Genomic DNA, 56361 nt, shown 5'->3' with positions numbered 1-56361 from the left:
TCAGAGACGCTGGCGGCGCCGTGCAGGGGGCGGTGGCAATGGCGCGCGATGTGACCGAAAGGGTCGAACGCGAGCGCGCGGCCAAGGCTGCGTCGCCGCCGCCAACTTCGTGATCCGGAATTGGGCTAGGAAGCGTGCAGGGCGCCCTGCACGAGCGTCAGCTTGCTCGTCACTGGGGGCAGTGACACACTCGATCAAAACAACGATCGGGAGCGAACATGGCCGCTGCAGCAGACTCCGCGCAGGAAGCCCGGTGGCAACGCTGGCGCGCCATCGCCGATCTCTACCACGCCTATTTCACCGGCCTCATCCTCACCGTGGTGACGCGACGCGGCACGGCGGATGCTGCCGAATTCGTCTTCCGCGTGTTTCGCCGCCAGCAGCAGGAGCGTTTCCTTCCCGGGCTCGACAAGCTCGGGCTGCGTCATTTGCCGCCGGCGGTGGCGGCTGCGCAATATCACTATCTCTCCAACTGGATCGGCGGCGTGCATGTCGAATACATGTATGAGAGCGATGCTAAGGCCTGGATCCGCTATCCGCCGCCACGCTGGATCTGGAAGGGCCCCGCGATCTGCGGCATTCCCGGCGAGGTGTCGCGCGCGATGCTGCGCGGCTGGCACGCCAACAACGGCGCGGCGCTCGGTGATCTCAGGCTCGGCTTCGTCTGCACCAAGCAGAGCGTCGACGGCCAGGACGGGCTCGAAGGTTACTACTACGAATATGATCATCCGCTCGAGGTCGACCAGCGCCTGGTATTCGCGCGCCATCTCGAAGCACCGCTGTTCGATGCGGACAGCGCGCCGGGACTGCCGGTCGCGAGCTGGCCAAAGCCGCGGCTGGAAAAGGCCTATCGCAACTACGCGATGGAATATGTCCGCACGGCCGCGCCTGTGATGGTGCAGTTGTTCGGTCCCGAGGATGCCGGATATCTCCTGCATCTGACGGGCAAACTGATCGGCATGCAGAGTTTTGACGAGGTCGCGGCGGCGCTGGGGAAGAGCCGCGGCGGCGCGAAGGAGTTTGCATCCTTCCTGAACGCCCTGCTCGCGGCACAGGACGATGCGGCCGATCTTGCGGAGTCCGAAGGCGGCTTCGAGATCGGTCAGCAAAGCTGGAAGCTGATGGATGATGTCGCCGATTATCATCCGGCTATCGCGAAGGTGCTGCAAGGCCTGTTCGAGGGGCTTGCGGCCGGCTGCGGGCGTCATATCGGCGTCAGGCTGCAAGCGGGTGCAGGCGGCAAGCCGCCGCTGCTCTGGAGCATCGGTTAGCGAAGCACCTTCCATGCGCCGAAATGCGCTCCCGCAGGGCACGCTTGCGCCTGACGCAGGTGGAATCGGTCATCGCCGTGCTAACACTGGCCATTCATCAGGTTCGTTCATGGGTTGAATCGGTCAATTGACGGTGAACGTGATCATACTCACAGACGCTGCGATCCAATCGTCGTAGCACCTTCTTAAAGAGTCATTTGGAGAGGAAATGTCCGACGTCGGCGTCGCCGAGATTCCGGTCGATGAGGAGGAGCGTCCCAAGCCGCCGCAGTCGCGGCCGGCGCGATCTGCTGCGCCACGGAGCGCGCTGGTCGACGGGCCGATCCTACGCACGCTGCTCGGGCTTGCCTGGCCGAACGTGATCGGGCTCTCCGCCGGCACCTGCGTGGTGATCGCGGAGACCTCCTATATCGGCCGTCTGGGCGTCGAATCCCTCGCCGCGATGGCGCTGGTGTTTCCCTGCGTGATCCTGATGATGACGATGTCCGGCGGCGCCATGGGCGGTGCCGTGGCTTCCGCGATTGCGCGTGCGCTGGGGGCTGGCGACCGCGAGCGCGCCGGCACGCTTGCCGCGCACGCGCTCCTGATCGGCATTGCCTTCGGCCTCGTCTTCATGCTGGGCATGCTGATCTTCGGGCCGCGTCTGCTCGAGCTGCTCGGCGGCCGCGGCAATGTGCTGGCGCAGGCGGTCGCCTACACGCAGGTGTTCTTCGGCGGCGCGGTGCTGCCCTGGCTGCTCAATACTTTGGCTGGCGTGCTGCGCGGCACCGGCAACATGAAGCTGCCCTCGCTGTTGATGCTCAATTCGGCGGTGTGCCAGATCATCCTCGGCGGCACGCTGGGCCTCGGGCTCGGCCCCGTCCCGCAATTCGGCATGCGCGGCGTCGCCGCCGGCGCGCTGATCGCCTACACGATCAACATCGGCGTGATGGGCTGGTATTTGTTTTCCGGCCGCGCGCGCGTCGTGCCCAAGCTGGCCGGCCTGAAGATCCAGTGGGCGATGTTCTTCGACATCCTGAAAGTGGGCGCCATCGCCTGCTTCTCGCCGCTGCAATCGGTGCTGACGATCTCGATCTTCACCCATATGCTGGCCAAGTTCGGCACCGCGATCCTCGCCGGCTACGGCGTCGGCGCGCGGCTCGAGTTTCTGCTGATCTCGATCGCGTTCTCGTTCGGCATCGCCTCGGTGCCGATGGTCGGCATGGCGATCGGCGCCGGCAAGATCGCACGCGCACGCCGCATTGCCTGGACGGCCGGCGTGGCAGCATTCTTCGCGGTGGGCACGCCCGCGAGCCTGATTGCGATCTTCCCCGATCTCTGGGTCAATATCTTCACCGACAGCGCGATCGTGCGCGCGACGAGTCATCAATATCTCTCCACCGTCGCGCCGTTCTACGCCTTCATGGGCCTCGCCACGGCAATGTATTTTTCATCTCAGGGCGCGGCCAAGGTGCTGGGCCCGGTGCTGGCGCAGACCGCGCGGCTCCTGTTCATCGCGGTCTGCGGCTGGTGGCTGTCGACGCATGAAGCGACCGCGCAGAGCTTCTTCTGGCTCGCTGCGAGCTCGATGGTCGTGCTTGGAACGCTGTCCTGTTCCAGCGTCGTGCTGACGCGCTGGGGACCGCGCGAGACGAAGCCCGCGATCAGGCCGGTTCTTTCGGCCGCGGCGGACTAGGGCGCTTGCCGCATTTTGTTTCCAAATGTTTCTATCTATCGCCAAGCAATATCGAGTAACTGGAGCTGCTCTCTGCCGAAGGCTCCGCGCAAGCTCTTGAGGACAACGTCGCCTCGAGTCCAGCAAAAGCACGGAAAGCCACCATGACCTCGATTTCGGCGCTCTCCTCCCGCCACCACCACACATCGCCGTTGCAGCGACTACAAGACGAGCTGCAAGCTGAAGTGAGTTCGGGCGCGATCAATTCGTCCGATCAGTCGGCGCTGTCGTCCGCCCTCAGCGACGTTGATTCCGCCTTGCAATCGAGCAGCGCGAGCGATCAATCAAGCGGTAGCAGACCATCGACCGACGCTTTCAAGTCAAAGATCGATGATCTTATCCAGCAGGAAGTGCCGGCCGGCAAGCTGACCGACCAGCAGGGCACCGAGCTGCAAGGTATCTTCAAAGCCGCGTTCTCCCATGGGCCGGGTGGAGCAGGTGGACCACCGCCACCCGACGGGCCTCCTCCCGCCAACGGCCCGGATAGTTCGTCGAGCGGCAATTCCGTGGTGGACCTGCTTCAACAATTTCTTCAGTCGCTGACAAGCTCGCTCACGGATTCGAGCTCTTCCAGCACGACGGGAGCAAGCGACACGGCGAATGCAAGCGGATCTTCTTCGGCCAACGGCACGAACAGCTCGTCAAGCGGCAATTCGGCGACGGATCTGCTTCAACAATTTCTTCAGTCGTTGAAAAGCTCGCTCGCGGATTCGACCTACAGCGCGACGCGATCAGGCGACCCGACGAACGCAAACGACCCGTCGCTTTCCGGCGTCCTCATCAACGACCGGATCTGACATCGGCGAGGCATCATCCGACCGGCTCGGTGCAATCATCCTTCGGGTCCCCGAAGGGTGGTTGTCCTGTTGCTACGGTTGCCACGCCGACGCGATCTAGTGATGCCTGTGGCGGCGATGGCCGCTACCGCCGACATTCGCAAGCCGCATCAGTTGCGGGATCATTGCCATCATGTCGCCGCCGCCTGCGCCGCCGAGCATGCCCATGATGTCGCCGCCGCCCATGCCCATGCCGCCCATCGGCGCGTAGCCGCCATAACCGCCGCCGAGACTGCCGCTGGCAAGACCGCCGCCGCCGCCCATCATGCCGCCGAAACCGCCGCCGTTCTCCATCATGCGGCTCATCATCGGGCCCATGGTCTGCATCAGCATGGCGAAGCGGCGCTTGCCCATCTTCGCCTTCATCATCTCCAGCATCGGCGCCATCTGGGTCATCATGTCCTGACCGCCGGCGCCTCCGCCGCCACCGAGACCTGCGAACTGCGCGCGGGCCGGCGTGCTCGTGATGGAAAACAGCAGCAGCAGCACGGCGGCTGCCTGGCGGATCACCTTGTCAGCACCTCTCATTGCTCGCTCCCTTGGCTGGCTCCCTGCATGCGCGGCGCCGCGGGAGGCGGAGCCAAACGGACGCATGGGGCCATGATTAGAGCCGGCGCGGGGAGGGCTCTGTGAAAATCGTCACAGAGGAACCGCTAACCTGGGAACGCCCTGTGCATGGCATGCACCGCTTCCCTGGTCTGCCCCTGCACGTAAGGTGCGAGCTCGTTCGGCAGCATGTCGATGGTCCAGACCAGCCGGCACTTCGCCTCGCCGTCGGCGATCACCTGAACCGAGGCGCTGTAATGCTTCAGCCGCTCGTTGTTGATCGCATAGACCAGCCGCTGCCGCGCGTCGTCGGCGTCGACCAGCACCTCGCGCGCGACCGAGCCGTTGGAGAAGGTGACGATGCGCGCATCGCCGTCGAGCTGGCACGCCGTGACGAAGCCCGGCACGAGACGCTCGTGCAGGGCACCGAAATCGCGAACCGCGTCCCACACTTTGTGTGCGGGAGCGTTGAGAGGAACGTCGTTGTGGATGGAGGCCATGGATGTGTCCTTTTGATTGGGAAAGACGAGCCATAAGGCCGTCATTGCGATGACGAGCCTTGGGCACGCGCATGCCGTACTCTCAGATGTCATCACCCGACTTGATCGGGCGATCCGGTATTCCAGAGACGGGCGTGATTGAATCGAGAAGCCGCGGCGTACTGGATGCCCCGGTCAAGCCGGGGCATGACAGAGTGTGTGTGGTGCTGTGGTCACCACCTCACGTACACACCGCTTCCACATTGTTGCCGTCGGGGTCGATCAAAAACGCCGCGTAGTAGGTCGGGCTGTAGTCCTTGCGCGGACCCGCGCCACCATTGTCGCGTCCGCCGGACTTCAGGCCTTCGCTGTGGAATTTCTTCACGGCGTCGTGGTCCTTGGCGCGGAATGCGATGTGGGCGCCGTCGGCCTTGCGGCCCTTGTTCAGATGCAGCCAGAGCGCCGGCTCGCCCTTCGGCCCGAAGCCGGCATAGCCGTCGCCGCTCGAGCAGAGCACGTAGCCGAGGGGACTGAGCACCGCGGTATAGAATTGCGTGCTGGCGTCGAGGTCGGCAACGCGCAATCCGATGTGGTCGTACATGATGGTCTCCATTGCAAAAGCGCGCCTCGTCATGGCGCGACATGGAGACGAACCTAGTCAGTTGAGGGCAAGCTGCTCTTGGAAAATCTTGCGCATCCCCCGGGAGGCCTGGCGAAACTTCGTCGGAGAGACGCCGGCGGCGCGATGGAAGGTGCGGACGAAGTTGGAGAGATCGCCGAAGCCGACGTCATAGGCGATGTCGGTGACCGCGATGTCATGATCTGTCAGCAGGCGAGCGGCGTGCCGCAGCCGCGAGCGCACGAGATATTGATGCGGGGTGACGCCGAGCACGTTTGAGAACAGCCGCAGGAAGTGGAACGGGCTGAGACCAGCCTGCCGCGCTGCGTCGTCGAGGTCGATGTCCTCTCCTGAATTCTCGTCGATCCACAGCGCGCTCTCCACGGCGCGGCGGCGGTCGCGTGCCGTCGGCGCGACCTGTTTGCGCGCCTTGCCCGAGACCACCTCGACGAAGCGGCCCGCAAGGATCTGGCCGATCTCGTCGATGCCTAAGTCGCTGTTGCCATCTGCTGCCGTCTGGGCCAGCTCGCCCAGTACCATCAGCTCGGGGAGCGGCGGCGTGGCGCCGACCTGCCAGACTTCGCGTCGTCCGCCGAGCGCTTCGACGAGGTCTTCGCCAATGAAGAACGACAGGCATTCGTCGCCGCTGACATGCTCATGCGTGCAGGTGTATTCCTCGCCGGGATGGCCGACCAGCACGGAGCCCGCCACCAGCTCGAAGAAGCCGGCCCGGCAATGGCAGCCAAAGCTGCCTTCGCGGACATAGGCGAGCGAATGGCCGGTGCGGTATTCGGCAAACGGCTTGTCGTCCGGTCCCGCATCGCAGCGAAACCGCGACACCGTCATCGAAGGCGTCGTCTTCAGCGTGGTCGCTTCCATCCACCCTATCTAGGCATGATCCGGAAAAGTGTGTAGCGGTTTTCCGATAAGATCATGCCCAAAAATAAAACCAAAAGCGCGATCACAATCGCGCTTTTAGCTGGCGCGCGGTGGGGCAACGGGCAGCAGCACCTCGAACAGCGTCTTGCTGGCGACCGGGTGGGCGCCCTCGAGCGAGAGCAGGCGGCGTTTCGAGATCACCCCGCCATAAGGCGAGATCCGGTCGGCATAGTTCCCGACCTCCAGCACGCGATGGCAGGGCACGATGATTATGAAGGGATTTTTGCCGATCGCCTGTGCCACCGAATGTGAAGCGCCAGAGGCGCCCAGAGCCTTGGCGATCTCGCCATAGGTGCGGGTCTCCCCGCGCGGGATGGCCCGGGCGAAGTCATAGACGCGCCGGTTGAAGGGCGGCACGCCGCTCATGTCGAGGCTGATGTCGGGGAGATCGGCGGCGTCGCCATGCAGGAATGCGGTGATCGCCTCGATCGCAAGCTCGGTGTTGCCGTCCGGCCGCTGCTCGCGTGCCTCGGGATGGGCCCGAAAAATCCGGCGGCGGGTGTCGAGCTCCCGCGCCTCCGGCAATTGCACGGCCACGATCCCGGCGCTGCTCCACACGATGCCGCAGCGGCCGATCGCCGTATCGAATATCAGGTAAGACCGCCCCACCATGCACGCCCCACTCATGCACGTCCTTAGCCCGGACAAAGATCATAACACCGCCACAATCCGGCGCACTTGGATTCTTGCCAGGACGTTAAGAAGCGTGAGGGCAAAGGCGCCAAAGCGCTTGGCGCGAGACGCCGTCTCGGCTAATCAAGGGGGTGCGGACCACGCATCAAGCGGGCGTAGTTCAATGGTAGAACGGCAGCTTCCCAAGCTGCATACGAGGGTTCGATTCCCTTCGCCCGCTCCAAGCGCTCGCTCTTCCAGCCAACGCTCGTATCTGCCGACGCGCGAGCGTCCGCTGCCGCTAGCTCGGCAAGCTCCGCAAGAAATCGATCATTGCCGCATTCACCTCGTTCGGCCGTTCCTGCTGGGTCCAGTGACCACAGCCAGGGAGCATCTGGATGTCACGGAGCAGCGGCACCGATTGTTTCATGTTGGCGAGGTGCTCGGCCGCACCGGGGAATGCGATGACCATGTCGTGGTCGCCGGCGATGAAGAGCGTTGGCACGGTGACCTTCAGGCCCTCGAAGGCGGCCATCAGCTCCCAGTTGCGATCGACGTTGCGATAATAGTTGAGGGGACCGCGAAATCCGCTGCGAGCGAACTCGGCGGCATAGAAGTCGAGATCGCTCGCGCTGAGCCATGACGGCAGCGGCACCGGCACCTTCGGCAGCATGCCGCCGGTCCGCGACACCATGCCGACGCCGACGTTCCTGCCACTGCTTGCGGCTCTCGCGCGGATCGCGGCGGCGCCTTCGCCCGATCCGCCATAGAGCATCGCACCGAGTGTCGCGCGCGGATCCCTTTCGAACTCCGCCTCTGCCACGCCCGGCTCCTGGAAATACAGTTGATAGAACTGCGCCTCCGCCGTCTGCGGCATCAGGCTCGTTGGGGGCGCCGGGCTCCGCGGGCGGAACGGCACGCTGAGGATGGCGGCCGCACGAAAACGATCCGGCCGCAGGCGCGCGGTGTGCCAGGCAATCGTTGCGCCCCAGTCGTGTCCGACGATCACGGCGGTGGGTGCTTCAAGAGCGTCGAGCAGTCCGACCAGATCGCCGACCATATGGAAGATCGTGTATTGGTCGATCGCTTCGGGGCGGTCGCTCTTGCCATAGCCACGCATGTCAGGCGCAACGGCGTGGAAGCCGGCCGCGGCCAGCGCGGCAAGCTGATGGCGCCAGGAGTACCAGCTCTCGGGAAAGCCGTGGCAGAGCAGGACGAGCGGCCCTTCACCCTGCTCGGCGACGTTGAGGCTGATGCCATTGGTCCGGATCATCCGCTGCGTTGGCTGGCTCATGTGACTGCCTCCCACGGGTGCTCGGTCGATCGCAGCATCCTAACCGGGTGTGCGAGGCGCGCAAAGATTCTAATATATTAGCCTCTCGATCCCGGCGTTCGCCGCGCGCCGCGCTAAGCTCGTTCTTGCTTTGGCGGATGCGGTCCGGCAGCCGGCCGATATTCGGATGAGGGGCCATGGACCAGCAAAAGCTCGACCGCGCGATCGGTCGCCGATTGAAGACATTGAGGATGCATGCCGGCATGACCCTGAACGAACTCGCCGCGCGCTCGGGCGTCAGCCGCGCGATGATTGGGCGCGTCGAGCGCGCGCAGAGCAGCGCCACGGCTTCGCTGCTCGGAAAGCTCTGAGCGGCGCTCGAGGTCTCGCTGAGCGACGTGGTCGCGCTTGCTGAGAAGCCGCCGGAACGGCTGGTGCGGCTTGCCGACCAGCCGCAATGGCGCGATCCCGAGAGCGGCTATCGCCGCCGTCACGCCTCGCCGACGGATGCGGCTAGCGGCATCGAGATCATCGTCGTCGACCTGCCGGCCGGTGCGCGCGTGCCCTACAGCCCCTGGGGCCGCACCGCCTTCACCCAGCAGCTCCTGATGCTGGAGGGCGCGATCTCCGTGTATATCGACGCCAAGACGCTGCGCCTGCGCGAAGGCGATTGTCTCGACTTCGACGTCATGCGCGCGGTGACCTTCGAGAACGAAAGCCGGCAGGATGCGCGCTACGTCATCGTCATCCGGCGCGGAACAACTCAAGGGAAAGCCTGATGCCGCTGATCGTGCGCGATGCCACGCTGGAAGACGCCGCCGAAATTTTGGCGATCTACAATTTCGCCGCGCTGAACACCACGGCAGTATGGACCGACGTCCCGTCGGACCTGGAGGCGCGGCGCGACTGGATCCGCGCCCGCGGCGAGGCGGGCTATCCCGTGCTGGTCGCAATGCGCGGATCGGATGTGGTGGGCTTTGCCTCCTTCGGCGACTTCCGCCCGTGGCCCGGCTATCGCCACACCGTGGAGAATTCGGTGTATGTCGACGAGCGCCATCACCGCTGCGGCATCGGTCGCAGCCTAATGGCCGCGCTGATCGAGCGCGCCACCGCCATGCGCAAGCACACGATGATCGCAGGGATCGAGGCCGCCAATGCGGGTTCGATCGCGCTGCATGCCTCGCTCGGCTTTAGCGAAGTGGCGCGCATGCCGGAGGTCGGCTGCAAGTTCGGCCGCTGGCTCGATCTCGTCTTCATGCAGAAGCGGCTCGCCACTGACATCGCGCCGTGAGATGAGGAGCGACATGCATATCCGTACCGGCGATACCTATGATCCGCGCGTCATCGCGCTGCTCGATTATCACCGGACAAGCGCGGCGGCGCAGACGGCGCCCGGCAGTGCGCATGCACTCGATCTCAGCGGCCTTCGCGCAGCCGATGTCGCGTTCTGGACCGGCTGGGATGACGAGACGCTGGTCGCCACCGGCGCGCTGAAGACGCTCGCGGCCGATCATGGCGAGGTGAAGTCGATGCACACGCTTCAGACCGCGCGCCGGCGCGGCTTTGGCGCGCTCATGCTCAGCCATATCATCGGCGAGGCGCGCGGGCGCGGCATGGCGCGGCTGAGCCTCGAAACCGGATCGTGGGATTATTTCAGGCCCGCGCACGCGCTCTACCGGGCGCACGGCTTCGTCGATTGCGGTCCGTTCGAGGGCTATGTCGAGGATCGCAACAGCCTGTTCCTGACGCTCAACCTGACCGGACGCTGAGCCGCGGCGGTGGCGGCCGTCCTTCCGCCCGTCCCTCAAAATGAGTTGCGTACCTCAGAAAACCTCTGCTAGCCTTCAGCCCATGAAGCAGGACGCGCCCGCCGCGCTGACATTGAGGGACATCGCAAGCCAGGCTGGCGTCAGCCTCGCCACGGTCGATCGCGTTCTGCACAACCGGCCCGGCGTGCGGCCGGACACGGTCCGGCGCGTCAAGGAGGCGATCGAACGCAATTCCTTTCAGCCGCATGTTGCCGCCGCCGAGCTCGCCCGCGGCCGCGCCCGACGCTTTGCCTTCGTGATGCCGTCGGGACCGAACCTCTTCATGCAGCAGATCCAGTCCTATCTCGGCGAGATGACGGCCTGGCTCTCGGCCCGCCGCCTCGCGGTCGAGATGATCGCGACCGACGTGTTCGACGCTTCCGTACTCGCATCTTCGCTCGAGGCTCTCGTCGGCACCTATGACGGCATCGCCGTGGTGGCGCTCGATCATCCCGGCGTGCGGGCGGCGATCAACGATCTCGTCGAGGGCGGGGCCAAGGTGGTGACGCTGGTCTCCGACGTGCCGTCGTCGCGGCGCCACCATTATGTCGGCATCGACAACATCGCTGCGGGGCGCACCGCGGGCGCGCTGGTCGGCCGGCTCGTGGGTCCAAGGTCAGATTTAAGCTCCGGCAAGGTCGCGATCGTCGCTGGCTCGCAGGGCCTGCGCGACCACGCCGAGCGCATCTTCGGCTTCAACCAGGTGATGGCCTCGGAGTTCGTCGAGCTGAGCGTGCTGCCGGTGCTGGAGGGGCGCGACGAGGACGAGCGTTCCTGGCAGCTATTGGCGCGGCTGCTCGCCAAACACCCTGATATCGTCGGCCTCTACAATGTCGGCGCGGGCACGCAGGGCGTTGCGAGGGCGCTGATGGAGTCCGGCCGCGACAAGCAGATCGTGTTCGTCGGACACGACGTCACGGTCCTGACGCGCAAGCTGCTGCTGCAGGGCGTGATGGATGCCGCGATTTCGCAGAACCCCGGGCACGAGGCGCGCGCCGCCGTGCGCGTGTTGCTGGCGCTGGCGCGGGGCGAGCCGATCTTGAGCGAACAGGAGAAGATCCGCATCGACATCGTGATGCGGGACAATCTGCCTTAGCCGGCAGAACGGATGCGTGAGGACGGCCCGTGCGGGACAGGCGACAGAGATCGCCAGCAGGGCCGGAAAGGGAGGACGAAACGTGTTTCTCGGACTGGACATCGGCACGTCCGGTGTGAAGGCGGTGCTCGTAAGCGAAGCCGGTGCGATTGTCGCGACCGCCGCGCGCGAGCTTGCGCTGTCGCATCCCGCGCCGCTGTGGTCCGAGCAGGATCCGGACGCCTGGGTCGATGCCGCGGTCGGCGCGGTCGACGATCTCGCCGCCAGCAACCGCAGCGAGGTCGCGCTCACTCGCGGCATCGGGCTGTCCGGCCAGATGCACGGCGCGACGCTGCTTGGCGATGACGGCCGTCCGCTGCGCCCTGCCATTCTCTGGAACGACGGCCGCTCGCATGCCGAATGTGCCAAGCTGGAGCGGCGCTGTCCGTCGCTGCATGCGATTGCGGGCAATCTGGCGATGCCCGGTTTCACTGCGCCAAAGCTGTTGTGGGTCGCGGGGCACGAGCCCGAGATCTTCAGGCGCGTCGCAAAAGTGCTGTTGCCGAAGGCCTATGTCCGCTACCGCCTCACCGGCGAGATGGTCGAGGACATGTCGGATGCCGCCGGCACGCTGTGGCTCGACGTCGGCCAGCGCCGCTGGTCGCCGCTGCTGCTGCACGCCACGGGCCTCGATCTGCATCACATGCCGCGGCTCGTCGAGGGCAGCGAGGTCAGTGCAGTGCTGGCTCCAGAATACGCGCAGCGATGGGGCATGGCGAAGAATGTGGTGGTTGCCGGTGGCGCCGGTGACAACGCGGCGAGCGCGATCGGGCTCGGCGCGATCGCGCCCGGCGATGCCTTCCTGTCGCTCGGCACCTCCGGCGTCATCTTCCGTGTCACCGACCGGTTTGCGCCGGCGCCCGCTTCCGCCGTGCACGCCTTCTGCCACGCACTGCCCGGCCTGTGGCATCAGATGGGCGTGATGCTCTCGGCGGCGGCTTCCCTCGCCTGGCTTTCCGACGTGATGGCAACGCCTGCTGCCGCGCTGCTTGCGCCGCTCGGCGAGAGCGTCGATGCGCCGAGCCCGATCAAGTTCCTGCCCTACCTCGATGGCGAGCGCACGCCGCACAATGATGCTGCAGCGAGCGGCGCCTTCGTGGGCCTGCGCGGCGCAAACGGACGCGACCAGATCGTGCAGGCCGTGCTCGAAGGCGTCGCCTTCGCCGCGCGCGACAATCTCGCCGCGCTCGGCAGCGCCAGCTCGGCGATTTCGGAGGTCGATCTCGTCGGCGGCGGATCGCGCTCGGCCTTGTGGGCGCAGATCTGCGCCGACGTGCTCGGCATTCCCGTCCACCGCGTCGAGGAAGGCGAGGTCGGAGCTGCGCTGGGCGCCGCGCGGCTCGGACGCCTGGCCGCCACCGGCGAGGAGCCCGCGCAAGTCTGCACGCGGCCGCGGCGCCTCGCGAGTTTCGCGCCGCGCGCGTCCACTGCTGCCGCCTATGACGACGCCTATCATCAGTGGCGAAAACTGTATCCCGCGCTGAAGGAGTTCTCGCTGTGAACGCATCCCCAAATTTCTTTGGTGCGACCGCGCCGGTCGCCTATGGCGGTACGAACGCCAAGGGCCCGCTCGCGTTCCGCTGGTACGACAAGGACCGCATCGTCCACGGCCGCAGGCTGGAGGATCATTTGCGCTTTGCCGTCTGCTACTGGCATTCGTTCTGCTGGCCGGGCGGTGATCCCTTCGGCGGCGAGACGTTCCTGCGGCCATGGCATCACGGCAGCGATGCCATGGCGATGGCGCGCGCCAAGGCCGATGTCGCCTTCGAGCTGTTCCGCCTGCTAGATGTGCCGTTCTTCACCTTCCATGACGTCGACGCGGCGCCGGAAGGAGCCTCGCTCGCCGAATCCGTCGCCAACCTCAACGCGATCGCCGATCTGTTCGAACAGAAGATGGCCTCCGCCAAGGTGCGCCTGCTCTGGGGCACCGCCAATCTGTTCACGCACCGCCGCTACATGGCGGGCGCCGCGACCAATCCGGATCCCGACGTCTTTACCTATGCCGCCGGACAGGTGCGCGCCGCGCTCGAGGTCACGCACCGGCTCGGCGGCCAGAACTATGTGCTGTGGGGCGGGCGCGAGGGTTACGAGACGCTGCTCAACACCGACATCGGCCGCGAGCTCGACCAGCTCGGCCGCTTCGTCTCGCTGGTCGTCGAGCACAAGCACAAGATCGGTTTCGAGGGCCCGATCCTGATCGAGCCCAAGCCGAAGGAGCCGACCAAGCATCAATACGACTTCGACGTTGCCACCTGCTACAGCTTCCTCCAGCGCTATGACCTCCTCGAGGACGTCAAGCTCAACATCGAGCAGAACCACGCCATCCTCGCCGGGCACTCGTTCCAGCACGAGGTTGCGCTTGCCGAGGCGCTCGGCGTGTTCGGCTCGCTCGACATCAACCGCGGCGATGATCTGCTCGGCTGGGACACCGACCAGTTCGCGATGAACGTGTGCGAGCTGGTGCTGGTGTTCCACGAGATGCTGAACCGCGGCGGCTTTACCACGGGCGGTCTCAATTTCGATGCCAAGATCAGGCGACAATCGATCGACCCCGACGATCTGATCCACGCCCATGTCGGCTCGATGGATGCCTGCGCGCGGGCCTTCCTCGCGGCGGCCGACATGCTCGATGCCGGCGCGCTCACGGCGCCGCTCGCCGAGCGCTATAACGGATGGGCTGGAGCTGAGGGCCGCGCCATCCTTGCCGGCCAGCGCTCGCTCGCCGATCTCGCCGATCGCGCGCTCGCCCCCGGCTTCGATCCGCAGCCGCGGTCGGGCCGGCAGGAATACCTTGAATCCCTGGTCAACCGGTACGTCTGAGCGAGGCCGCTGATGACAAACGTTGAAGCAACACGGCAGCCGGTCCTCGAACTGACCGGGATCGGCAAGGAGTTCGGCGCCATCCGCGCGCTGCACGACGTCGACATGCAGGTCTATCCGGGCGAGGTGGTCGGCTTGATGGGCGACAACGGCGCCGGCAAGTCGACGCTGGTGAAAATTATCGCCGGCAATTTCCGTCCCAGCCACGGCGAGATCCGCTTCGACGGCAATGCCGTGCATTTCTACCGGCCGATCGACGCCCGCGCCGTCGGCATCGAGGTGGTCTACCAGGACCTCGCGCTCGCCGACAATCTGTCGGCGGCGGCGAACGTCTTTCTCGGCCGCGAGCTCAAGCGCAAATTCGGTCCCATCTCGCTGCTCGACCACAAGGCGATGGCGGCGCGCGCGCTGGACTTGTTCGGCGAGTTGCGCTCGGAGACGCGGCCGCATGATCTCGTCAAGCAGATGTCGGGCGGCCAGCGCCAGGCGGTCGCGATCGCGCGGACGCGGCTGTCGAACGCCAAGCTCGTGATGATGGACGAGCCAACCGCCGCGATCTCGGTGCGCCAGGTCGAGCAGGTGCTGAGCCTGATCCACCGCCTGAAGGAGCAGGGCGTCGCCGTGATGCTGATCTCGCACCGCATGCCCGACGTGTTCGCGGTCTGCGACCGCGTCGTGGTGATGCGCCGTGGCGAGAAGCGCGCCGACAAGGCGATCCACGATACCAGCCCCGAGGAAGTCACCGCCCTCATCACCGGCGCGAAGGAGGCGGCGTAATGGCGATCCAGATCGAATCCCCTATCACCTTCACCAATGTCGGCAAGGCAAGATGGTGGCAGCGCGGTCTTCTTGCGACGCAGACCGGCTACGTCCTGCTCGCGCTCCTGGTGCTGCTCGCCATCATGCATTTCGCCAGCCCCTATTTCTTCACCGAAGGCAACATGCAGAACGTGGCGAAGAACTTTTCCTTCATCGCCATCGCAACCCTCGGAATCACCTTCGTCATCATCACCGGCGGCATCGATCTTTCCGTCGGTTCGATGATGTGCTTCTCCGCCATGATCACATCCATGGTCATGGTCGAGCTGTCGGCACCGGGATCGCTGTTCGTCCATTTGGCGGCTGACGGCAAGACCGTCGTCGCCAACGTGCCTGGATTGATTCTCGTGATCTCGGTGGTGGCGGGGCTGGCGGCCGCACTCGTCGTCGGGCTCATCAACGGCTTCTGCATCGCGACGCTGGGGCTGTCGCCATTCGTCACGACACTCGGCATGCTCTCGATCGTGCGTGGGCTCGCTTATGTCGTCTCCAACGGCCGCGGCAGCTTTCCGGGTGGCCCCGACGCCGACTATTTCTACGCGCTCACCTCGGGCGACCTGTTCGGCGTGCCCGCGCCGTTCATTTACCTCGTGATCCTCGCCCTCGTCATGGCGGTGGTGCTGCACCACACCACCTTCGGTCGTCACGTCTTCGCGCTCGGCGGTAACGAGAAGGCAGCCGAATTGACCGGCATCTCGGTCGTACGCGTGAAGATCGAGGTCTACGTGATCTGCGCGCTCGCCGCGGGGCTTCAGGGCATCATCATCTCCGGCTGGCTGGGATCGGCGCCGGCGAACATGGCGACGTCCTACGAGCTCAACGTGATCGCGGCCGCCGTCATCGGCGGTGCCAATCTTGCCGGCGGCATCGGCGGTCCGTTAGGAGCCATCGTCGGCTGCGTGCTGCTCGAGGTGATCCGCAACGGCCTCGTGCTTGCGCAAGTCAACTCCTACTGGCAGCAAACGCTGGTCGGCGTGATCATCATCCTGGCCGTGCTGGTGGACCGCATCCGCTCGCGCATGGCCTGACAAGAGTTACTCCGGGAGGGCAACGAATGCATCGTCTATCCGCCTTCCGGAGCCATGGTTTTCAAGAGGATAGGCATAATGTGGAGGGAACGTAATGAGGAAGATCCTGCTTGCCGGCATGGCCATTGCGATGATGGCGACCCCGGCGTTCGCCCAGACCTACAAGTTCGCGGTCGTACCCAAGGCGATGAACAATCCGTTCTTCGACGTGGCACGCGACGGCTGCATGAAGCGCGCGAAGGAGCTCGGCAACGTCGAGTGCATCTACAAGGGGCCGATCGAGCACGAGCCGGCGACGCAGGCGCAGATCATCCAGGACTTCATCACCCAGAAGGTGGATGGCCTGGCGATCTCGGTTGCCGACGTCGCGGCGATGACCAAGTCGATCGAGGCGGCGACCGCAGCCGGCATTCCCGTCATCACGTTTGACGCGGATGCGCCGGGCTCCAAGCGCATCGCCTATATCGGCACCAACAACAAGGACTTCGGCCTCGCGCTCGGCAAGCAATTGCTCCAGCTCCGGCCCGAGGGTGGCAAATATGCCATGGTCTCCGGCGGTCCGGGCGCGAAGAACCTCGCCGAGCGCGTCGATGGCGTCCGCGAGGCGCTCAAGGGCTCGAAATGGGTGGAGGTCGCGGGCTCGCCGACCTTCTGCAACGACGATTCCACGCTCGCGGTTCAGCAGATGGCGGACCTGCGCACCGCGACGCCGGACCTCGCCGCGATCGTGCCGGTCGGCGGCTGGCCGATGTTCGCGCCGGAAGGCTTCAAGGCTTTCGTCAACAAGAACAAGAAGGACATCGATTCCGGCAAGCTGACGCTCGTCGTCGCCGACACGCTCAAGATGCAGCTTGAGCTCCTGCGTGACGGCTATTCCAACGCGCTCACCGGCCAGCGCCCGTTCGAGATGGGCGTGAAGTCGATGGACGCCCTGCTCGCGATCAAGAAGGGCGAGAAGGTGCCGGAGATCATCTACACCGGCCTCGACCTCGTGACGAAGGACAACGTCGCGCAACTCTTGAAGTAGGAACGTCTGTCAGCCCCGACGTTCCTGCGCTTCCTCTCCCGCCTGCAGACCCGCAGGCGGGAGAGGCTAGGATTTTGCCAGGTGGAGGGTGAAATATGGTGATTGACGGGCATCAACATTTCTGGGACCCAGCGCGCGCCGACTATCCCTGGATGGTGGCGGCCGAACTCGCCCCGATCCGCCGCGCCTTTGGCCCCGCCGATCTGGCGCCGCTCCTGAAGCAGAACAGCATCGATGCGAGCATTTTGGTGCAGTGCCGGTCCTCGGTCGCGGAGACCGAGGAATTTCTGCGCATTGCTGCGGCGACGCCCTTCGTCGCCGGCGTTGTCGGCTGGGCCGATCTCACGGATGGCGCGCTCGATGAGACGCTCGACCGGCTGCGGGCCTCGCCGGAAGGCAAGAAGCTTGTCGGCATCCGCCACCAGGTCCATGACGAAGCCGATCCCGACTGGCTGTTGCGCGAGGACGTGCAGCGTGGCCTGATGGCGGTGTTCGCGCACGATCTCACCTACGATTTCCTGGTCCGCACCCGCGAACTTCCCGCTGCTATCGCCACCGCGCAGGCCTTTCCGCAAGCGCGTTTCGTGCTCGATCACGCCGCCAAGCCGCCGATCGCGGAAGGTTTCAGTCGCGACTGGGCCGACCGCATCGCCGCGCTCGCAGCCTGCGGCAATGTCTGGTGTAAGATCTCCGGCCTAGCGACGGAGGCCCGCTGGAACGACTGGGACGCGGAGCGCCTATTGCCCTACGTCGAGCACGTCGCCAAATGCTTCGGCGAGGATCGCCTGATCTTCGGCTCCGACTGGCCCGTGTGCCTGCTTGCAGGAAGCTACGGTGAGATCAAGGGCGCGCTCGATGAATGCCTGACGAAGCTGGGCCCACAGGTACGCAAGAAAGCATTCGGAGCGAATGCTCAGCGGGCGTATCGATTGCGCTGATGTTGCCGCGAGCACTTCCTTCCTTCTCCCCCTTGTGGGAGAAGGTGGCATAGGCGGCCTACGGCCGCCGTTCTTAAGAACGCCGATGCTTCGCATCGGCTATGGCGCCGGATGAGGGGTTGTTTCCGCAATTTCAAAAGCAAGAGGGCCGTATGCGGAGAGAGACCCCTCACCCGTCTCGCCGCTGCGCGGCGAGCCACCCTCTCCCACAAAGGGAGAGGGAAAGAGAGCGTGTTCGCTCTCTCACGTGCCGGCAGGCACCTGATCCAAGAATCCCGTGATGCTCTTGATGCGGCCGTCTTTCAGTACGGCGAAATCGGTGCCTTTGATCGGGCTGTCGACGCCGTCGGGGCCGAGGCCCCAGGAAAAGCGCAGGTGCTCGCCATAGCCGTTTGGCTCGCCGATCAGCTTGAACCTGAACTCCGGAAAGCGCTGCTGCACGCCGGCGATCAGCGCATCGACGCCGTCATGGCCGTCACCGCGCATCAAGGGATCGATATAGCTCGCATCCGCCGTCCAGTTCTCGCTGAGCAGTTCGCGCCGTTTGCCCGGCGTGCGCTCGTTCCAGAGATCGATATAGCGGCGGGCGAGGGTGATGTGGTCGGTCATGGTGGCCTCCTTCGAAAAACGCCGGATGGTTCGGCTGTCCCTGACTATCGAAGGTTTGCGCGCGCCAATCGATTACCTCGGAGGTCATGCGCATGATCCGGAAAGGTGTGAAGCGGTTTTCCGACAAGATCATGCGCCAACAAAGAACTGAAGCGCGATGATATTCATCGCGCTTCAGGCGCGCGCAATTTTGTCCGGGCGACGCTTACTTCGCCGCGGTCACCATGATCTCGACGGTGTATTGCGGGGCGGCGAGCTTGGCTTCCACGGTGGCACGCGCCGGCGTGTTGCCGGGCGACACCCAGGCGTCCCACACGGCGTTCATTTCCTGAAAGGTCTTCATGTCGGTGATGTAGATCGTCGCCGACAGCAGTTTCGATTTGTCGGTGCCTGCCTTGGCAAGATGGCTGTCGATGGTCGCCAGAATGTCCTGGGTCTGCTTCGTCACGCTTTCACCGGCGGCCTTGCTGGCGACGACACCAGCGAGATAGACGGTGTTGCCGTGCACGACGACCTGGCTCATGCGCGGGCCGGATTCAAGACGTTGAATGCTCATGGGGATCTCCTGTTGGAATGGCGGCCCTGTCTAGCGCAGCGCCTTGTGCTCTGCCACCCCGGTGACGCATGCGTCGCCGGTGACGCATGCGTCGCGGCCGATGCATGCGCGGCCTAAAGCGCGATGAGATTGAAATCAATCGTCACCGCGCTTTAGGTTCTTGATCGTGCATGATCTTTTTCGGAAAACCGCTTCGCACTTTGCGCTAACGCGGCCCTTCGGGTCCGGATCATGCGCTAAGGAAAGCGGCTGAAGAACGCCCAGATCGTATCGGCGCCGTCGATGTCGCCGTTCTGCGGGCCGAGCAGGCCGTTCGCGAGCTTTGGGAAATTCGCGTCGGGGAAATGCCCGGGCATGCGATGACCGCCGCCATTGACGCGATAGAGCACGACGTCGCGCCCTTTCGGGCAGCGAGAGCCAATCTGCGTCACGGTGGACTCGTCGTGAGGATTCCTGTCGGGCAGATCGGTTGCCGTGGCATCATCAGCTTCGCAGCCATCGACACTGCGCCAGAATGCCAGCGTCTTCGTGGTCGACCAGAAACCGTTGGCCGCGAAATAGCTCGTGCCGCGGCCGCCGCCATAGGGGATCAGCGGATCGACGGTGCCGTTCATGATCAGCATCGGCAGCGGACGCGATGGATGGCAGGCGGCGGCCGATTCGTCGGTGAGGTTCATGATCACGCTCGCGGCGGCCGCGAACAGATCGGCGCGGTTGCAGGCCAGCGTCATGGTCATCGCGCCGCCATTGGAGATGCCGGTGACATAGACGCGGCGCGCGTCTGCCGTGCCGTCCTTCACGAGCTTGTCGACCAGGGCCACGATGAAAGCGATGTCGTCGGTGCCCTCGGGCGGTCCGCGGCCGGCGTGTCGTGCGTCGGGTCGCGCATCAGCCCAGGCGTTGCTCAGTCCATCAGGGAAAACCACGGCAAAGGAGTCGCGCCTGGCAATCAGCGGCCAGGATGTCCGCGTCACCATGTCGGCGCCGCGCTGCGTCTTGCCGTGCAGCACGATGACGAGCGGCGCCGGCTTGGTCGGCGCCCGCATCATGATGAACGTGCGGGTCACGCCATTGACGTGGATCGTGTCGGCCTCGGCATGTACGGCGAACAGCAGCATTGCAGCCACAACTCCAATGCCCCACCGCCACAGCACGATGTCACCCCACAGCCTTCGCCGCTGCGCGCCCGGCGTTGCGGCCCGAGAACAGGCAGCCGCCGAGGAACGTGCCTTCCAGCGAGCGGTAGCCGTGCACGCCGCCGCCGCCGAAGCCGGCGGCCTCGCCCACGGCGTAAAGGCCGGGAATGACCTGGCCCTCTTGTCCGAACACGCGCGAGTCCAGATCGGTCTCGAAGCCGCCGAGCGTCTTGCGCGTCAGGATGTTGAGCTTGACCGCGATCAGCGGCCCGTGCTCGGGATCGAGGATCCGATGGGGAGCGGCGGTGCGGATCAGCTTGTCGCCGATATAGCGGCGCGCATTGTGGATATTCATGACCTGCGCGTCCTTGACGAAGGGATTGGCGATCTCACGGTCGCGCGCCTCGATCTGCATCCTGACATGGTCGAGCCTGAGGAGATCGTTGCCGGCAAGATTGTTCATGGCAGCCACGAGCTCCTCGAGCTTGTCGCGCACAATGAAGTCGACACCATGGCTCTTGAACGCTTCGACCGGCGCCGGCGCGCCCTTGTTGGTGGCGCGGCGCAAGGTCATGCGCCAGCTTTTTCCCGTGAGATCCGGATTCTGCTCGGAGCCCGAGAGCGCAAATTCCTTCTTGATGATGCTCTGGGTCAGCACGAACCAGGAATAATCATAGCCGGTCGACATGATGTATTTGAGCTGGCCGAGCGTGTCCGAGCCTGGGAAGAGCGGCGCCGGCAGGCGCGTGCCCGTGGCATCGAACCACATCGAGGAGGGACCGGGCAGGATGCGGATGCCGTGGCGCGGCCAGATTGGTGACCAGTTCTGGATGCCCTCGACATAGTGCCACATGCGGTCGCGGTTGATCAGCCGCGCGCCGACGCCTTCCGTGATGCCGATCATGCGGCCGTCGACGTGTTCGGGCACGCCGGAGATCATGAACTTCGGCGGCTCGCCCAGCCGCTTCGGCCAGTTCTGCCGCACCAGATCGTGATTGCCGCCGATGCCGCCGGAGGCAACGATCACCGCCTGCGCCTTCAACGTGAAGTCGCCGACTACCTTGCGCGAGGAGCTCTTGCCGCGCTCGACACTGTCAGGCTCGAGGATTTTTCCGCTCACACCGTCGACCGTGCCGTTCGTGATGTTCAATGCATCGACGCGATGGCGGAACTTGAAGGTCAGCCGGCCCCTTCTGGCCGCCTCGCGTGCGCGGCGCTCGAACGGCTCGACGATGCCGGGTCCTGTGCCCCAGGTGACGTGAAAGCGTGGCACCGAATTGCCGTGCCCCATCGCGTCATAGCCGCCGCGCTCGGCCCAGCCGACCACCGGGAAGATGCGATGGCCCATCGCGCGGAGCCACGAGCGCTTCTCGCCGGCCGCGAACGCCACATAGGCTTCAGCCCATTTCCTTGGCCACAAATCCTCGTCGCGGTCGAAGCCCGCGGTGCCGAGCCAGTCCTGCAATGCGAGCTCGAAGGAATCCTTGATCCCGAGCCGGCGCTGTTCCGGCGAATCGACCAGGAACAATCCGCCGAACGACCAGAACGCCTGACCGCCGATCGATTGCTCGCCCTCCTGATCGACGACGATCACGCGCTTGCCGGCATCGGCAATCTCGGTTGCAGCAACCAGCCCCGACAACCCCGCGCCGATAATGATGACGTCCGCCTGCTCAACCATTGAGTTCCCCCTGTAGTCATCCGGATTGTCAGCCGCCGTCGCTGGGATCAAGAGGAGGGGCGCAAGAATCCGTTAACTTGTTCCACTTTGGGATTGGGCCGGCCAAGGGATCGGCGAAGTGCAGCGCGGGCGCAACACCGTATTTGAATTTGTTTTGAGCCAGCCCACGCGCCTAGACAAAACCACGGTTACGACGGACGCTGGCGCCGCATCATCACCTGACACACAGATTCGAATGGGACTGGGGCGGGGGACATGAAGTTTCTGACGGGGTTGCTCGCAGCGGTTCTCCTGTTCGCGGGCATGGGGGCCTCTCACGCAGTGGTTCGTATCGCGGACGACCGTGGCGGCCGCATCGGAACCTATGTCGACAGGTACCAGGACCTGCGGCAGTCCGGCGAGACCGTGATCATCGACGGGCTCTGCGCCTCTGCCTGCACCATCGTCCTCGGTGCCATCCCGCGAGACCGCATCTGCGTGACCTCGCATGCGACGCTCGGCTTCCATGCCGCCTGGGATTTCGGCTCCAATGGCCGCGCCGTCACCAATCCCGAAGCGACCCAGATGCTGTATGCGATGTACCCGTCGCACGTGAGGCGCTGGATCTCGCAGCGTGGCGGCCTCACCCCGCACATGATCTTCCTCAGGGGCAGGCAGCTCCAGGCGATGTACAAGCCCTGCTACATGGACGTGCAGGCCGCGCCCAGCCGGCCGTCGCGCCGGGCTCTTCCGCAAGCGGATGAGCTGGAGTCCGCCCGGGGCCAGCTGCTTCACTAATATCCATCAGAACGAGCTGATCCGGGGAGCTATTCTGGCCCGCCCGCGGCGCTTGCCCGGGCGTGGGCCAGCGCCTATTTGAAGGGCAGGGAACCGGCGCGCATCGCCCCGGTCATTGTCATGGCTCAACCACTGCAATCAGCACATCCGGTATCGGACAATTCGCCCACTGCCGGCAGGACGCCGTCCGTGCTGCTATTTGCGGGCGCAGGGCTTGGCGGTCTCGCCGTGCTCGCCACGCTGGCGCTGTGGTTCCACTACGGCACCCAGGTGTTTTTTGAAGTGATCAGGGCCGGCCTGTCCGCCTGCTTCTGATCCGTAAAATGGGATTCTCTCCACGATGAGCCGGACTGCCCGCCCGCTGGTGATCGCGACTGCCTTCGCCGCAAGCCTCGTCGTCGGTCTGCTTGTAATGTTCTGGGCTATGGGCGGCGTCAGCAAGGTGGCGCAGCCGGCCGCGATTGGCGGGCCGTTCACGCTCACCGACCAGAACGGCAAAACCGTCACCGACAAGAGCCTGAAGGGCAAGCCGACCCTGATCTTCTTCGGCTACACCCATTGCCCGGACGTCTGCCCGACCTCGCTGTTCGAGATCTCGGAGGTACTGCGCGCGATGGGCAAGGACGCCGACAAGGTGAACGCCTATTTCATCTCGGTCGATCCCGAGCGCGACACGCCGTCGACGATGAAGGACTATCTGTCGAGCTTCGATCCGCATCTGGAAGGCCTCAGCGGCGATCCCGCCGAGACCAGCAAGGTGCTGACGTCCTACCGCGTCTACGCCAAGAAGGTCCCGACCAAGGACGGCGACTACACCATGGACCACACCGCGCTGATCTATTTGATGGACCGCGATGGGAGGTTCGTCGCGCCGTTCAATATGAAGCGGCCCCCCGAAGAGGCCGCGGCCGAGCTGAAGCGGTATCTCTGAGGTCTCAGATGGGCTGCAATCGGCGCTCGCGTTCCCGGCGGGATGGTCTATAAGGCCCTCCGATCTCAACGAAATCCCGCTAATCTCAAGCCGATGGCCCCATCGCAACAGGCGAAATCGCTCAAAACTGTCCGCCGCCTCCTGATCGGGATGGCGGGAGCCGGCGCCTGCCTGTTGTCGACTGCGTCCGGCGCACTTGCGCAGACCCCAGCCAAGCCAGCGCCCGGTGCTCCCCAGGCTTCCCCGCAGGTCGCGCCTCAAGCGGCTCCCCAGGCCGTGCCCGGCTTCTGGGACCCGCGCCGCCGGCCCGAACGGCCGGACCTGTCGCGCCTGACGGTGATCCGTTTCCTGACCGAGACCGACTATCCGCCGTTCAACTACACCGGCGCCGACGGCAATCCGGCCGGCTTCAACGTCGATCTCGCCCGTGCGCTCTGCGAGGAGATCAAGGTCACCTGCACGGTGCAGATGCGCCGCTTCGAGACGCTGGTCGATGCGCTCTCCTCGAACCGCGGCGATGCCATCATCGCGTCCATGGCGGTGAGCCCGCAGCTCCGTGCGCGCGCCGATTTCACCGATCCCTATTATCGCGTGCCGGCGCGCTTCGCCTCGCGCAAGGACGCGGTGATGCAGGAGATCCGTCCCGAATATCTCGAGGGCAAGAAGGTCGGCGTCATCGCGGGCTCCGCCCATGAAGCGTATCTCAAGGCGATGTTCACCGATGCCGAGCTGCACGGCTATCCCAATGACGAGGCCTTGCGCACCGCGCTCCGTCGCGGCGAGGTCGACTTCATCTTCGGCGACGCCATCTCGCTGGCGTTCTGGATCAACGGCACGGATTCCGGCGATTGCTGCGCCTTCTCCGGCGGCCCCTTCGTCGAGAGCCGCTTCTTTGGAGAGGGCGTCGGCATCGCCGTGCGCAAGGGCAACGATCTGTTGCGGCAGGCGCTGAACTGGGCGCTGTTCCGCGTCTGGGAAAAAGGCCGCTACACCGATCTGTGGCTGCGGTACTTCTCGGTGAGCCCGTTTTAGGTCAGTCGCTGCCACCTCCGCCGTCATTGCGAGGAGCGCAGCGACGAAGCAATCCAGAGTATTTCCGCGGAAAGATTCTGGATTGCTTCGCTTCGCTCGCAATGACGGTGTGTGAGGTTGTATCGCTCCACAAAATTGCATTCTGCGCGGAAATCGCTATTTTCCGCGGCCCGGAGGCCCCTTGAATGTCCGTTATTGATCCTGCCGCCAGCCCGAGCGATCTTCGTGCGCTCGCCGAACAATCCAACGCCTGGCCGTTCGAGCAGGCGAAGGCGCTTGTCGCGCGGCTGAAGAAGAGCCCGAAGGACGAGGTGCTGTTCGAGACCGGCTACGGCCCGTCCGGCCTGCCGCATATCGGCACCTTCGGCGAGGTCGCGCGCACCAGCATGGTGCGTCACGCCTTCCGCGTGCTGACCGAGGACAAGATCAAGACGCGGCTGATCGCCTTCTCCGATGACATGGACGGGTTTCGGAAAGTCCCCGACAACGTGCCCAACAGGGAGATGCTGGCGACGCATCTCGGCAAGCCGCTGACGCGGGTGCCGGATCCGTTCTCCAACGACTATCCGTCGTTCGGGCACCACAACAACGCCCGCCTGCGTGCCTTCCTCGACAGCTTTGGCTTCGATTACGAGTTCGCCAGCGCAACCGACTACTACACCTCGGGCCGGTTCGACGCGACGCTGCTGAAGATGCTCGCCGCCTACGACAAAGTGATGGCGATCATCCTGCCGACGCTCGGGCCCGACCGCCGCGCGACCTATTCGCCGTTTCTGCCCATCAGCAAGACCACGGGCGTCGTCTTGCAGGTGCCGATGATCCGCCGCGACGTCGCTGCCGGCACCGTCACTTACGTCGATCCTGATACAGGCGAAGAGGTCGAGACGCCGGTCACGGGCGGCCATGTAAAGTGCCAGTGGAAGGCCGACTGGGCGATGCGCTGGGTCGCGCTCGGCGTCGACTACGAGATGGCCGGCAAGGATCTGATCGACTCGGTGAAGCTCTCGGGCGCCATTGCGAGGACGCTCGGCGGCACGCCGCCCGAAGGCTTCAATTTCGAGCTGTTCCTCGACGAGAAGGGCCAGAAGATCTCGAAGTCGAAGGGCAACGGACTGACCATCGACGAATGGCTGCGCTATGCGCCGCCGGAATCGCTGTCGCTGTTCATGTACCGCGAGCCGAAAGCCGCGAAGCGGCTCTATTTCGATGTCATCCCGCGCAACGTCGACGACTATCAGCAGTTCCTCGACGGCTTTTCGCGGCAGGATGCCAAGCAGCAGTTCGGCAATCCCGTCTGGCACATCCATAACGGCCATCCGCCGAAGGCCGACATGCCCGTCACTTTCCAGCTTCTGCTGACGCTGGTGTCGTCGTCGAACGCGGAGAACGCCGAGACGCTGTGGGGCTTCATCGGCCGCTATCGCCCCGGCGTGAGCCCGCAGACGCATCCGAAGCTGGACGCGATGGTCGGCTACGCCATCAACTACTATCGTGACTTCGTCGCGCCGACGAAGCAGTTCCGCGAGCCCACCGATAGCGAGCGCGCCGCGTTGCAGGACCTGCGCGATGCGCTCTCGCAATTGTCGCAGGACGCCTCGGCGGAGGATATCCAGAACGTGGTCTACGAGATCGGCCGCCGCGAGCCGTTCCTCGACCAGGTCAAGAAGGGCAAGGACGGCCGTCCCGGCGTGACGCTGGACTGGTTCAACATGCTCTACCAGGTCCTGCTCGGCCAGGAGAAAGGCCCGCGCTTCGGCTCCTTCGTCGCCGTCTACGGCATCCAGAACGCCGTCAACATGATCGACGGCGCGCTGGCGAGGAGTGCGTGAGGGCGTGTAGCCAGGATGGAACGCAGCGAAATCCGGGAAGCACTATCTCCCCGATGTCGTCCTTGCGAAAGCCAGGACCCATACCGCGGAATCTATCGACTGCGTCTGGTCGCAGTCTCAAACGAGTTGTCTTCGCCAAACGACCTCCTGGGGTAATGGGTCCTGGCTTTCGCCAGGACGACATCGCGCAGTTGAGGCGCCACATCGGCCCCTCACTGGCTCGCCCACACGATCCTTGCGATCCAGGCGACATCGGCAACCGCAAGCGTGCGCTCGTTCTGCGCGCCATCGAGTGACTGCAATTCCAGCGACTTCGCCGTGCGGCGCTTCAGCGCCTTCACCAGCATCTCGCCGGCCCTCGTCTTTACCACCACGCGGTCGCCTTTGCGGATCGGCGTGCCCGGCGACACCAGGATGACGTCGCCGTCGCGATAGGGCGCGAGCGCATCGCCGGAAATCTCAAGCGCAAAGCTGTGATCGTCCTCCGCCGAGGGCAGCGCGACTTCGCTCCAGCCCTTGCCGGCGGGGAGGCCCTGCTCGTCGAAATGGCCGCTTGTCGCGGCCTGCGCGAAGCCGAGCAGCGGTACCGAGCGGCCGTCGCGTACGCCATCGCCGATCAGCTGCACGAAGGTCTCGATCGACGAGCCGGCCGCCGCGAGCGCCTTGGCGATCGATTCGGTCGAGGGCCAGCGCTCCCGGCCGTCGGAGGTCACGCGCTTGGACTTGTTGAAGGTGGTGGGATCGAGCCCCGCCCGCTTGGCAAGCCCCGACGGCGACAGCCCGGCGCGCGCCGCGAGCCGATCCAGGGCTCCCCAGATCTGCTCGTGAGTCAGCATCCTCTGCGCTTTGGCCTGTCTGATCATCCTCGATCCGGCCCGCCTAGGAAAACTAGCCTCAAATGAACCGGTTTTCCGTTTTCGGTGCAAGAGGCGGCAGCCAAGTCTTGAGTTCGAAAGGTGCCGCCTTTACGGTCGCGCCCGGGTCTGGGACCCTTGGGGAGCGAAAACCCCAAGAGACTCAACGAGCAAGCGTAAGCAGGACACCGCAACAGGTGGTCAAGATCTATAAAATTTGTGCCGCTTCGGCCTGGCGGGAGGCCGAACGGCAGGGTGTGTACCGGGGCAGCGCGGATGACGCGCGCGACGGCTTCATCCATTTCTCCACCGCCGCCCAGGTTCCCGAGACCGCGCGAAAGCATTTCTTCGGGCAGCGCGCCCTGTTCCTGGTCGAGATCGACGGCGATGCGCTCGGCGACGCCCTGCGCTGGGAGCGCTCGCGCAACGACGAGCTGTTTCCGCATCTCTATGGCGAGCTCGATCTCGGTGCGGTGATCTCGATCATCAATCTCGCCATGCGCTCCGACGGCAATCACGACATTCCGGAGCTTGCACCGTGATCCGCGCGTTCGATGCTTTCTCGCTGCCGGTCTTGCGCTGGCTCGATCCGGAGGATGCGCATCGCCTGGCGATCCAGGGCCTGCGCTTCCTGCCGCCGACCAAGCCGCACGCCGATGATCCGAAACTGGCGGTGCGGGCCTTCGGCCTGAATTTTCCCAATCCGATCGGCATGGCCGCGGGCTTCGACAAGAGCGCGGAAGTGCCGGACGCACTGCTCAGGCTCGGCTTCGGCTTCGTCGAGATCGGCTCGGTGACGCCGAAACCGCAGGCCGGTAATCCGCGGCCGCGGCTGTTTCGCCTGGAGCGCGATGAAGCCGTCATCAACCGCATGGGCTTCAACAATGACGGCGCGACGATCGCGCTGCGGCGCCTTGCGGCGCGCGCTGAGAACGGCGGCATCGTCGGCGTCAATGTCGGGGCCAACAAGGATTCGCCCGATCGCGTCGCCGATTACGTCAAGCTGATCGAGACGTTTGCGCCGGTCGCGAGCTATTTCACCGTGAACGTCTCCTCGCCGAACACGCCGGGCCTGCGCAACTTGCAGGAGGGCGCGCTGCTCGACGATCTCCTTGCCCACGTGATCGACGCGCGCGAGCGCGTGCGCGAGACGGCCGGCGATACGCCGGTGCTGCTCAAGATCGCGCCGGATTTGAGCCTCGCCCAGCTCGACGACGTCGTGCAGGTCGCCCGCGCGCGGAAGGTCGACGGCATGATCGTGTCGAACACGACGATCGCGCGGCCGAGCACGCTGCGCGAGCAGATGCGCGCGAAGGAGCAGGGCGGTCTCTCCGGCCGGCCGCTGTTTCGCCTGTCGACGCGCATGGTCGCGGAGACCTATGTGCGCGTCGAGGGCGCGTTCCCGCTGATCGGCGTCGGCGGCGTGGATAGCGGCGGTGCGGCGCTGACAAAAATCCGCGCCGGCGCGAGCCTGATCCAGCTCTATTCGTCGCTTGTCTACAAGGGCCTCGGCCTTGTCGACGAGATCAAGCGCGATCTCGCCTCGACGCTGCTGCGCACCGGGCGCGACTCGCTGTCCGAGATCGTCGGCGCCGACGCCGCCACGCTCACGGCCGAGGACTGGCCGGGGATGTAGAAGGTCTCGTGCCCCGGATGCAGCGCAGCGCGCCGCTCTTCGCTGGCTTGGTGCGCTGCTGATCCGGGGCCCATAGTCGCTGGGTCCCGGCTCTGCGGAGCGGCATTATCGGACGATGCTTCGCATCGCCGGGGCATGCCGCACCGCGTCCGGGACACGATGGTCATGATTTGGCGAACGTCGCCCGAAACAGCGCCGGATAGCGCAGGCCCTGCAGCCCGCCGCGCGCGACATAGAAGCCGAGCAGCGCGGTCCACAGTCCGGCATTGCCGAACGCTTGCAGCGCCCACCACGTGCCCAGAAAAATTCCGAGCGAGGCGAGCATCAGATTGCGCATCTCGCGCGCCCAGGTCGCGCCGACATAAATGCCGTCGAAACCAAAGGCGAACACGCCGGGCAGCGGCGCCAGGATGATGAAGACGAGAAAATCGCGTGCGCTGCGGCGGACCTCCTCGCTCGCGGTCATCAGGTTGATCAGTGCCGGGCCGAACAGCGCAAAGAGCAACGCGACGACCAGCGCGAAGCCGACGCCCCAGAGCAGCACCAGCCGCGTCGAATCGGCAAAGCCGCGCGCATCGCGCGCGCCAAAAGTGCGGCCGCAGAGCTGCTGCGCGGCGTTGGCGAGGCCATCGAGGAAGAAGGCGCTGACCAGCAGGAAATTGTTCAGCACCGCATTGGCCGCGAGCGTGACATCGCCGGCCCGCGCGCCCTTGGCGGTGAAGAACAGGAACACGGTGATCAGCGCGGCGGTGCGCACCATGATGTCCGAGTTGACCGACAGCATCCGGATCAGCTTGGCGCGGTCGAACAACCGCGCGCGGGGAATGGCGAGACCACCTTTGGCGAGACGCCGCGCCACCATCGCGCTGAGCAGGAAGCCCGCGGCCTCCGCGATCACAGCGGCGATCGCCGCGCCCGCAATGCCGGTGTCGTAGACGAGCACCAGGAGCACGGTCGCCGCCACGTTGATGAGGTTGATCACGATCTGCTGGAGCAGCGCCAGATTGGCGCGGGCAAGTCCCACCAGCCAGCCGAGCACGACGTAGTTGGCGAAGGCCAGCGGCGAGGACCAGATGCGGATCGCAAAATAGGTCTTTGCCGCGCGCGTCACGCCCTCGCTGCCGCCCATCAGGCTGAACAGCACGGCGCCGAGCGGTACCTGAAGCGCGATCAGCGCGACGCCGATCAGTCCGGCCACGATGAAGCCGCGCACGAGAATTGCGCTCTTCTCCTCCGACTCGCCGGCGCCGAGCGATTGCGCAGTGAAGGCGAGCGTGCTCATGCGCAGGAAGGCGAACAGCCAGAACAGGCAGTCGAAGATCACCGACGCCATGGCGACGCCGCCGAGCAGCGCGGCGTCGTTCAGCCGCCCGATCGCGGTGGTCGAGACCACGCCGATCAGCGGCGTGGTGAGGTTCGCGACCATCGCCGGGCCTGCGATGGCGAACACCTGTCTTGTGGTGACCCTGGGATGAACCGGTGCGTGCATGTCAGAACACGAGCACCATGCCGTCCTCCGCCGCCAGATGCGGCACGTCGTCGAGACGCAACAGCACGTCGTCGCTCATATGGGTGAGGACGAGCCGCTTGGCGCCGATCTCGGGCAGATGCTGTTCCAGGGTCTTCAGGCTGAGATGGTTCTTGACCACCTTCTCGTACATGTAGGCTTCGGCGATGAAAAGGTCCGCGCCATGCGCCAGCGGAATGAGCGTCTCCGTCCATTCGGTATCAGCGCTGTAGGCGAGCACGCGGCCTTCGGCTGCGATGCGATAGCCGAGGAACGGCCCACCGGACTCGCCATGCACGACCGGATAGGGCGTCACCGTCACGCCACCGAAGCTGCGGCTCTCGCCGGGCGAGAGCGCGACGACGGAAAGCTCGAAGCGCTGCTTGGTCTTCGATGAGTGCTCGAACAGCGCCTCCATCACCTGCGCGAGCCGCATCTCGATGCCTTCCGGGCCGGCAATCACCAGCGGTCGCGTCCGCCTGGAGAACTGCGCGTCGAGCAGAAAGAACGGCAGGCCGGCAAAATGATCGCCGTGGAAATGCGTGATCAGGATCAGGTCGATTTCGTCGCGATCGATCTCGAGCCGCTTCAAGGCCGGCAGCGAGGAGGCACCGCAATCGATCAGGAAATTGACCTGCCTCCCCGTGACGTGAAAGCAGGTGTTGGCCCTGCCGCCCGAGCCGAACGCATCGCCGCAGCCGACAAAGCGCAATTGCATCGGCTGCGCACTCCTTCTCCCAATCTACCGGCCGCGCGGCGCGCCGAACAGGCGCGACAGAAACCACACTGGGATCACGATGACAGCGCCGAGCAGGAAGTAGCGCCACAGCCAGTTGACCGCGTCGAAGCCGAGGTCCCACAGCCGCTGGAACAGGAGGCGAATGCTGTGGATGATATTCCAGGGATCGAAACCGATCGCAGCGAGCACGACGCCGACCAGGATCGAGAGCAGGATCAGGCGGAATGCGACCGCCAGCGGCGAGCCACCGAGAAAGCGGTTCAGGCCATCGCTGTGGCCGGCCGGCAAATCTCTGACGTCGTTGGCCATCTCAAAAAAACTCCTCAGCGGATTCGATCCCCATTATAGGGCACGGCGAGGCAGATGGGGAACCCGCATCCGGCCGTCAATCGGCTTACGGGATTTTAATTCGGGAAGCGGAGTACGCCTTGGTTGCGGGATGATCGTGTCGCAGGCTCGGTGCAACCTCTCCCGCTTGCGGGAGAGGCGCAGGCCGCCACCGGCGGCCGTTCCTCTTAAAAGAACGCCGATGCAAAGCCTCGGCTATGGCGGAGCGCCGGGTGAGGGCTCTCGCCTCTGGGGGAATCCCAATGCGGAGACACCCTCACCCCAACCCTCTCCCGCAAGCGGGAGAGGGGGCACCGCCGTCCTGGCCGCAATCCAGCCTCATTGCGCTTTCACGCCTCAATCTCCGCCACCTCCGCCTTCAGCATCTTTTCCAGCGTCTCCAGCCGGTCCGCCTCGCGTGGCGGCTTGTCCCAGCGCAGGCGGCTGATGCGGGGAAAGCGCATGGCGACGCCGGATTTGTGCCGCGGCGAGCGCTGCAATCCTTCGAAGGCGACCTCGAGCACCAGCCCCTTGTCGGGCTCGTGCACAACATGGCGCACGGGGCCGAATTTTTCCGTGGTGTTGCGGCGGACGAAGCGGTCGATCTCGAGCAGCTCCTCGTCGGTGAAGCCGAAATAGGCCTTGCCGACCGGTACCAGCTCGTCGCCGCCTTCGCCTCCCGTCCAGACACCAAAGGTGTAGTCGGAATAATAGGACGAGCGCTTGCCATGGCCGCGCTGCGCATACATCAGCACGGCATCGATGATGTGCGGGTCGCGCTTCCATTTCCACCATTGCCCCTTCGGCCGGCCCGGCAAATAGGGTGCATCGCGCCGCTTCAGCATGACGCCTTCGACGGCCTCGGCATCCTCGCCGGCGCCGGCACTTGCGGGATCGGCGCGCGCGGCGGTGAGTGCGTCCCAGCTATCGAAGGGCACGGTCGGTGAAAGGTCGATGCGGGAATCGCCCAGCTTCTTGATGAAGGTTTCGAGATGCTGGCGCCGCTCGGCAAAGGGCAGCTCGCGCAGATCGTTCTCGTCGTCGCCGAGCAGATCATAGGCGCGCAGGTGGATCGGAAAATCCTTGATCAGCTTTGGCGAGACTACCTTGCGGTTGAGGCGCTGCTGGAGAACGTTGAAGCTCTGCACGCGGCCGTCGCGCACGACGAGCAGCTCGCCGTCGATCGCGCCGGGCAGGTGCAGCGAGGGCACGAGGTCCGGAAAGCTCCCCGTGATGTCCTCGCCGGTGCGCGAATAGAGCCGCGCCGTGATGTGGCCGCGATCGTTGCGGCCCGCCACCGCCTGCACGCGGATGCCGTCCCATTTCCACTCGGCAACGTAGTCGGCGGGATCAAGGCTTTGGAAATCTGAGTCCTCGATCGCATGCGCGAGCATGACGGGACGGAACGGCGCGGGGTCGCGGTTGACGGGCTTTTCCGCGCGGCCCTCGAGCCAGGCGAACAAGTCGAGATAGGGCGGGACGAGGCCGGGCCAGATCAGCTCGATCTCATGCGGATCCTTGTCGCCGAGTGCGGCCGCCGCGGTTTTTGCCAGGCGTGCGGAGACGCCGATGCGAAGCGCGCCAGTGACGAGTTTGAGCAGCGCCCAGCGGCCGGTCTCGTCGAGCTCGTCGAGCCAGCGCGCAAGCTGGCCCGGCAGCTCGGTCTTGCCGAGCGTGCGCAGCGTGGTGACGACGTCGGTGAGGGTTGGGGGTGGTGGGTGGTTGTGGTTGCGTGGGCGGAGATGGTGGCTGTCATCTCCCCCGGGGCACCCCCCTCCCTGTCCCTCCCCCGTAAGGGGGGAGGGAGCGGTGGAAGCTGTGCCTGCATCACGTGACGATACGTCGACAACCGTAACGGTTTCGCTCACCACTGCTTCAGACTTGTTGTTCGACGTGTCGCTCTCACGTCGCCCCGCGTCGCGCTGCACTCCCTCCCCCCTTGCGGGGGAGGGTGGGGGAGGGGGGTAGCCCAGGAAAGACTGGCCGTCGTTGACGACGCCCTTCGGCCACATCAGCGCAACTGTTTCCGAGAGATCGCCAACGTAATCATACGACAACCCGAACAACACCGGATCGGTACGCGCCGCAATCAGGTCGCGGATCAGCCCAGGCTTGGCGTGCTTGAAGCTCAGCGCGCCGGTCAGCGCCGCCAGCGCATAGCCGCGGTCGGGATCGCCGACCTCGCGAAAATAGCCGGTGATCAGCCGCAGCTTGTTGTTGCGGCCGGGCTCGTAGGCGAGACGGTCCAACAGTTGGGCGAAGCGGTTCATGCCTCGGCCTCGCTTGCGAGCTGCGTCTCGCTCTCCTCCTCGTCGCCATAGCCGACGAGATCCAGCGGCTGCGCGGCCAAGCCCTTGGTTTTGCACCAATGCACCAGCGCGTCTTCCTGGCCGTGCGTGACCCAGATTTCGCCGGCGCCGGTCGCGGCGATCGTCGCGGTGAGGCCGTCCCAATCGGCATGGTCGGAAATCACCAGCGGCAATTCCACGCCGCCCTGCCGCGCTCGCGCGCGCACCCGCATCCAGCCCGAAGCAAATGCCGTGACCGGATCGGGAAACCGCCGCGTCCAGATATCGGAGGTGGCGGAGGGCGGTGCCAGCGTAATGGTGCCGGCGAGATCGGTCTTCTTCGTGCCCTTCACCGGGCGTAGCTCGCCGAGCGCGATGCCGCGGCTCTGGTAATAGTGCGTGATCGTCTCCATCGCGCCATGCAGATAGATCGGCGTGTCGTATCCGGCCGCGCGCAGCAGTGCGATGACGCGCTGCGCCTTGCCGAGCGAATAGGCGCCGACGAGATGCGCGCGCTCCGGAAACAGCTCCACGGAGGCGAGCAGCTTCTTCACCTCGTCCGCCGCATCGCCGTGGCGAAATACCGGCAGGCCGAATGTCGCCTCGGTGATGAAGACATCGCAGGGCACGAGCTCGAACGGCGCGCAGGTCGGGTCCGGCGCGTCCTTGTAGTCGCCGGAGGCGACGATACAGGTGTCCTTACAGGTCACCGCGATCTGCGCCGAGCCCAGCACGTGGCCCGCGGGGTGAAACTTCACCTTGACGTCGCCGAGCCGGATCTCCTCGCCATAGCGGATCGCCTGCGTCGTGCCGGCAAAGTTCTCGCCATAGCGCAGGCGCATCATGTCCAGCGTCTCCTGCGTCGCCAGCACGGCGCCGTGGCCGGCACGCGCATGGTCGGAATGGCCGTGGGTGATCACGGCGCGCTCGACGGGGCGGACAGGATCGATATGGAAGCCGCCCGGCTTGCAGCACAGGCCGGCAGCAGTTGGCAACAGGATGTCTTGCGGGCGCATTTCTGTCATATAGGCTGCACGCCCGTTTCATTCGAGTCATTGGCCCGCGTCGTCTTCTGGTTCCAAAAATGCCCCTGCGTCTGTTCCTGTCCTCCGGCGATCTGATGGCCGACCGCCGTTTCGAGTTCGCGCGCGACCTGCAGCTGAAGGGCGATTTTCCGGCCGCAGCTGACCTGCTGGAGCAGGCGATCGAGCTCGCGCCGAACTTCACATCGGCCTGGTTCACGCTCGGCGAAATCCGTCAGCAGCTCGGCGAGCGCGACAAGGCGACCGCGGCGTTTCGCAAGGCGCGCGACTCTGATCCTGAGGACCAGCATGGCGCCGGCCTGCATCTGATGCGGCTCGGCGAGGCACAGATGGCGGAGATGCCGAAAGCCTATGTGCAGGCGCTGTTCGATCAATACGCGCCGCGCTTCGAGCATGCATTGATCAACGATCTCGGCTATCGCGCCCCCGCGCTGATCTTCAAGGCGGTGCTGGCCGCGCGCGTCGCCGCGAACAAGCCGGCCTACTTCAAGTGCGCGATCGATCTCGGCTGCGGCACGGGGCTCGCGGCCAGTGCCTTCGCAAAGCAGGTCGACCATTTCATCGGCATTGATCTTTCGCCCGGCATGATCAAGGAGGCGCGCGCCACCGGCCTCTATGCCGAGCTGGAAGTCGCCGACATGATCGACGGCCTGCGCAGCAAGCCGGACGCGAGCGCGAGTCTGGTCGTGGCTGCGGATGCGTTCGTGTATCTGTCCGATCTCGCGCCGGTGTTGATGGAAGCAACGCGCGTGCTCGCAGCCGGCGGTACGCTCGCCTTCACGCTCGAGACGCATGACGGCAGCGGCGTCGTCCTGGGCGAGGGGCTGCGCTATGCCCATGCGGCGGAATATGTGCAGGCTGCGATCGCGAATGCCGGCCTCAAGCTGCTGACACTGGCGCCGGCCTCGCCGCGAAACGAGAACAACGAGCCGGTGCGCGGCCTCGTCATCGTTGCCGAGAAAACTTGAGTCTAGGCGCTGGGGCTGCGGCAAATTGAGCGTCATTGCGCCGCAAAAGCGCAGCCTTGCCACTTGCGATGCGTGCCTTGATGTCCGCACAATGCGCAGCATCAGGGAGACAACGCCAATGACAAAAAATCCATCGCGGCGCGATTTCAGCGCCGGTGCATTTGCCACAATCGCAGCCTCGACCTTGCCGGCGCCCTACGTTTGGGCTGCGGAGAAGAAATATGATGCGGGCGCGAGCGACACCGAGATCAAGATCGGTCAGACCGTGCCGCATTCCGGCCCCGGCTCGCTCTATGGCGTGCTGGGTCGTGTCGGCGAAGCCTATTTCCAGATGCTGAACGAGAAGGGCGGCATCAACGGGCGCAAGGTCAAATTCCTCACCATGGACGATGCCTACAGCGCGCCGAAATGCGTCGAGGCGACGCGGCGCCTCGTCGAGCAGGAGGAGGTGCTGGCGCTCTATGGCTCGCTCGGTACCGCGCCGCAGACCGCTGTTCATAAATATCTGAATTCCAAGGGCGTGCCGCAGCTCCTGCTCAATACCGGCGCGTCCAAGTGGAACAACCCGAAGGAATTCAAATGGACGATGGCGGGCCTGCCGCTCTATCCGACCGAAGCGCGCATTCTCGCCAAGCACGTCATCAGCGTGAAGCCGAATGCCAGGATCGGCATCCTCTACCAGAACGATGATTTCGGCCGCGACTTCCTCGGGCCCTTCAAGAAGGTGCTTGCGGATGCCGGCGGCACCGCGCAGGTGATTTTGGAGCAGACCTACGACCTGACCGATCCGACCATCGATTCCCAACTCATCAATCTCTCCAAGTCGGGCGCCGACGTCTTCTACAACATCTCCACCGGCAAGGCGTCGTCGCAGTCGATCCGGAAAGCGGCCGAACTCGGCTGGAAGCCGCTGCAATTGCTCTCGGCGGGCTCGACCGGCAAATCCATCCTCGGCGCCGCCGGCTTCGAGAACGCATCCGGCATCGTCGCGATCCGCTATTCCAAGGACGCCGGCCCCGGCCCCTGGGAGAATGACAAGGACGTGATCGCGTTCGACACGTTACGCAAGAATTATCTGCCAAACGTCGATCCCGACAACACCATCGCCTATGCCGGTTACGGCCAGGCGGTGAGCATGGGCGAGATCCTGCGCCGCTGCGGCGACGAGCTCACGCGCGAAAATGTGCTGAAGCAGGCCGCGAACCTCAAGGGCTTCCATTCGCCGTTCTTCCTCGACGGCGTCGACTACAGCTACACGCCCGACGACTACACGCCGATGAAGACACTGTTCATCTCGACCTTCAACGGCAAGGACTGGCAGGTCTCCGACAAGCCCGTGACGGAGTAGCGGGCGCGCGCTGACGCCGCCTCTCCCTCTCCCCGTTCTTACGGGGAGAGGGTCGGGGTGAGGGGCTGCATCCGCATTCACGGTGATAGATGGACTCGTGGAAGCTCCCCCTCACCCGGAATTCAAGCTGTGCTTGAATTCCGGCCTCTCCCCGCGAGCGGGGCGAGGCGAAGGACCCACCCCTCGACGAACCCGTCCCCACGGCTTACCTCTATCGCCGTGCCGCCCCGTATCCTCACCGCCTCGGCCGAGCCGGCCGCACCGTTGCCCGACCGCTTCCAGACATGGTTCGCGGCCCGCGGCTGGTCGCCGCGCGCGCATCAATTGGCGCTCTTGGAAAAGGCTCGCGAGGGTCGCTCCGCGCTGCTGATCGCACCAACCGGCGCCGGCAAGACGCTGGCGGGATTTCTGCCGACGCTGGTCGAACTCTCTTCTCCCTCCCCCCTTGTGGGGGAGGGCCGGGGAGGGGGGTGGCCACGGGCAGCCCTGCCTGCCGACGACAAACACAAGATCATCTCCACCGGCCGCGCCGTTCAGCGCAGCGGCGGTTTGCACACCCTCTACATCTCCCCGCTGAAAGCGCTCGCCGTCGACATCGCGCGCAACCTTGAGCGGCCGATTGCCGAGATGGGACTGCCGATCAAGGTCGAGACCCGCACGGGTGACACGCCGGTGTCGCGGCGGCAGCGCCAGCGCCGCTATCCGCCGGACATCCTTCTCACGACGCCGGAGCAGCTCGCATTGCTGCTGTCCTCCGACGATGCGCCGTTCCTGTTCTCATCGCTCAAGCGCGTGGTGCTCGACGAGTTGCATGCGCTCGTCACCTCCAAGCGTGGCGACCTGCTGTCGCTCGGGCTTGCGCGGCTGTGGCGGCTTGCGCCGGAGATGCGCATGATCGGCCTGTCGGCGACGGTGGCCGAGCCGGACTCGCTGGCGCGATTCCTCATGCCGCAGCCGGCCGGAAAGGCTGCCTCCGCCGCTGATATCGTCATGGCCGGCGGCGCGGCCGCGCCGATCGTCGAGATGCTGGATACAAGCGAGCGCCTCCCCTGGGCCGGCCACACTGCGCGCCATGCGCTGGCCGAGGTCTACGAGCTGATCAAGGCGAACAAGACCACGCTGGTCTTCGTCAACACCCGCAGCCAGGCCGAGATGCTGTTCCAGGATCTCTGGCGCATGAACGACGACGGACTTGCGATCGCGCTGCATCACGGCTCGCTCGACGTCGCGCAGCGCCGCAAGGTCGAGGACGCGATGTCGGCGGGAAAACTGCGCGGCGTGGTCTGCACCTCGTCGCTGGATCTCGGCGTCGACTGGGGCGACGTCGATCTCGTCATCAATATCGGCGCACCAAAAGGCTGCTCGCGCCTGATGCAGCGCATCGGCCGCGCCAATCATCGCCTCGATGAGGCCTCGCGCGCGGTGCTGGTGCCGGCCAACCGGTTCGAAGTGCTGGAGTGCCGCTCCGCGATCGATGCAATCGCGGAGAATGCGCAGGATACCCCGCCCTTGCGCATCGGTGCCCTCGACGTGCTGGCGCAGCACGTGCTCGGCTGCGCCTGCGGCGAGCCGTTTCTCTCGGGCGAACTCTATGACGAGGTGCGCACGGCGGCGCCATACGCCGATCTGTCGCGGCAGGATTTCGACGACGTCGTCGATTTCGTCGCTACCGGCGGCTACGCGCTGAAAACCTATGAACGCTTCGCCCGCATCAAGCAGGACAAGCAGGGCCGCTGGCGCGTCGCCAATCCAAAGGTGCGGCAGAGCTATCGCCTCAATGTCGGCACCATCGTCGAGGAGCCGATGCTGAAAGTCCGGCTGGTGCGCTCGCGCTCCACGGGGCAAGGAAAAGCGGGAGGCTCGACCGGCGCCATTGCGCGCGGCGGCCGCGTGCTCGGCGAGATCGAGGAATATTTCATCGAGGGCCTCAGCCCCGGCGACACCTTCGTGTTCGGCGGCGAGGTGGTGCGCTATGAGGCGCTGGCCGAGGACCAGGTCTACGTCTCCCGCGCCCATGACGCCGATCCCAAGGTGCCGTCCTATATGGGCGGCAAGTTTCCGCTGTCGACTTATCTGGCCGAGCGCGTGCGCCGGCTGCTGGATGACAAGCGCGCGTGGGGTGCCCTGCCGGAGCAGGTGCGCGACTGGCTGTCATTGCAAAAGGATGTTTCGCGCGTGCCCGCGGTGCGCGAGCTCCTGGTCGAAACTTTTCCGCGCGGCAACAAGCACTATCTCATCTGCTATCCCTTCGAGGGGCGGCTCGCGCACCAGACGCTCGGCATGCTGCTCACGCGCCGGCTGGAGCGCGCCCGCGCCCGCCCGCTCGGCTTCGTCGCTAATGAATATGCGGTCGCGATCTGGGGGCTGGGCGATGCCTCCTTCATGATCCGCAACGGCCAGCTCGATCTCAACGCGTTGTTCGATCCTGATATGCTCGGCGACGACCTCGAGGCCTGGCTCGCCGAGTCCGCGCTGATGAAGCGCATGTTCCGCAATTGCGCGCTGATCTCCGGCCTGATCGAGCGCCGTTTCACGGATGAAGACAAGAGCCGCCGGCAGGTGCTGTTCTCGACCGACCTCGTCTACGACGTCCTGCGCAAGCACCAGGCCGATCACATGCTGTTGCGCGCCGCGCGCGCCGATGCCGCGACCGGCCTGCTCGACCTGCGCCGGCTCGGTGACATGCTCGCGCGCATCCACGGCCACATCACGCACCGGGAACTCGACCACGTCTCCCCGCTCGCCGTCCCCGTGATGCTGGAAATCGGCCGCGAGTCAGTTTATGGCGAAGCTGCAGACGAGCTGCTGGCGGAGGCCGCCGACGAGCTCGTCAAAGAGGCGATGTCGTAGACTGTCCGCAGAATGAATCCTTGGGGCGCAACTCCTGCCAAGTCGTCAAGCCCGGCCTTGACCGAGCAGGCGGCCATTTCGATCACGTCGACGCGCACGCTGGACGTCGCCGGCGCATCGTTCCATGCCGATCTCTCCGGCGCGCTGTTCTGGGACGAGCAGCGCCTGCTCGTCGTTTCCGACCTGCATCTGGAAAAAGGCTCGAGCTTCGCTGCGCGCGGCGTGCTGCTGCCGCCTTATGACACGGTCGCCACGCTCAGTCGTCTTGCGGCCGTGATCGCGCGGCACGATCCGCGGATCGTGATCGCGCTCGGCGACAGTTTTCATGATCGCAGCGCCCATGAGCGGCTGTCGATTGAGGATCGCGACGCCATGACCTCGCTCCAGAGCGGCCGCGACTGGATCTGGATTTCAGGCAATCACGACCCGGCGCTGCCGCGCGATCTCGGTGGCACCGTCGCCGACGAAGTCGCGATCGGCCCGATCATTTTCCGTCACGAGCCGACCGGCGCGTGCGGCGAGATCGCCGGCCATCTCCATCCCAAGGCGCGCGTTACCGCACGCGGCCGCTCCATGGAGCGGCGCTGCTTCGCCTCCGACGGAATGCGCGCCGTGATGCCGGCCTTCGGCGCCTATGCCGGCGGTCTCAGCATCCGCGACGCGGCGTTCGCAAAAGTCTTTGGCGAGCGACACTTCACCGCGCATCTCCTCGGCGACAATCGCGTCCACGCGATTGCAGCGTCGCGGTGTTGTTGAGGTCCGCACTTCGTAGGGTGGGTTAGCGAAGCGTAACCCACCTCTTTCGCATCCGGGGAGACAGCGGTGGGTTACGCCGTGCGGACTGCGCTCCGCGCAGCCGCGGGGCCAACCCACCCGACGAATCCCGCAGTATCACGCCGCCTTCGCCTGCACCGTATCGCAGAACTCCGCCAAGCGATCCGCAAGCCGCAGCGTCGCGGGGCTCGCGCCCGGGGAGGCCATCAGCGCGACCTCCGTCTCGTTGATTGGCGCAAAGCCGTCCTTCGCTGTCAGTACGCGGTGATCGGACTGGATCGCCATCTCCGACAAGATGCTGAGGCCCATGCCGGCGGCAACCGCCGCCTGGATGCCGGCGAGGCTCGATGACGTGTAGGCCATGTGCCAGGGCCGGCCGGCGCTTTCCAGCGCGTGGATGGCGCCGGCGCGATAGAGGCAGCCGAGCGGAAAGCCGATCAGCGGCACCGACGACACGTCGGCTTGAATCGGATGGCTCTTGCTGGTCACCCAGTGCACCCGCTCCGGCCACACGGCGATCGCGCCCTTCTCGCCGGCCTCGCGCTTGAACAGCGCAAGGTCGAGCTCGCCGCGTTCGAGGTCGCGGGACAGGTTCCTGCTCTGGTCGGCACGCACATCCAGCCGCAGGCCCGGATGCGAGCGCGAGAACGAGCCGAGCAGTTTTGCCAGCCGATAGGCGGCGAAATCCTCGGGGATGCCGAGCCGGATTGCGCCTTCGCTGCCCGGCTCGCTGAGCACGTCACGCGCCTCCTCGGCGAGCGACAACAGGCGGCGCGCGTAGGACAAAAGCCGCTCGCCGGCCTCCGTCGGGCGCACGTCCTTGCCGTCACGGTGCAGCAGCACCTGGCCGACATCCTCCTCCAGCCGCTTGATCTGCTGGCTGACCGTCGATTGCGTGCGATGGACGCGTTCGCTGGCGCGGGTGAAGCCGCCGGCATCCACCACGGACACGAAGCTGCGGAGGAGCTCCAGATCGAGCATATCAGCCTCCATTTATAAATCCACTGGACGGCAGTTAATCATTTAATTTCCAAATGACAAGGGGCGTCCCTAGATCAAGGGTCCAAGAAAACTGCCAAGAGAATTCGCATGTCCCTCGCGCCCTCGATCGCCGTTCCCCGCGCCCGTTTCAATCCGCTCCCGCTTTACATCTGCCTGTTCTGCCTGCTTTGGAGCTTTGCCTTCGTCGCCGGCAAGATCGGCGTCACCGACTGCCCGCCGCTGACCCTGCTTGCGGCGCGTTTCTCGCTCGCCGGCATTTTGATCTTCGCCATCTCTGCATTTCGTCGCGACGCGTGGGACATGACTTGGCGTGATGCTGCGATGTTCGCGGTGCTCGGCATCGCCAACAACGCGCTCTATCTCGGGCTCGGCTATACCGGCCTGCAATGGGTCTCCGCGGGCCTCGGTGGTCTGATCGTGTCGGCCAACCCGGTATTCACGGCGGCGCTCGCCGCGCTGCTGCTCGGCGAGGGCATGACCTGGCGCAAGGCGAGCGGCCTCCTGCTCGGCGTCGTTGGGGTCACCTTCATCGTCTGGCATCGCCTCGCGGTCGGCACCGACAGCCTGCACGGAATCATGTTCACGCTGGCCTCGCTCGCCTCCATCGTCGCCGGCACCATCCTGTTCAAGCTGTTCGCGCCGAAGGGCAGCTTGTGGATCGGCAACGGCATCCAGAACATGGCGGCCGGCATCGTGCTCACGCCGATCGCGCTGACGTTCGCTGATGTCCACGCCATCCAGTACACGCCCGGCCTCCTCGGCGCCTTCGCCTTCCTGGTGCTCGGCGGCTCGATCCTCGCTTATCTGCTCTGGTTCCATCTCCTCAAAGTGTGTGGCGCGACCGCGGCCAGTGCCTATCATTTCCTGATGCCGCCGCTTGGCATGCTGTTCGCGTTCCTCGTGTTGGGGGAGCATGTCGAGGCGCGCGATCTCTTCGGGATCCTTCCGGTGGCGATCGGCATTTATCTCGTGACGCGTCCCGCCCAAACCCTCGCAACCAGGTCCGCCGCGTAACAGGAGCCCGTCATGCCCATTTCCATCACGCTGATCGGCGGCCCGACCGCGCTGATCGAGATCGACGGCTTCCGGCTCCTCACCGATCCGACCTTCGATGGTCCGGGCGCCTATCAGCTGCCGCATGTGAAGCTGGAGAAGACGATCGGGCCAGCGTTGAAAGCCGACGCGATCGGCCCGGTCGATGCCGTGCTGCTCAGCCATGACCAGCATTCTGACAATCTCGACAATTCCGGCCGCGAGCTGCTCTTCAAGGTGAAACGCGTGCTGACGACGGAAGCGGGCGCAAGACGGCTCGGCGGTCACGTCGAAGGACTTGCGCCATGGGACACGACGCAGGTCAGGGATCGCGACGGCAACACGCTGACGATTACCGCAACGCCCGCGCGCCACGGTCCGGCCGGCATCGAGCCGCTGTCGGGCGATGTCATCGGCTTCGTCGTGTCCTCCAGCAACAAGGACAGCCGCGCGATCTATATCAGCGGAGACACCACCTGGTTCGACGGTGTTGCGGAAGTAGCGCGCCGCTTCGATTGCGGCGTGGTGCTGCCCTTTGCCGGCGCTGCGCAGACGCGCGGGCCGTTCCATCTCACCATGGACACCAACGACACCATCGAGACCGCGCGCGCCTTTCCCGATGCGGTGATCGTGCCCGTCCATACCGAAGGCTGGGCGCATTTCCGCCAGAACGGCGAGGACCTGCGCAAGACCTTCGACGTCCTCGGCTTCGGCCCGCGCCTGCGCCTGCTCGAGCCCGGCGTACCTACGGTGATCGAGGCGCCCTAAACAGACTCCGCTGTTGTCACTGCGAACAGCGAAGGCGAGCTGCTCCCCCAACGTCGTCCTGGCGAAGGCCAGGACCCATTACCCCGACTTCGAGTTGTTGCGGCAAGCCGTGGCCACCGCGTTTTCTAACAACAACAGCCTGTGGTAATGGGTCCTGGCTTTCGCCAGGACGACTCCGAGATATTGGTGTCCACCTGCGCCCATAACGAGCGCCCGCCTCAATCCTTCCTGAACACGATCGACGCCGCCCAGCCGCACATCAGCGCCAGCGCGGCCGTCACCAGCCCATACGCCAATCCGTTCTGCCGCGCGCTGGTGGCGACGAACTGCTCGAAGCCGACCTTGACGATCTCGAACGCCGTCTCGGTCTTGGTCACGAGCGCGCCGTTCGCGAACAGTTTGATTTCGACCTCATAGGTTCCGATCGGCACTTCCGCGGGCAGCGGAATGCCGGTGCGGAACAGCGTCGGCGTCAGGAACGTCACCGCCGACGGATCCTCGCGGTAGAGCCCGCGCTGCGTGCGCAGGCGGATGAAGGCGCTGCGGAACGCGTCGTCCGGCACCACGTCGGCATAGTCGGTGCCGACGCGCTGGGTCAGCAGCACGTTGTTGAGCCCGATCTGCTGGCGCCGCGCGATCTCGGGCGAGGTGATCTGGTCGAAGGGGCGATTGGCGAACAGCGCGAGATAGCTCGGCACCTGCAAGAATTGCCGGTAGTCGGTGTTGATCCAGATGCCGAACTTTCGTTCCTTGCGGCGCGTCACCATGTCCGCGCGCGGGCCCAGCACGGTGACGACGAGATCGTAGGCATTGCGATTCGCAGGCGTTGCCGCATCCCTCTCCACCGAGCCGAACAGCACCAGCTCCTCGCCGGAATAGTTCGGCGTCACGGTGACGCGGTGGTTGGAGACCGACACGATCAGCCGCTCGGCCCGCGCGGCGCCGCCGAGCAAAAGCATCAGGAGGGCAGCGATGATTGCGCGCGCGATCATCCCGTCACTCCGATCTCGCGGATGGTGAAGAGGTCTTCGGGACGGAGCACGAGCTCGACGGCGAAGCGCAGGCCGACGGCGAGGATGAGCAGGCCCAGGAGCAGCCGCAACTGCTCGCCGCGGATCTTCTGCCCGGCGCGTGCGCCGAACTGCGCGCCGGTGACGCCGCCAACCATCAGGATCAGCGCCAGCACCGCATCGACCAGATGATTGGTCATCGCATGCAGCATGGTCGCGACCAGCATGGTGACCAGCGTCAGGATCATCGACGTGCCGATCACCGTCGAGGTCGGCACCCGCAACAGATAGATCATGATCGGCACCAGGATAAAGCCGCCGCCGATGCCCATGATGGCGCCGATGAAGCCGATGATGATGCCGACCACGACCACGGGGATCACCGACAGATAGATCTTCGAGCGCTTGAAGCGCATCTTCAGCGGCAGGCCATGGATCCAGTTGTGCGTGCGCCGCGGCGGGACAGTGCCGCGCCGCGTCCGCATCATCGCGCGCAGGCCTTCCGAGAACATCAGGCTGCCCACGGTCGTGAGCAGCACGACGTAGGAGAGCGCGATCATCAAATCGAGCTGGCCGAGCGCGCGCAGCTGCGTGAAGGTCCAAACCCCGAGCGCGGTGCCCGTCACGCCGCCACATAACAGCACGGTCGCGAGCGCCGGGTCGATCGCGCGCCGCCGCCAATAGGAGATCGCGCCGGAAAAGGACGAAGCCGCGATGTGGCTCGCGACGGAAGCGACCGCGACCGCCGGTGCAATGCCGACGAAGATCAGCAGCGGCGTCATCAAGAATCCGCCGCCGATCCCGAACATGCCCGAGACGAAACCGACCGCGGCGCCCATCGCGAGCACCAGGAACACATTGACCGGCAGATCAGCGATGGGGAGGTAAAGCTGCATCGGGCACGTTCCGGCGAGACGGATCGGATTGCGGAATGCTCGCGGGAAGGCGGAACGATTGCCGCGTCCCTCATTAGCCGAATTTGGCGCGCGGCGGGACAAGGAATTTTCCGGCGTGCGGCGTTTTCGCCCGTGGTCCGATCAGGACCGCCCGGCATGGTGAATAGTTCAGATTAACGCGAGCCGATCCTCACCGCTTGCCGACGGGATCCGTGATCAAATTCATCGCCAGGGCCTGGTCGGGCGCCAGCCAGCGCACGTCCCTGGTTTGCGACATGGCCTCGACGATCGAGGAGGAGATGCCCATGCGCGTCACGTAGCCGAGCACTGCGCCGGCCGTGCGCTGGGCGTCGGCGACGGGGTCGCTGACTGCGGCTGTGTTCACGAACCGATGAACCCCGAGTGCCGATCCTTCGACGCCATAGCGGATCTTGCCGCCGGCATAGACGAGCACGCAGGCGCTGGCGCAATAGGCCGGCCGTACGCGGCCCGAGGCGTCGGCGACACCGACGGCGGTCGAAAGCCCGCGCGCGCGGATCGCCTCGCCCATGATGACGGCCTGGTTGAGGTTGCCGCCCGGCGAGGACAACAGGACCAGATCGCCGGGGACGAGATGCGCATCATCCAGCCGGTCACGCAGCCAGCTCGCGGCTGCCGGCCCGATCTCGCCGCTGACGGCGAGTGCGCGCCGGCCGCGCGCGGCGCCGCCGAGATCGACATTGGCGATGACGGCCGAGCTCAGGCTCGGCGAGACATACTGGTCTCTCCAGTAGGCCCAGGCCTCGGGCCGCGACACGTCGCGATAGGCACGGATGAGCACACCTGACGACAGGAGCAGGAAGATGACAACCGACCAGAACAGCCGCCTGCGCGCCGGCAGGGGCACCGGCCCCTCGACTGTCAGCCGTCGGGCCGCACCGCGCGGAGGTGCGATACGCGGACCGGTGGGAGAGCTGCGGAAGGAGCTTTCCTCCCGGCGATCAGTCTCGGACAAGGCGACCTCTTGCTGCTGGATACCGCGCGCGGGTGTCCCGCAGTTCTACACGGCATCAGCAGCGAGGTATAGGACGGCGCAACCGCAGGTCGCGAGAGGATTTCGCCTTAGAACGGGGTGAGATTGCCAACCACGAGGGACGTGCGGTCCCTCTCCCGCTTGCGGGAGAGGGTTGGTGAGGGTGTCGCCACAATCGAGACTCCCAATGTGGAGACAGCCCCCACCCGGCGCTTCGCGCCGACCTCCCCCGCAAGCGGGAGAGGTGCAGCGAGTCTGTGGCAAGATCGAGCTAACTAAATTTCTTGATGCGCTAATGCACCAGCAAGGCCTGACGCTTGGTCGCGACAGGCTTGGGCGCGGGCTTGGCGCTGGCCTGCGCCGGGGCGCTGTCCCAGCCGCCGGCGGGCGTTGCGACGTTGACGGCATCATCCGGCTGCGGCTCGGCGCTGAACGTCTGGATTGCGAGCTTGGCAGCGGCGAGCGACTGCGGGTCGAGGCGCTTGGCAACGTCGTCGCGCTTGGTCGCCGCATCGGAGTCGCCCTGGGCTGCGGCGAGGCTGAACCATTTGTAGGATTCGGCAAGGTTCTGTTCGACGCCGATGCCACGGGCATAGAGGATGCCGAGATTGTACTGGCTGTCGGCGACGCCGCGATCGGCGGCCTTGCGGAACCACTGCGACGCGCTCTTGTAGTTGGCGCCGCGTCCGCCGCCGTCGGCGTCGAGCACCGCGAGATTGTGCATAGCCTTGGCATTGCCGCGCTCGGCGGCCTGCGTGTAGTAGCGGCGGGCGATGTCGGCGTCTCTCTTCACGCCGAGGCCCTTCTCATAGAGCGTGCCGAGCCGGAAGGTCGCGAGCACCACGCCGGCCTGCGCCGCGCGGTCATACCATTTTACGGCTTCCTCGTAATTCGCAGCCACGCCTTTGCCTTCGGCCAAGCGTACGCCGATCTCATAGGCCGCGGTCGCATCACCCTTCATCGCGGCGGCGCGCAGCACCGGACCGCCGATGCCGTCGGCCAGCCGCTCGCTCGGCGGCACCTGGACGGTGCCGAGCCGCGCGCGCGACGGCGTCGTCGGGATCGCGCCGGTGATGTCGCTATTTCCAGCCACCGCCGGTGGGGGCGGGATCTCGACCGACGCGGCGCTGCCGGAGCTCGCGGGAGCGGCATTGTTCAGGGATTGCCGGCCGAGCGGGGTCGGCGAGGTCATCGACGGCGTGACCTGCTCGGGCACGGCGGGCTTCGCGCTGTTCTCGGCGGGGGCAGGGGCTTGCGGCGCGGGCGCGCTTGCGGGGGTCTCCATCGCCGGCACCGGTGGAGTGCTGCCGCCGCCCTCGAGCAGGTTCATCGCCATCTTGAAGGTGCCGAGCACGATCACGACCACGCTTGCGCCGACCAGCAGCGAGCGGATCTTCGAGGTGATGGTCGAGCCTTCCTTGCCCTTGTCCAGGGCAGCGCCGCCTGCGGCAGCCTTGCCGCCACGGCCGGGCTTCTCGGGCTGCGCGGCGGCCGCCTGTGCGGCCCTGCGTGCGGCGGCGATGAAGCTCGACGACGACACCGGCTCCTTTGGCGGGGCGGGAATTTCGCTGATCGCGCTTTCGGACGCGGCAATGCGCTCCGACGGCGTGGCGGCGCGTCCGCTCGGCCGCGTGCCCGGCTCCAGCGGATGATCCGGCGGCAGCTCCGGTGCGATCGCAGCGCGCGCAGGCGCGGCATGCGGCTCCAGGATTTCGCTGATCGCGCGCGGCGGCACGGGCGCTGTGACTTGCGGTGCCGCCGGGACCGGCGGCGGAGCAGCCGGCGTTGCGGCGTGGAATTCGCGCGGTGCGGCGACGAAGGCCGCCTGCGCCGCGGCCGGATTGGGCAGATCGGGCTTGATGTCGGCTCTGGGCGGCTGCGTCGGCATTGCGCTGCGCGCCGGTTCGGCCGGCATCGCCGGTGCTGCGAAGGCCTGCGGCGCGGCCTGAGGTGGCGCGCTGCGCACCGCGCGCAGGTCGCCCTCGATCATCGAAAGGCGATCGACGACATGACCGAGCGTGCTGTGCACCGCGTCGAGCGAGTCCTGCGTGTGGCGGTTGGTCTCGGCCTGGCTGAAGCGGATGTCGGAGAGCTCGCGCTTGACGAGATCGACCACGCCGGAATCGGAAGCCGGCGCCGAGCTGCGGCTCTCGGCGAGCGCGGCATATGTCGCCTGCTGCCGCTCCAGATGCCGCAGGATGTCGTGCAGGCCGTCTTCGACGCGGCTCAGATTGCCGTTGCGCGGATCGGAGGCAGCCTCGATCCGCTCCAGGAGATACGACACGCGCTGCTCGAGATGCGCGAAGGTGGAGGCGGAGTCGCCGCCGACCTGCATGCGGTCGAAGCGATCGGACAGCGCGCGGATGGCGTTCTCCAGATGCTCGGTGCTTTGGGACGGCGCAGGCTGCTCGCGCGTCTCCAGCGCCGCGGTGAGCGCGGCGATGCGCTGCTCCAGCACCGCAAAACTGTCGCCGCTGGGGGCGGAGGCGCGGCTGATCTGGTCGACCTTGGACGACAGCAGCTGCACGTCCTCTGAAAGCCGTGCCAGCGCCTCGTTGGAGGCGACGTTGGAGACGATGCCGCGCAGCGCCGAGATCGCGCCTTCGAGCTGCTGCACCGTGCCGGGATCGTCATTGGCGCGCAGGATCAGGTCGAGCTTGCCGCCGAGATTGCGGATCGCCTCGTCATAGCCGGTGAGCTGCTCGGCCGGCGTCAGCGTGCGCAGCACCTGCTTGATCTCGGACAGCGCGTGCTCGACGCCGGCGAGCGCCTGGCCGTCGGTGCTGGAGGTGCGCGTCTCATCAATGCGACGATGCAGCGAGCGGATCTCGTTTTCGATCGATTCGATCGCGCGGCGCGGCATCGCCTCGGTGATGACGTGGCGGATCTCCGCAAGCTCGTTGCGGAACGCCGTGATCGACTGCTCGATGTGATCGGGGCGCTGCAGCGCCTCGATCTGGCTGGTGATCTTGAGGAGATGCCGTTCGAGCGCGGAGAAGTCGGAGCTCGGCTGCGGAGGCGGCGGCGCGTAGGCGGGGGCAGGGGGCGCCAACGGGGGAGACATTGCGGGAGCCATCGGCGCGGCGGGCGCAATCGAAGGCGCCGCGCGCGGCGGCATCTGCCGGGGCGCAAAGCTGTCGAGCTCGTTCTGCCGCGCGCTGATTTCGGCCACCGCAACGTCGAGCGAGGCGGGGCTGAGCGGCGGCGAGTTGCGATAGACCTGTGCTGCCGCGCGCTCGACCACCTCGGCCTGGCGCTGGCGCGTCTCGACCGGAGCGGGCCGCGATGCCTGCGCCTGCGGCCGCGAGATCTGCGACAGCCGCGCGTCCAGCCGCGAGATCGCATCGTTCAGCTGACGCGCGACGCCCTGCTCGCGCGAGGCGTCGCGCGACGTGTCTTGGCGCGGCGCGGGCTTCGAGATGCGCTCGATCTGCTGGGTGATCGCATCCAGCCGCTGGTGGATGTCGGCGACGTCGCGGCTTTCCTGACTCGGTGCCAGGTGTGGGGCCTGCGGGGCTTGCGGGCGCTGCTCGTAAGGTCCGCGGAAGTTCGGCGGGATGGTGTCGCCGAGGGTGGAGTTCAGCCAATCGTTGAGTGACATGCCGGCACGGCGCGCGGCTGCTTCGGCCCGCTCCCTGACGGATGGATCGATGCCGTCAACACTCCACGATACGCGCGAATTCATGACTTCTGTCCGGTTCCGACTTCGGCACCCCACCCGATGCCTCCAGCTTTCCCGCGCGTCCCAGTTGCAGAGACAATTCCATTCGGCGCGGGTCGTCTGCCTCAAAAACCGACTTTTCTCTGTTACGGTAAATAACGGGTTAAGGAAGCCGTCGCCGCTGTCTTAAAGTTGGGCGCAGGGAACAGGAGTGGCGCATTGTCGGTGCGCTCCCTCTCCTGCTTGCGGGAGAGGTTGTTCGAGCCCGCGGCTCGCTCCCGATTTGCCACATTCACCGGTGTCATGCCCCGCGAAGGCGGGGCGTCCAGTACGCCGCGGCCTATCGATTCGATCATGACCGTCTCGGAGTACTGGATCGCCCGGTCAAGCCGGGCGATGACGGCGGAGTGGCTGGCGGCGGCATTGCCTCATGTCACGCTTGGTTGCTCAGCCCTTCTCGCGCTTGCCCTCGTCGATCGGCACCACGGTGCCGCGCGCGTTCATGGTCGACAGCGCCTCGAGCGCTTCCTCGCAGAAGTCGGCCACCATCTGCTCGTGCCGGGCGCCGAGGCGGAGCAGCAGCAAATTGCCGAGGTCGAGCACGCCCGACGCCTCTCCGTCCGGAAAGCGCTTCTTCAGGATGCGCTCGTAATTGGCATGGCGGTCGCGGTGATGCTCCAGGCGGGCCATCAAATCGGTGCGCAGGGGCTCGATGTCGATGCTGTCGAGGGCATGGAGGCGGACGAGCAGGTCATCCTTGGTCGAGGCCGGGGTGCTCGGGCGCGCGGCCCAGTGCCGCAGCGCTGTTCGTCCCTCCTCTGTAAGCGTATAAACCAGCTTGTTGGGCTTGCCGGACTGCACGACCTCGCGGCCCTGGATGTAGCCGCGGTCGCGCAGCTTGGAGAGCTCGCGATAGATCTGCTGGTGGTCGGCCTTCCAGAAGAAGCCGATCGAGGAGTCGAAAGTCTTGGCGAGCTCGTAGCCCGTCATCGGACGTTCCGTCAGGCATGCGAGGATTGCGTCGCCCAGCGCCATGACACGGCTCCCTTAAGACGTACCCGACCAATTGACTTGACTTTATGCATATCCACGCATATGCGTCAATGTGCATATGACGGTCGGCCTGTTGCCCAGCCGGCGTCGGCCTTCGCGCTACTTTGCATGGGGTTGTTTTCAAGCTTTTTGCCAACGCCTTTTATCAAAGGAGGCACCCTGAGAATGACCGGCCTCGATTCCTGGTACGGCTACATGAAGTCCCAAGAGCACGCTGGAGACCGCGCTGCGGCGCGCGCCGAACTGTGGGACCTGCTTCATCCCGACGCCGTCTTCGAAAGTCCCGTCGTGCACACGCCGCAGCGCGGGCGCGACATCACCTTCAAATATCTGTCGAGCGCCGAGACGGTGCTTGGCGGCCCCAGCTTCCGTTATGTCGGCGAGTGGAAGAGCGCGAGCGGCGCCGTGCTCGAATTCAAGACAGAGATCGACGGCATCGAGATCAACGGCGTCGACATCATCACCTTCGATAACGAGGGCCGCATCACGCATTTCAAGGTGATGGTGCGTCCGCTCAAGGCCATCAACATGCTGCACCGCCTGATGGCGGAGCAGCTCGCAGCCCAGTGAGGCTTTCGCCGAACTGCGTGCTCGATACCACCTGCCCTGAGGTTGCAGAAACCGCTAGACTCGCGACTAGGACTGCGCCGCAGGGCATTTTAAAGAATACCACCACTTAACGGCTCCATGCCGGGAGAACGCCATGCCGATCTACAAAGCCCCCGTCGAAGACGTGAACTTCCTCTTCAACGACGTCTTCCAGATCGACCGCTACGACAATCTGCCCGGCTTCTCCGACGCATCGAGCGATGTGCGCGAGGCGATCCTGGGCGAAGCCGCCAAGCTCGCCGAAGAGGTGCTGCAGCCGCTCAACCGCGTCGGCGATCTCGAAGGCTGCAAGCGCGCTGACGACGGCAGCGTCACCACGCCGAAGGGCTTCAAGGACGCCTTCAAGCAGCTCGCCGAAGGCGGCTGGCTCGGCCTCTCCGTGCCGACCGAATATGGCGGGCAGGGCCTGCCGGTGGCGTTGAGCCAGGCGGTCAACGAATTCCAGTGCTCGGCCAACATGGCTTTCGCGATGTATGGCGGCCTGACCATGGGCGCGACCGCGGCGCTGCTCGTGCACGGCAGCCCCGAGCAGAAGAAGACTTACGTGCCGAAGATGGTGGCGGGTGAATGGACCGGCACCATGAACCTGACCGAGCCGCATTGCGGCACCGACCTCGGCATGCTCCGCACCAAGGCGGTGCGCCAGGCCGACGGCAGCTTCAAGATCACGGGCACGAAGATCTTCATCTCGGCCGGCGAGCATGATCTTGCTGGCAACATCATTCACCTCGTGCTGGCCCGTATCGAGGGCGCGCCCGCCGGCATCAAGGGCGTCTCGCTGTTCGTGGTGCCGAAATTCCTGGTCAATGCCGACGGCTCCGTCGGCGCGCGCAATGGGGTGGTCTGCGGCTCGATCGAGCACAAGATGGGCATCCACGGCAATTCCACCTGTGTGATGAACTACGACAACGCCACCGGGTGGCTGATTGGCGAAGAGAACAAGGGCATGCAGGGCATGTTCGTGATGATGAACGAGGCCCGCCTCGGCGTCGCAGTGCAGGGTCTCGCGCAGTCCGAGGTCGCCTATCAGAACGCGGTTGCCTATGCGCGCGAGCGCATCCAGGGCCGCGCGCTAACCGGTACAAAGGCGCCGGACAAGGCGGCCGACCCGATCATCGTGCATCCCGATGTGCGCCGCACGCTGCTGTCCATCCGCGCCTTCAATGAAGCCGCGCGCGCCTTCGTGGTGTGGACTGCCTTGAAGAGCGATGTCGCCCACCGCTCCGAGGATCCCAAGGACCGCCAGGCCGCCGACGATCACATGGGCCTGATGACGCCGGTGCTGAAGGGCTTCCTCACCGACTACGGTTTTGCCAACGCCGTGCAGGCGCAGCAGATGTATGGCGGCCACGGCTACATCGCCGAGCAGGGCATGGAGCAGTTCGTGCGCGATGCCCGCATCGCCATGATCTATGAAGGCGCCAACGGCATCCAGGCGCTCGACCTCGTCGGCCGCAAGCTGCCGCGCGACGGTGGCCGCGCCATCATGGCGTTCTTCGGCGAGGTCGGAGCCTTTGCCAAGGAGAATGGCGGTGACGAGGCGCTGAAGCATTTTGTCGCGCCGCTCTCGACCGCGCTCGGCCATCTCCAGCAGGCCACCACCTGGCTGATGCAGAACGCAATGGCGAAGCCGGACAATGCCGGTGCCGCCGCAACCGATTACCTGCACCTCTTCGGCTTCGTCGCGCTCGGCTACATGTGGGCGCGGATGGCGAAAGTCACGCAGGCCAAGATTGCCGAGTCCGGGGCCACGCCCTATCTCTCGACCAAGCTCGTTACCGGCCGTTTCTTCATGGAGCGGATGCTGCCGGAGACCGCCGCCAATCTCGCGCGCATCCAGGCCGGCTGCGCCACCGTCATGGAACTGCCGGCGGAAGCATTCTAAGCCCGCTTCCGTCGCCAGGTCCCAATCGCATTGAACATCACATCAGGAGGGCGTCATGCCTGAGGCATTCATCTACGACCACGTTCGCACACCGCGCGGCCGCGGCAAGCCGGACGGCGCGCTGCACGAGGTCACGGCGTTGGCGCTCGCCACCGTGCCGCTGCAGGCGCTGAAGGAGCGCAACAACCTGCCCGTGGACTCCGTCGATGACGTCGTGCTCGGCGTGGTCGATCCGGTCGGCGAGGCCGGCAGCGACATCGCGCGCTTCGCGGCGCTCAAAGCCGGCCTCGGCGAAGCCGTCCCCGGCGTGCAGATCAGCCGCTTCTGTGCCTCCGGCCTCGATGCCGTGAACTTCGCTGCTGCCCAGGTCATGAGCGGCCAGCATGAGCTGGTGATCGGCGGCGGCGCCGAATCCATGAGCCGCGTCGGCATCGGCGCGTCCGGCGGTGCATGGCCGATGGATCCCTCGATGGCAGTGCCGGCCTATTTCATGCCGCAGGGCGTCTCGGCCGATCTGATCGCCACGAAGTACGGCTTCTCCCGCGACGACGTCGACGCCTATGCCGTGCAGAGCCAGCAGCGTGCCGGCAAGGCCTGGGACGAAGGCCGCTTCAACAAGTCGGTGGTGCCGGTGAAGGACATCAACGGCCTCACCATCCTCGCCAAGGACGAGCATATGCGGCCCACCACGACCATGCAGTCGTTGGCGCAGCTGCAGCCGTCCTTCACCATGATGGCGCAGATGGGCGGCTTCGACGCGGTGGCGGTCCAGTCGCATCCTGAGATCGAGCGCGTCAATTACGTGCACCATGCCGGCAACTCTTCCGGCATCGTCGACGGTGCCGGCGCCGTGCTGCTCGGCAGCAAGGAGGCGGGTGCGAAATACGGCATGAAGCCGCGCGCAAAGATCCGCGCCTTCGCCAATATCGGCTCGGAGCCGGCGATGATGCTGACCGGTCCGGTCGACGTCACCGAAAAGCTGTTTGCGCGTTCGGGCATGAAGAAGTCGGACATCGACCTGTTCGAGCTCAACGAGGCCTTTGCTTCCGTCGTGCTGCGCTACATCCAGGCCTTCGAGATCGACAACGCCAGGATCAACGTCAATGGCGGCGCGATCGCACTCGGCCATCCCCTCGGCGCAACCGGTGCGATGATCCTGGGCACCGTGCTCGACGAGCTCGAGCGCACCAACAAGTCGACCGCGCTGGTGACGCTGTGCATCGGCGGCGGCATGGGTACCGCGACCATCATCGAGCGGGTGTAACGAGCTGCCGTAGGGTGGGCAAAGCGAAGCGTGCCCACCACTGATGTCTCCGCGAATGATGGTGGGCACGGCGCAAGAGCGCCTTTGCCCACCCTACGAGATCACAGTCAACCGCCGCGCCGAAAGACTGGCTGCGGCACCGAGGAGCAACCAACATGGCTTACAAGAACTTCAAGGTTGAGACCGACGCCGACGGCATCGCGCTCGTCACCTGGGACATCCCGGGCCGTTCGATGAACGTGCTCGACGAGACCTCGACCAGCGAGCTCGATGCGATCGTGAAAGAGACCACCGCGGATGACGCGGTGAAGGGCGTCGTCATCACCTCCAGCAAGGAGGCGTTCTGCGCCGGCGCCGATCTGTCGATGCTCGAGGGCATGAACCAGGCCTACGCCAAGGTCTTCAAGGAGCAGGGCGAGACGGCCGCGAACCAGATGCTGTTCGACCAGAGCCGCCGCTTCTCGCAGGTGCTGCGTTCGATCGAGACCTCCGGCAAGCCGTGGGCGGCCGCGATCAATGGCCTCGCGCTCGGTGGCGGCTTCGAGATCACGCTCTGCTGCCACTATCGCGTGGCGGCGGAGAATCCCAAGACGCGTCTCGGCCTGCCCGAGGTCAAGGTCGGCCTGTTTCCCGGTGCCGGCGGTACGCAGCGCGTGCCGCGCCTGGTGCCGCCGCAAGACGCGATGACCATCCTGCTGAAGGGCGACCCCGTCGCGCTCGACAAGGCCAAGCAACTCAACCTGATCCACGCCATCGTTCCCGCGGCCGATCTCATCAAGGCGGCAAAGGACTGGATCAAGGGCGGCGGCAAGGCGGTCGCGCCCTGGGACGAGAAGGGCTTCAAGCTGCCCGGTGGCCCGGTGTTCTCCAAGAACGGCATGATGATGTTCCCGGCGGGCAATGCCATCTACCGCCGCGAGACCTACGACAACTATCCGGCCGCGCGAGCGATCATGAGCTGCGTCTATGAGGGCCTGCAGTTGCCGATCGACGCCGCGTTGCGCGTCGAGTCGCGCTACTTCACCTCGGTGCTGCGCTCCAAGGAAGCGGCTGCGATGATCCGCAGCCTGTTCCTGTCGATGCAGGAGCTCAACAAGGGCGCGCGCCGTCCGAAGGACGTGCCGCCGACCAAGGTGAAGAAGATCGCCGTGATCGGCGCCGGCTTCATGGGCGCCAGCGTCGGCTACGTCTCGGCCCGCGCCGGTCTCGACGTCGTCCTGATCGACCGCGACCAGGAGAGCGCCGACAAGGGCAAGGCGCATGCGCAGAAGGTGATTGAGGAGCAGATCAAGAAGGGCCGCGCCAAGCCCACGGATGCCGAAGCGCTGCTCGCGCGCATCACGCCGACCGCTGATTATGCTGCGCTGAAGGACGTCGACCTCGTCATCGAGGCGGTGTTCGAGGATCGCAAGGTCAAGGC

Annotated in this window: 54 protein-coding genes and 1 tRNA gene (2 of these 55 running past the window's edge); 33 read left to right on the top strand and 22 right to left on the bottom strand. The window is 65.5% G+C overall.

The window, feature by feature from the left end; all coding sequences use genetic code 11:
* From YUU_RS0105595 to YUU_RS0105580, 4 genes are all read left to right on the top strand, one after another.
* Positions 1-113, top strand: the final stretch of a protein-coding gene (locus YUU_RS0105595; RefSeq protein ID WP_027521504.1) for a PAS domain S-box protein. Its footprint begins 310 nt before the window's first position; the window shows 113 of its 423 coding nt (coding positions 311-423); its start codon lies off the left edge, out of view; the stop codon is at positions 111-113.
* 105 nt (positions 114-218) lie between these two features.
* Positions 219-1271 (top strand): hypothetical protein, encoded by a 1053-nt coding sequence (locus YUU_RS0105590; protein WP_027521503.1) that lies wholly within the window; start codon positions 219-221, stop codon positions 1269-1271.
* 208 nt (positions 1272-1479) lie between these two features.
* Positions 1480-2946 (top strand): MATE family efflux transporter, encoded by a 1467-nt coding sequence (locus YUU_RS0105585; RefSeq protein ID WP_027521502.1) that lies wholly within the window; start codon positions 1480-1482, stop codon positions 2944-2946.
* A gap of 143 nt (positions 2947-3089) precedes the next feature.
* Positions 3090-3782 (top strand): hypothetical protein, encoded by a 693-nt coding sequence (locus YUU_RS0105580; protein ID WP_027521501.1) that lies wholly within the window; start codon positions 3090-3092, stop codon positions 3780-3782.
* A gap of 96 nt (positions 3783-3878) precedes the next feature.
* On the opposite strand, the gene YUU_RS0105575 is transcribed toward YUU_RS0105580, so the two are convergent.
* The 5 genes from YUU_RS0105575 to YUU_RS0105555 form a co-directional block, all read right to left on the bottom strand.
* Positions 3879-4349: a hypothetical protein gene (locus YUU_RS0105575; protein ID WP_027521500.1), complete on the bottom strand. Its 471-nt coding sequence runs from the start codon at positions 4347-4349 to the stop codon at positions 3879-3881.
* A 125-nt stretch (positions 4350-4474) separates the two neighbouring features.
* Entirely contained in the window at positions 4475-4867 is a 393-nt protein-coding gene (locus YUU_RS0105570) for an SRPBCC family protein (RefSeq protein ID WP_027521499.1), read from the bottom strand.
* 220 nt (positions 4868-5087) lie between these two features.
* On the bottom strand, positions 5088-5447 hold the full coding sequence (locus YUU_RS0105565; protein ID WP_027521498.1) for a VOC family protein: 360 nt from the start codon (positions 5445-5447) through the stop codon (positions 5088-5090).
* A 57-nt stretch (positions 5448-5504) separates the two neighbouring features.
* On the bottom strand, positions 5505-6344 hold the full coding sequence (locus YUU_RS0105560; protein ID WP_027521497.1) for an AraC family transcriptional regulator: 840 nt from the start codon (positions 6342-6344) through the stop codon (positions 5505-5507).
* A gap of 96 nt (positions 6345-6440) precedes the next feature.
* Positions 6441-7016 carry a methylated-DNA--[protein]-cysteine S-methyltransferase gene (locus YUU_RS0105555; RefSeq protein WP_027521496.1) on the bottom strand — a complete coding sequence of 192 codons (576 nt, stop codon included), beginning with the start codon at positions 7014-7016 and terminating at the stop codon, positions 6441-6443.
* A gap of 170 nt (positions 7017-7186) precedes the next feature.
* Between YUU_RS0105555 and YUU_RS0105550 the strand changes: the two genes are divergently transcribed.
* Positions 7187-7260, top strand: a tRNA-Gly gene (locus YUU_RS0105550).
* A gap of 57 nt (positions 7261-7317) precedes the next feature.
* Here YUU_RS0105550 and YUU_RS0105545 read toward each other — a convergent pair.
* Positions 7318-8310: an alpha/beta fold hydrolase gene (locus YUU_RS0105545; RefSeq protein WP_027521495.1), complete on the bottom strand. Its 993-nt coding sequence runs from the start codon at positions 8308-8310 to the stop codon at positions 7318-7320.
* A gap of 176 nt (positions 8311-8486) precedes the next feature.
* On the opposite strand from YUU_RS0105545, the gene YUU_RS61030 reads away from it, so the two are divergent.
* From YUU_RS61030 to YUU_RS0105495, 11 genes are all read left to right on the top strand, one after another.
* Positions 8487-8660 (top strand): helix-turn-helix domain-containing protein, encoded by a 174-nt coding sequence (locus YUU_RS61030; protein WP_245287956.1) that lies wholly within the window; start codon positions 8487-8489, stop codon positions 8658-8660.
* 27 nt (positions 8661-8687) lie between these two features.
* Positions 8688-9068, top strand: coding sequence for a cupin domain-containing protein (locus YUU_RS50055; protein ID WP_245287955.1), 381 nt, complete (start codon positions 8688-8690; stop codon positions 9066-9068).
* Positions 9068-9580, top strand: coding sequence for a GNAT family N-acetyltransferase (locus YUU_RS0105535; RefSeq protein ID WP_084801328.1), 513 nt, complete (start codon positions 9068-9070; stop codon positions 9578-9580). The genes YUU_RS50055 and YUU_RS0105535 overlap by 1 nt, the downstream gene beginning before the upstream one ends.
* A 13-nt stretch (positions 9581-9593) precedes the next feature.
* Positions 9594-10058 carry a GNAT family N-acetyltransferase gene (locus YUU_RS0105530; protein WP_027521493.1) on the top strand — a complete coding sequence of 155 codons (465 nt, stop codon included), beginning with the start codon at positions 9594-9596 and terminating at the stop codon, positions 10056-10058.
* 82 nt (positions 10059-10140) lie between these two features.
* On the top strand, positions 10141-11193 hold the full coding sequence (locus tag YUU_RS0105525) for a LacI family DNA-binding transcriptional regulator (RefSeq protein ID WP_027521492.1): 1053 nt from the start codon (positions 10141-10143) through the stop codon (positions 11191-11193).
* 82 nt (positions 11194-11275) lie between these two features.
* A complete protein-coding gene (xylB, locus tag YUU_RS0105520) occupies positions 11276-12733 on the top strand; it encodes a xylulokinase (protein WP_027521491.1) in 1458 nt (485 codons plus the stop codon).
* Positions 12730-14052, top strand: coding sequence for a xylose isomerase (xylA, locus tag YUU_RS0105515; RefSeq protein ID WP_027521490.1), 1323 nt, complete (start codon positions 12730-12732; stop codon positions 14050-14052). Before xylB ends, xylA begins: the two co-directional genes overlap by 4 nt.
* Positions 14053-14064: 12 nt before the next feature.
* Positions 14065-14829 carry an ATP-binding cassette domain-containing protein gene (locus YUU_RS0105510; RefSeq protein WP_027521489.1) on the top strand — a complete coding sequence of 255 codons (765 nt, stop codon included), beginning with the start codon at positions 14065-14067 and terminating at the stop codon, positions 14827-14829.
* Positions 14829-15899 (top strand): ABC transporter permease, encoded by a 1071-nt coding sequence (locus YUU_RS0105505; protein ID WP_027521488.1) that lies wholly within the window; start codon positions 14829-14831, stop codon positions 15897-15899. The genes YUU_RS0105510 and YUU_RS0105505 overlap by 1 nt, the downstream gene beginning before the upstream one ends.
* A gap of 94 nt (positions 15900-15993) precedes the next feature.
* Entirely contained in the window at positions 15994-16926 is a 933-nt protein-coding gene (locus YUU_RS0105500; protein WP_027521487.1) for a sugar-binding protein, read from the top strand.
* A 95-nt stretch (positions 16927-17021) separates the two neighbouring features.
* Positions 17022-17864: an amidohydrolase gene (locus tag YUU_RS0105495; RefSeq protein WP_027521486.1), complete on the top strand. Its 843-nt coding sequence runs from the start codon at positions 17022-17024 to the stop codon at positions 17862-17864.
* A gap of 243 nt (positions 17865-18107) precedes the next feature.
* Here YUU_RS0105495 and YUU_RS0105490 read toward each other — a convergent pair whose 3' ends face one another.
* The 4 genes from YUU_RS0105490 to YUU_RS0105475 all read right to left on the bottom strand — a co-directional run bounded on the left by YUU_RS0105490 (position 18108) and on the right by YUU_RS0105475 (position 21846).
* Complete coding sequence (locus tag YUU_RS0105490) at positions 18108-18473, bottom strand: nuclear transport factor 2 family protein (RefSeq protein ID WP_027521485.1); 366 nt, start codon at positions 18471-18473, stop codon at positions 18108-18110.
* A 205-nt stretch (positions 18474-18678) separates the two neighbouring features.
* The gene (locus YUU_RS0105485) at positions 18679-19029 is read right to left on the bottom strand and encodes a RidA family protein (RefSeq protein WP_027521484.1); all 351 of its coding nucleotides are present in this window, start codon (positions 19027-19029) and stop codon (positions 18679-18681) included.
* A gap of 236 nt (positions 19030-19265) precedes the next feature.
* Positions 19266-20147, bottom strand: coding sequence for a PHB depolymerase family esterase (locus tag YUU_RS0105480; RefSeq protein ID WP_051389617.1), 882 nt, complete (start codon positions 20145-20147; stop codon positions 19266-19268).
* 40 nt (positions 20148-20187) lie between these two features.
* Positions 20188-21846, bottom strand: a complete 1659-nt coding sequence (locus YUU_RS0105475; protein WP_027521482.1) for an FAD-binding dehydrogenase — start codon at positions 21844-21846, stop codon at positions 20188-20190.
* A 255-nt stretch (positions 21847-22101) separates the two neighbouring features.
* Here YUU_RS0105475 and YUU_RS0105470 point away from each other — a divergent pair, with 255 nt between their 5' ends.
* The 5 genes from YUU_RS0105470 to YUU_RS0105450 all read left to right on the top strand — a co-directional run bounded on the left by YUU_RS0105470 (position 22102) and on the right by YUU_RS0105450 (position 26415).
* Positions 22102-22623 carry a hypothetical protein gene (locus YUU_RS0105470; RefSeq protein WP_027521481.1) on the top strand — a complete coding sequence of 174 codons (522 nt, stop codon included), beginning with the start codon at positions 22102-22104 and terminating at the stop codon, positions 22621-22623.
* A gap of 189 nt (positions 22624-22812) precedes the next feature.
* Positions 22813-22938, top strand: coding sequence for a hypothetical protein (locus YUU_RS62295; RefSeq protein WP_256375267.1), 126 nt, complete (start codon positions 22813-22815; stop codon positions 22936-22938).
* Positions 22939-22963: 25 nt separating this feature from the next.
* Positions 22964-23554, top strand: coding sequence for an SCO family protein (locus tag YUU_RS0105460; protein WP_027521479.1), 591 nt, complete (start codon positions 22964-22966; stop codon positions 23552-23554).
* A gap of 93 nt (positions 23555-23647) precedes the next feature.
* Entirely contained in the window at positions 23648-24586 is a 939-nt protein-coding gene (locus YUU_RS0105455; protein ID WP_027521478.1) for a transporter substrate-binding domain-containing protein, read from the top strand.
* A gap of 185 nt (positions 24587-24771) precedes the next feature.
* Positions 24772-26415, top strand: coding sequence for a lysine--tRNA ligase (locus YUU_RS0105450; RefSeq protein ID WP_027521477.1), 1644 nt, complete (start codon positions 24772-24774; stop codon positions 26413-26415).
* 212 nt (positions 26416-26627) lie between these two features.
* On the opposite strand, the gene YUU_RS0105445 is transcribed toward YUU_RS0105450, so the two are convergent.
* Positions 26628-27278 carry a helix-turn-helix transcriptional regulator gene (locus tag YUU_RS0105445; RefSeq protein ID WP_027521476.1) on the bottom strand — a complete coding sequence of 217 codons (651 nt, stop codon included), beginning with the start codon at positions 27276-27278 and terminating at the stop codon, positions 26628-26630.
* 188 nt (positions 27279-27466) lie between these two features.
* On the opposite strand from YUU_RS0105445, the gene YUU_RS0105440 reads away from it, so the two are divergent.
* Together YUU_RS0105440 and YUU_RS0105435 are read left to right on the top strand one after the other, a co-directional pair.
* Positions 27467-27811 (top strand): DUF952 domain-containing protein, encoded by a 345-nt coding sequence (locus YUU_RS0105440; protein WP_027521475.1) that lies wholly within the window; start codon positions 27467-27469, stop codon positions 27809-27811.
* Positions 27808-28905 carry a quinone-dependent dihydroorotate dehydrogenase gene (locus YUU_RS0105435; protein WP_027521474.1) on the top strand — a complete coding sequence of 366 codons (1098 nt, stop codon included), beginning with the start codon at positions 27808-27810 and terminating at the stop codon, positions 28903-28905. Before YUU_RS0105440 ends, YUU_RS0105435 begins: the two co-directional genes overlap by 4 nt.
* 163 nt (positions 28906-29068) lie before the next feature.
* Here the strand turns inward: YUU_RS0105435 and YUU_RS0105430 are convergent, their stop codons facing one another.
* The 5 genes from YUU_RS0105430 to YUU_RS0105410 form a co-directional block, all read right to left on the bottom strand.
* Positions 29069-30394 carry an MATE family efflux transporter gene (locus YUU_RS0105430; RefSeq protein ID WP_027521473.1) on the bottom strand — a complete coding sequence of 442 codons (1326 nt, stop codon included), beginning with the start codon at positions 30392-30394 and terminating at the stop codon, positions 29069-29071.
* Position 30395: 1 nt separating this feature from the next.
* Positions 30396-31130, bottom strand: coding sequence for an MBL fold metallo-hydrolase (locus YUU_RS0105425; protein ID WP_027521472.1), 735 nt, complete (start codon positions 31128-31130; stop codon positions 30396-30398).
* Positions 31131-31154: 24 nt separating this feature from the next.
* Positions 31155-31460, bottom strand: a complete 306-nt coding sequence (locus YUU_RS0105420; protein WP_027521471.1) for a DUF6460 domain-containing protein — start codon at positions 31458-31460, stop codon at positions 31155-31157.
* A gap of 368 nt (positions 31461-31828) precedes the next feature.
* Positions 31829-33748 carry an ATP-dependent DNA ligase gene (locus YUU_RS0105415; RefSeq protein ID WP_027521470.1) on the bottom strand — a complete coding sequence of 640 codons (1920 nt, stop codon included), beginning with the start codon at positions 33746-33748 and terminating at the stop codon, positions 31829-31831.
* Positions 33745-34782 (bottom strand): ligase-associated DNA damage response exonuclease, encoded by a 1038-nt coding sequence (locus tag YUU_RS0105410; protein ID WP_027521469.1) that lies wholly within the window; start codon positions 34780-34782, stop codon positions 33745-33747. Before YUU_RS0105410 ends, YUU_RS0105415 begins: the two co-directional genes overlap by 4 nt.
* A gap of 68 nt (positions 34783-34850) precedes the next feature.
* Between YUU_RS0105410 and YUU_RS0105405 the strand changes: the two genes are divergently transcribed.
* The 4 genes from YUU_RS0105405 to pdeM all read left to right on the top strand — a co-directional run bounded on the left by YUU_RS0105405 (position 34851) and on the right by pdeM (position 40731).
* Positions 34851-35777 (top strand): class I SAM-dependent methyltransferase, encoded by a 927-nt coding sequence (locus YUU_RS0105405; protein WP_027521468.1) that lies wholly within the window; start codon positions 34851-34853, stop codon positions 35775-35777.
* Between the two features lie 118 nt (positions 35778-35895).
* The gene (locus YUU_RS0105400; protein ID WP_027521467.1) at positions 35896-37125 is read left to right on the top strand and encodes an ABC transporter substrate-binding protein; all 1230 of its coding nucleotides are present in this window, start codon (positions 35896-35898) and stop codon (positions 37123-37125) included.
* 219 nt (positions 37126-37344) lie between these two features.
* A complete protein-coding gene (locus tag YUU_RS0105395; protein ID WP_027521466.1) occupies positions 37345-39975 on the top strand; it encodes a ligase-associated DNA damage response DEXH box helicase in 2631 nt (876 codons plus the stop codon).
* 57 nt (positions 39976-40032) lie between these two features.
* Positions 40033-40731 (top strand): ligase-associated DNA damage response endonuclease PdeM, encoded by a 699-nt coding sequence (gene pdeM / locus YUU_RS0105390; protein WP_245287954.1) that lies wholly within the window; start codon positions 40033-40035, stop codon positions 40729-40731.
* Between the two features lie 135 nt (positions 40732-40866).
* Here the strand turns inward: pdeM and YUU_RS0105385 are convergent, their stop codons facing one another.
* Entirely contained in the window at positions 40867-41730 is an 864-nt protein-coding gene (locus YUU_RS0105385; RefSeq protein ID WP_027521464.1) for a LysR family transcriptional regulator, read from the bottom strand.
* Positions 41731-41838: 108 nt separating this feature from the next.
* Here YUU_RS0105385 and YUU_RS0105380 point away from each other — a divergent pair, with 108 nt between their 5' ends.
* Together YUU_RS0105380 and YUU_RS0105375 are read left to right on the top strand one after the other, a co-directional pair.
* A complete protein-coding gene (locus YUU_RS0105380; protein WP_027521463.1) occupies positions 41839-42765 on the top strand; it encodes a DMT family transporter in 927 nt (308 codons plus the stop codon).
* A gap of 12 nt (positions 42766-42777) precedes the next feature.
* Positions 42778-43551, top strand: a complete 774-nt coding sequence (locus YUU_RS0105375) for an MBL fold metallo-hydrolase (protein ID WP_027521462.1) — start codon at positions 42778-42780, stop codon at positions 43549-43551.
* A gap of 218 nt (positions 43552-43769) precedes the next feature.
* On the opposite strand, the gene YUU_RS0105370 is transcribed toward YUU_RS0105375, so the two are convergent.
* The 5 genes from YUU_RS0105370 to YUU_RS0105350 all read right to left on the bottom strand — a co-directional run bounded on the left by YUU_RS0105370 (position 43770) and on the right by YUU_RS0105350 (position 51165).
* Positions 43770-44540 carry a TIGR02186 family protein gene (locus YUU_RS0105370; protein ID WP_027521461.1) on the bottom strand — a complete coding sequence of 257 codons (771 nt, stop codon included), beginning with the start codon at positions 44538-44540 and terminating at the stop codon, positions 43770-43772.
* Positions 44540-45457: a sulfite exporter TauE/SafE family protein gene (locus YUU_RS0105365; RefSeq protein WP_027521460.1), complete on the bottom strand. Its 918-nt coding sequence runs from the start codon at positions 45455-45457 to the stop codon at positions 44540-44542. Before YUU_RS0105365 ends, YUU_RS0105370 begins: the two co-directional genes overlap by 1 nt.
* A 190-nt stretch (positions 45458-45647) precedes the next feature.
* Positions 45648-46451 (bottom strand): hypothetical protein, encoded by an 804-nt coding sequence (locus YUU_RS0105360; protein WP_027521459.1) that lies wholly within the window; start codon positions 46449-46451, stop codon positions 45648-45650.
* 310 nt (positions 46452-46761) lie between these two features.
* A complete protein-coding gene (locus YUU_RS0105355; RefSeq protein ID WP_027521458.1) occupies positions 46762-50154 on the bottom strand; it encodes a tetratricopeptide repeat protein in 3393 nt (1130 codons plus the stop codon).
* Positions 50155-50577: 423 nt separating this feature from the next.
* Positions 50578-51165 (bottom strand): PadR family transcriptional regulator, encoded by a 588-nt coding sequence (locus YUU_RS0105350; RefSeq protein WP_027521457.1) that lies wholly within the window; start codon positions 51163-51165, stop codon positions 50578-50580.
* A gap of 183 nt (positions 51166-51348) precedes the next feature.
* Here YUU_RS0105350 and YUU_RS0105345 point away from each other — a divergent pair, with 183 nt between their 5' ends.
* The 4 genes from YUU_RS0105345 to YUU_RS0105330 all read left to right on the top strand — a co-directional run.
* The gene (locus YUU_RS0105345; RefSeq protein ID WP_027521456.1) at positions 51349-51753 is read left to right on the top strand and encodes a hypothetical protein; all 405 of its coding nucleotides are present in this window, start codon (positions 51349-51351) and stop codon (positions 51751-51753) included.
* A gap of 133 nt (positions 51754-51886) precedes the next feature.
* Entirely contained in the window at positions 51887-53677 is a 1791-nt protein-coding gene (locus tag YUU_RS0105340) for an acyl-CoA dehydrogenase C-terminal domain-containing protein (protein WP_027521455.1), read from the top strand.
* Between the two features lie 55 nt (positions 53678-53732).
* On the top strand, positions 53733-54941 hold the full coding sequence (locus YUU_RS0105335) for an acetyl-CoA C-acetyltransferase (RefSeq protein ID WP_027521454.1): 1209 nt from the start codon (positions 53733-53735) through the stop codon (positions 54939-54941).
* Positions 54942-55096: 155 nt separating this feature from the next.
* On the top strand, positions 55097-56361 hold the 5' portion of the coding sequence (locus YUU_RS0105330; RefSeq protein ID WP_027521453.1) for an FAD-dependent oxidoreductase. It continues 949 nt past the right edge of the window; 1265 of the gene's 2214 nt are visible here — the first part of the coding sequence; its start codon is at positions 55097-55099; its stop codon lies off the right edge, out of view.

The sequence above is a fragment of the Bradyrhizobium sp. Ec3.3 genome (assembly GCF_000472925.1).
In the GTDB taxonomy this organism is placed as follows: domain Bacteria; phylum Pseudomonadota; class Alphaproteobacteria; order Rhizobiales; family Xanthobacteraceae; genus Bradyrhizobium.
This window is presented reverse-complemented; position numbering and strand designations above follow the sequence as displayed.

What these genes read in the sequence shown, in the direction of transcription:
- YUU_RS0105590 (WP_027521503.1), top strand. Translation starts at nt 219, where the DNA reads ATGGCCGCTGCAGCAGACTCCGCGCAGGAAGCCCGGTGGCAACGCTGG.
- YUU_RS0105585 (WP_027521502.1), top strand. Translation starts at nt 1,480, where the DNA reads ATGTCCGACGTCGGCGTCGCCGAGATTCCGGTCGATGAGGAGGAGCGT.
- YUU_RS0105580 (WP_027521501.1), top strand. Translation starts at nt 3,090, where the DNA reads ATGACCTCGATTTCGGCGCTCTCCTCCCGCCACCACCACACATCGCCG.
- YUU_RS0105575 (WP_027521500.1), bottom strand. Translation starts at nt 4,349, where the DNA reads ATGAGAGGTGCTGACAAGGTGATCCGCCAGGCAGCCGCCGTGCTGCTG.
- YUU_RS0105570 (WP_027521499.1), bottom strand. Translation starts at nt 4,867, where the DNA reads ATGGCCTCCATCCACAACGACGTTCCTCTCAACGCTCCCGCACACAAA.
- YUU_RS0105565 (WP_027521498.1), bottom strand. Translation starts at nt 5,447, where the DNA reads ATGTACGACCACATCGGATTGCGCGTTGCCGACCTCGACGCCAGCACG.
- YUU_RS0105560 (WP_027521497.1), bottom strand. Translation starts at nt 6,344, where the DNA reads ATGGAAGCGACCACGCTGAAGACGACGCCTTCGATGACGGTGTCGCGG.
- YUU_RS0105555 (WP_027521496.1), bottom strand. Translation starts at nt 7,016, where the DNA reads ATGGTGGGGCGGTCTTACCTGATATTCGATACGGCGATCGGCCGCTGC.
- YUU_RS0105545 (WP_027521495.1), bottom strand. Translation starts at nt 8,310, where the DNA reads ATGAGCCAGCCAACGCAGCGGATGATCCGGACCAATGGCATCAGCCTC.
- YUU_RS61030 (WP_245287956.1), top strand. Translation starts at nt 8,487, where the DNA reads ATGGACCAGCAAAAGCTCGACCGCGCGATCGGTCGCCGATTGAAGACA.
- YUU_RS0105535 (WP_084801328.1), top strand. Translation starts at nt 9,068, where the DNA reads ATGCCGCTGATCGTGCGCGATGCCACGCTGGAAGACGCCGCCGAAATT.
- YUU_RS0105530 (WP_027521493.1), top strand. Translation starts at nt 9,594, where the DNA reads ATGCATATCCGTACCGGCGATACCTATGATCCGCGCGTCATCGCGCTG.
- YUU_RS0105525 (WP_027521492.1), top strand. Translation starts at nt 10,141, where the DNA reads ATGAAGCAGGACGCGCCCGCCGCGCTGACATTGAGGGACATCGCAAGC.
- YUU_RS0105510 (WP_027521489.1), top strand. Translation starts at nt 14,065, where the DNA reads ATGACAAACGTTGAAGCAACACGGCAGCCGGTCCTCGAACTGACCGGG.
- YUU_RS0105505 (WP_027521488.1), top strand. Translation starts at nt 14,829, where the DNA reads ATGGCGATCCAGATCGAATCCCCTATCACCTTCACCAATGTCGGCAAG.
- YUU_RS0105500 (WP_027521487.1), top strand. Translation starts at nt 15,994, where the DNA reads ATGAGGAAGATCCTGCTTGCCGGCATGGCCATTGCGATGATGGCGACC.
- YUU_RS0105495 (WP_027521486.1), top strand. Translation starts at nt 17,022, where the DNA reads ATGGTGATTGACGGGCATCAACATTTCTGGGACCCAGCGCGCGCCGAC.
- YUU_RS0105490 (WP_027521485.1), bottom strand. Translation starts at nt 18,473, where the DNA reads ATGACCGACCACATCACCCTCGCCCGCCGCTATATCGATCTCTGGAAC.
- YUU_RS0105485 (WP_027521484.1), bottom strand. Translation starts at nt 19,029, where the DNA reads ATGAGCATTCAACGTCTTGAATCCGGCCCGCGCATGAGCCAGGTCGTC.
- YUU_RS0105480 (WP_051389617.1), bottom strand. Translation starts at nt 20,147, where the DNA reads ATGCTGCTGTTCGCCGTACATGCCGAGGCCGACACGATCCACGTCAAT.
- YUU_RS0105475 (WP_027521482.1), bottom strand. Translation starts at nt 21,846, where the DNA reads ATGGTTGAGCAGGCGGACGTCATCATTATCGGCGCGGGGTTGTCGGGG.
- YUU_RS0105470 (WP_027521481.1), top strand. Translation starts at nt 22,102, where the DNA reads ATGAAGTTTCTGACGGGGTTGCTCGCAGCGGTTCTCCTGTTCGCGGGC.
- YUU_RS0105460 (WP_027521479.1), top strand. Translation starts at nt 22,964, where the DNA reads ATGAGCCGGACTGCCCGCCCGCTGGTGATCGCGACTGCCTTCGCCGCA.
- YUU_RS0105455 (WP_027521478.1), top strand. Translation starts at nt 23,648, where the DNA reads ATGGCCCCATCGCAACAGGCGAAATCGCTCAAAACTGTCCGCCGCCTC.
- YUU_RS0105450 (WP_027521477.1), top strand. Translation starts at nt 24,772, where the DNA reads ATGTCCGTTATTGATCCTGCCGCCAGCCCGAGCGATCTTCGTGCGCTC.
- YUU_RS0105445 (WP_027521476.1), bottom strand. Translation starts at nt 27,278, where the DNA reads ATGATCAGACAGGCCAAAGCGCAGAGGATGCTGACTCACGAGCAGATC.
- YUU_RS0105430 (WP_027521473.1), bottom strand. Translation starts at nt 30,394, where the DNA reads ATGCACGCACCGGTTCATCCCAGGGTCACCACAAGACAGGTGTTCGCC.
- YUU_RS0105425 (WP_027521472.1), bottom strand. Translation starts at nt 31,130, where the DNA reads ATGCAATTGCGCTTTGTCGGCTGCGGCGATGCGTTCGGCTCGGGCGGC.
- YUU_RS0105420 (WP_027521471.1), bottom strand. Translation starts at nt 31,460, where the DNA reads ATGGCCAACGACGTCAGAGATTTGCCGGCCGGCCACAGCGATGGCCTG.
- YUU_RS0105415 (WP_027521470.1), bottom strand. Translation starts at nt 33,748, where the DNA reads ATGAACCGCTTCGCCCAACTGTTGGACCGTCTCGCCTACGAGCCCGGC.
- YUU_RS0105410 (WP_027521469.1), bottom strand. Translation starts at nt 34,782, where the DNA reads ATGCGCCCGCAAGACATCCTGTTGCCAACTGCTGCCGGCCTGTGCTGC.
- YUU_RS0105405 (WP_027521468.1), top strand. Translation starts at nt 34,851, where the DNA reads ATGCCCCTGCGTCTGTTCCTGTCCTCCGGCGATCTGATGGCCGACCGC.
- YUU_RS0105400 (WP_027521467.1), top strand. Translation starts at nt 35,896, where the DNA reads ATGACAAAAAATCCATCGCGGCGCGATTTCAGCGCCGGTGCATTTGCC.
- YUU_RS0105385 (WP_027521464.1), bottom strand. Translation starts at nt 41,730, where the DNA reads ATGCTCGATCTGGAGCTCCTCCGCAGCTTCGTGTCCGTGGTGGATGCC.
- YUU_RS0105380 (WP_027521463.1), top strand. Translation starts at nt 41,839, where the DNA reads ATGTCCCTCGCGCCCTCGATCGCCGTTCCCCGCGCCCGTTTCAATCCG.
- YUU_RS0105375 (WP_027521462.1), top strand. Translation starts at nt 42,778, where the DNA reads ATGCCCATTTCCATCACGCTGATCGGCGGCCCGACCGCGCTGATCGAG.
- YUU_RS0105365 (WP_027521460.1), bottom strand. Translation starts at nt 45,457, where the DNA reads ATGCAGCTTTACCTCCCCATCGCTGATCTGCCGGTCAATGTGTTCCTG.
- YUU_RS0105355 (WP_027521458.1), bottom strand. Translation starts at nt 50,154, where the DNA reads ATGAATTCGCGCGTATCGTGGAGTGTTGACGGCATCGATCCATCCGTC.
- YUU_RS0105350 (WP_027521457.1), bottom strand. Translation starts at nt 51,165, where the DNA reads ATGGCGCTGGGCGACGCAATCCTCGCATGCCTGACGGAACGTCCGATG.
- YUU_RS0105345 (WP_027521456.1), top strand. Translation starts at nt 51,349, where the DNA reads ATGACCGGCCTCGATTCCTGGTACGGCTACATGAAGTCCCAAGAGCAC.
- YUU_RS0105340 (WP_027521455.1), top strand. Translation starts at nt 51,887, where the DNA reads ATGCCGATCTACAAAGCCCCCGTCGAAGACGTGAACTTCCTCTTCAAC.
- YUU_RS0105335 (WP_027521454.1), top strand. Translation starts at nt 53,733, where the DNA reads ATGCCTGAGGCATTCATCTACGACCACGTTCGCACACCGCGCGGCCGC.